At 35.0% G+C, this 54,628-nt stretch carries 39 protein-coding genes; 10 read left to right on the top strand and 29 right to left on the bottom strand.

Annotated features, from left to right (window positions below; genetic code table 11):
- Nucleotides 1-29 precede the first annotated feature (29 nt).
- The 6 genes from lgt to C245_RS0119035 form a co-directional block, all read right to left on the bottom strand.
- Entirely contained in the window at nucleotides 30-962 is a 933-nt protein-coding gene (lgt, locus tag C245_RS0119055) for a prolipoprotein diacylglyceryl transferase (protein WP_017498213.1), read from the bottom strand.
- 64 nt (nucleotides 963-1,026) lie between these two features.
- On the bottom strand, nucleotides 1,027-1,266 hold the full coding sequence (gene yidD, locus C245_RS24045) for a membrane protein insertion efficiency factor YidD (RefSeq protein WP_081603547.1): 240 nt from the start codon (nucleotides 1,264-1,266) through the stop codon (nucleotides 1,027-1,029).
- 22 nt (nucleotides 1,267-1,288) lie between these two features.
- Nucleotides 1,289-2,767: a cysteine--tRNA ligase gene (cysS, locus tag C245_RS0119050; protein ID WP_017498212.1), complete on the bottom strand. Its 1,479-nt coding sequence runs from the start codon at nucleotides 2,765-2,767 to the stop codon at nucleotides 1,289-1,291.
- Nucleotides 2,768-2,851: 84 nt separating this feature from the next.
- Nucleotides 2,852-3,217: a four helix bundle protein gene (locus C245_RS0119045; RefSeq protein ID WP_026110161.1), complete on the bottom strand. Its 366-nt coding sequence runs from the start codon at nucleotides 3,215-3,217 to the stop codon at nucleotides 2,852-2,854.
- Between the two features lie 96 nt (nucleotides 3,218-3,313).
- Nucleotides 3,314-3,985 carry a GTP cyclohydrolase I FolE gene (folE, locus tag C245_RS0119040; RefSeq protein ID WP_017498209.1) on the bottom strand — a complete coding sequence of 224 codons (672 nt, stop codon included), beginning with the start codon at nucleotides 3,983-3,985 and terminating at the stop codon, nucleotides 3,314-3,316.
- Between the two features lie 201 nt (nucleotides 3,986-4,186).
- Nucleotides 4,187-5,383 carry a pyridoxal phosphate-dependent aminotransferase gene (locus C245_RS0119035; RefSeq protein WP_017498208.1) on the bottom strand — a complete coding sequence of 399 codons (1,197 nt, stop codon included), beginning with the start codon at nucleotides 5,381-5,383 and terminating at the stop codon, nucleotides 4,187-4,189.
- A 123-nt stretch (nucleotides 5,384-5,506) separates the two neighbouring features.
- On the opposite strand from C245_RS0119035, the gene C245_RS0119030 reads away from it, so the two are divergent.
- From C245_RS0119030 to C245_RS0119010, 5 genes are all read left to right on the top strand, one after another.
- Entirely contained in the window at nucleotides 5,507-6,832 is a 1,326-nt protein-coding gene (locus C245_RS0119030; RefSeq protein ID WP_017498207.1) for a PDZ domain-containing protein, read from the top strand.
- A gap of 124 nt (nucleotides 6,833-6,956) precedes the next feature.
- On the top strand, nucleotides 6,957-9,596 hold the full coding sequence (locus tag C245_RS0119025; protein WP_017498206.1) for a gliding motility-associated C-terminal domain-containing protein: 2,640 nt from the start codon (nucleotides 6,957-6,959) through the stop codon (nucleotides 9,594-9,596).
- A gap of 32 nt (nucleotides 9,597-9,628) precedes the next feature.
- Nucleotides 9,629-10,564 carry a type IX secretion system membrane protein PorP/SprF gene (locus tag C245_RS0119020; protein WP_017498205.1) on the top strand — a complete coding sequence of 312 codons (936 nt, stop codon included), beginning with the start codon at nucleotides 9,629-9,631 and terminating at the stop codon, nucleotides 10,562-10,564.
- Nucleotide 10,565: 1 nt separating this feature from the next.
- A complete protein-coding gene (locus C245_RS0119015; protein WP_026110160.1) occupies nucleotides 10,566-12,740 on the top strand; it encodes an OmpA family protein in 2,175 nt (724 codons plus the stop codon).
- Between the two features lie 138 nt (nucleotides 12,741-12,878).
- Nucleotides 12,879-13,367, top strand: coding sequence for a hypothetical protein (locus C245_RS0119010; RefSeq protein ID WP_017498203.1), 489 nt, complete (start codon nucleotides 12,879-12,881; stop codon nucleotides 13,365-13,367).
- Nucleotides 13,368-13,488: 121 nt separating this feature from the next.
- Here C245_RS0119010 and C245_RS0119005 read toward each other — a convergent pair whose 3' ends face one another.
- A complete protein-coding gene (locus C245_RS0119005; RefSeq protein ID WP_017498202.1) occupies nucleotides 13,489-13,869 on the bottom strand; it encodes a DUF1573 domain-containing protein in 381 nt (126 codons plus the stop codon).
- 251 nt (nucleotides 13,870-14,120) lie between these two features.
- Here C245_RS0119005 and C245_RS0119000 point away from each other — a divergent pair, with 251 nt between their 5' ends.
- A complete protein-coding gene (locus C245_RS0119000) occupies nucleotides 14,121-16,754 on the top strand; it encodes a valine--tRNA ligase (RefSeq protein WP_017498201.1) in 2,634 nt (877 codons plus the stop codon).
- 147 nt (nucleotides 16,755-16,901) lie between these two features.
- Here the strand turns inward: C245_RS0119000 and C245_RS0118995 are convergent, their stop codons facing one another.
- From C245_RS0118995 to C245_RS0118965, 7 genes are all read right to left on the bottom strand, one after another.
- Nucleotides 16,902-17,525, bottom strand: a complete 624-nt coding sequence (locus C245_RS0118995) for a GyrI-like domain-containing protein (RefSeq protein WP_017498200.1) — start codon at nucleotides 17,523-17,525, stop codon at nucleotides 16,902-16,904.
- A 167-nt stretch (nucleotides 17,526-17,692) separates the two neighbouring features.
- Nucleotides 17,693-19,006: an APC family permease gene (locus tag C245_RS0118990; protein ID WP_017498199.1), complete on the bottom strand. Its 1,314-nt coding sequence runs from the start codon at nucleotides 19,004-19,006 to the stop codon at nucleotides 17,693-17,695.
- Between the two features lie 184 nt (nucleotides 19,007-19,190).
- A complete protein-coding gene (locus C245_RS0118985) occupies nucleotides 19,191-21,533 on the bottom strand; it encodes a TonB-dependent siderophore receptor (protein ID WP_017498198.1) in 2,343 nt (780 codons plus the stop codon).
- Nucleotides 21,534-21,791: 258 nt separating this feature from the next.
- Nucleotides 21,792-22,517 (bottom strand): hypothetical protein, encoded by a 726-nt coding sequence (locus tag C245_RS0118980; RefSeq protein WP_017498197.1) that lies wholly within the window; start codon nucleotides 22,515-22,517, stop codon nucleotides 21,792-21,794.
- Between the two features lie 108 nt (nucleotides 22,518-22,625).
- A complete protein-coding gene (locus C245_RS23280) occupies nucleotides 22,626-23,750 on the bottom strand; it encodes an alpha/beta hydrolase (RefSeq protein ID WP_017498196.1) in 1,125 nt (374 codons plus the stop codon).
- A gap of 2 nt (nucleotides 23,751-23,752) precedes the next feature.
- Entirely contained in the window at nucleotides 23,753-24,910 is a 1,158-nt protein-coding gene (locus C245_RS0118970) for a PepSY domain-containing protein (RefSeq protein ID WP_017498195.1), read from the bottom strand.
- A 71-nt stretch (nucleotides 24,911-24,981) separates the two neighbouring features.
- Nucleotides 24,982-27,384 carry a TonB-dependent receptor gene (locus tag C245_RS0118965; protein ID WP_017498194.1) on the bottom strand — a complete coding sequence of 801 codons (2,403 nt, stop codon included), beginning with the start codon at nucleotides 27,382-27,384 and terminating at the stop codon, nucleotides 24,982-24,984.
- Between the two features lie 188 nt (nucleotides 27,385-27,572).
- Here C245_RS0118965 and C245_RS23795 point away from each other — a divergent pair, with 188 nt between their 5' ends.
- Complete coding sequence (locus C245_RS23795) at nucleotides 27,573-28,562, top strand: AraC family transcriptional regulator (RefSeq protein ID WP_157495915.1); 990 nt, start codon at nucleotides 27,573-27,575, stop codon at nucleotides 28,560-28,562.
- 54 nt (nucleotides 28,563-28,616) lie between these two features.
- Here C245_RS23795 and C245_RS0118955 read toward each other — a convergent pair whose 3' ends face one another.
- Nucleotides 28,617-31,046 carry a TonB-dependent receptor gene (locus C245_RS0118955; protein WP_017498192.1) on the bottom strand — a complete coding sequence of 810 codons (2,430 nt, stop codon included), beginning with the start codon at nucleotides 31,044-31,046 and terminating at the stop codon, nucleotides 28,617-28,619.
- Nucleotides 31,047-31,163: 117 nt separating this feature from the next.
- Nucleotides 31,164-33,485, bottom strand: coding sequence for a TonB-dependent receptor (locus C245_RS0118950; RefSeq protein WP_026110157.1), 2,322 nt, complete (start codon nucleotides 33,483-33,485; stop codon nucleotides 31,164-31,166).
- Between the two features lie 259 nt (nucleotides 33,486-33,744).
- Here C245_RS0118950 and C245_RS0118945 point away from each other — a divergent pair, with 259 nt between their 5' ends.
- A complete protein-coding gene (locus C245_RS0118945; RefSeq protein ID WP_017498190.1) occupies nucleotides 33,745-34,905 on the top strand; it encodes an MFS transporter in 1,161 nt (386 codons plus the stop codon).
- 258 nt (nucleotides 34,906-35,163) lie between these two features.
- Here C245_RS0118945 and C245_RS0118940 read toward each other — a convergent pair whose 3' ends face one another.
- The 3 genes from C245_RS0118940 to C245_RS0118930 all read right to left on the bottom strand — a co-directional run bounded on the left by C245_RS0118940 (nucleotide 35,164) and on the right by C245_RS0118930 (nucleotide 40,302).
- Nucleotides 35,164-35,640, bottom strand: coding sequence for a DUF6265 family protein (locus C245_RS0118940; RefSeq protein ID WP_017498189.1), 477 nt, complete (start codon nucleotides 35,638-35,640; stop codon nucleotides 35,164-35,166).
- A gap of 140 nt (nucleotides 35,641-35,780) precedes the next feature.
- Complete coding sequence (locus C245_RS0118935) at nucleotides 35,781-38,084, bottom strand: type IA DNA topoisomerase (RefSeq protein ID WP_017498188.1); 2,304 nt, start codon at nucleotides 38,082-38,084, stop codon at nucleotides 35,781-35,783.
- A 310-nt stretch (nucleotides 38,085-38,394) separates the two neighbouring features.
- A complete protein-coding gene (locus tag C245_RS0118930) occupies nucleotides 38,395-40,302 on the bottom strand; it encodes a S9 family peptidase (RefSeq protein WP_017498187.1) in 1,908 nt (635 codons plus the stop codon).
- A gap of 436 nt (nucleotides 40,303-40,738) precedes the next feature.
- On the opposite strand from C245_RS0118930, the gene C245_RS0118925 reads away from it, so the two are divergent.
- Nucleotides 40,739-41,674, top strand: coding sequence for a DUF5995 family protein (locus C245_RS0118925; RefSeq protein WP_017498186.1), 936 nt, complete (start codon nucleotides 40,739-40,741; stop codon nucleotides 41,672-41,674).
- 60 nt (nucleotides 41,675-41,734) lie between these two features.
- On the opposite strand, the gene C245_RS0118920 is transcribed toward C245_RS0118925, so the two are convergent.
- From C245_RS0118920 to C245_RS0118875, 10 genes are all read right to left on the bottom strand, one after another.
- Complete coding sequence (locus tag C245_RS0118920; protein ID WP_017498185.1) at nucleotides 41,735-42,211, bottom strand: hypothetical protein; 477 nt, start codon at nucleotides 42,209-42,211, stop codon at nucleotides 41,735-41,737.
- A gap of 394 nt (nucleotides 42,212-42,605) precedes the next feature.
- Entirely contained in the window at nucleotides 42,606-43,595 is a 990-nt protein-coding gene (locus tag C245_RS23790) for a hypothetical protein (RefSeq protein WP_017498184.1), read from the bottom strand.
- 379 nt (nucleotides 43,596-43,974) lie between these two features.
- Nucleotides 43,975-45,210, bottom strand: coding sequence for a hypothetical protein (locus C245_RS0118910; protein ID WP_017498183.1), 1,236 nt, complete (start codon nucleotides 45,208-45,210; stop codon nucleotides 43,975-43,977).
- A 5-nt stretch (nucleotides 45,211-45,215) separates the two neighbouring features.
- Nucleotides 45,216-46,136 carry a hypothetical protein gene (locus C245_RS0118905; RefSeq protein WP_017498182.1) on the bottom strand — a complete coding sequence of 307 codons (921 nt, stop codon included), beginning with the start codon at nucleotides 46,134-46,136 and terminating at the stop codon, nucleotides 45,216-45,218.
- 6 nt (nucleotides 46,137-46,142) lie between these two features.
- The gene (locus C245_RS0118900) at nucleotides 46,143-47,174 is read right to left on the bottom strand and encodes a hypothetical protein (RefSeq protein ID WP_017498181.1); all 1,032 of its coding nucleotides are present in this window, start codon (nucleotides 47,172-47,174) and stop codon (nucleotides 46,143-46,145) included.
- A 461-nt stretch (nucleotides 47,175-47,635) separates the two neighbouring features.
- Nucleotides 47,636-48,355, bottom strand: coding sequence for a hypothetical protein (locus tag C245_RS0118895; protein ID WP_017498180.1), 720 nt, complete (start codon nucleotides 48,353-48,355; stop codon nucleotides 47,636-47,638).
- Nucleotides 48,356-48,558: 203 nt separating this feature from the next.
- Nucleotides 48,559-49,278 (bottom strand): imm11 family protein, encoded by a 720-nt coding sequence (locus C245_RS0118890; RefSeq protein WP_017498179.1) that lies wholly within the window; start codon nucleotides 49,276-49,278, stop codon nucleotides 48,559-48,561.
- A gap of 12 nt (nucleotides 49,279-49,290) precedes the next feature.
- A complete protein-coding gene (locus tag C245_RS0118885) occupies nucleotides 49,291-50,025 on the bottom strand; it encodes an imm11 family protein (RefSeq protein ID WP_017498178.1) in 735 nt (244 codons plus the stop codon).
- Nucleotides 50,026-50,037: 12 nt separating this feature from the next.
- Nucleotides 50,038-50,754 carry an imm11 family protein gene (locus C245_RS0118880; protein WP_017498177.1) on the bottom strand — a complete coding sequence of 239 codons (717 nt, stop codon included), beginning with the start codon at nucleotides 50,752-50,754 and terminating at the stop codon, nucleotides 50,038-50,040.
- 2 nt (nucleotides 50,755-50,756) lie between these two features.
- The gene (locus C245_RS0118875) at nucleotides 50,757-52,607 is read right to left on the bottom strand and encodes an AHH domain-containing protein (protein WP_017498176.1); all 1,851 of its coding nucleotides are present in this window, start codon (nucleotides 52,605-52,607) and stop codon (nucleotides 50,757-50,759) included.
- Between the two features lie 1,573 nt (nucleotides 52,608-54,180).
- On the opposite strand from C245_RS0118875, the gene C245_RS0118850 reads away from it, so the two are divergent.
- Complete coding sequence (locus tag C245_RS0118850) at nucleotides 54,181-54,594, top strand: helix-turn-helix domain-containing protein (RefSeq protein ID WP_017498171.1); 414 nt, start codon at nucleotides 54,181-54,183, stop codon at nucleotides 54,592-54,594.
- The last annotated feature ends 34 nt before the right edge of the window (nucleotides 54,595-54,628 follow it).

Below are 54,628 nucleotides of genomic sequence, written 5' to 3'. Positions count from 1 at the left end.
CGTTTTTATATGAGTTTTTATGAAATTGATTAAGATTCTGCTAAAGGATTTCTTTGCGCTCTAATGATAAAGAAGAGCCCAATAATGATAAACGGAATGCTTAGCCATTGTCCGGTAGAAAAAAGACCTAATTCGTTTTCAAATCCACCCTGACTTTCTTTCACAAATTCTACCACAAAACGTACTGCAAATAAAAGTACCAGGAACAGTCCGAATAGTAATCCTGATTTTAATCTTGCGTTCGTTTTCCAGTATAAGAAAAACAAAATCGCAAAAACAAATACATAGCTGATAGCTTCATATAATTGTGTTGGATGTTTTGCAGGAACCTGAGCCAGTAAATCGGCAAATTTAGGATCTGTTGCGATAGCGGTGTACGCAGCTTTAGGATCTGCGATTTGAGTAGCATTTACAGCTTCGTTTTTACTGAATTGATCGTGTAAAAAACGAATTCCGAAGGCAGATTTTGTTTCATGTCCGATGATTTCAGAATTGAAAAAATTCCCTAAACGAACAAAAATAGCACCACTGGCAACCGGAATTACAACACGGTCTAAAATCCATAATAATGGACGTTTCAATATCATTTTGCTGTAATAATACATAGCAGCAATGATGGCAATAGCCGCACCATGGCTCGCTAATCCCTGAAATCCGGTAAATTCAAATTTAGGCTCGAATCTAACAGGTAAGAATATCTCAAGTAAATGATTTCTAAAATATTCCCAATCGTAAAATAAAACATGTCCTAAACGGGCACCTATTAACGTAGCTAAAACAGTCCAGACAAATAAAGAATCTAATTTGTCGATAGATTCGTTTTCGCGGTCGAAGATCTTTTTCATTAAAAACCATCCTAGTCCGAAAGCAATTACGAACATTAAACTGTAATAACGAATCATAAAAAATCCTAGATCGATTCCTTCTGAAGGATTCCAAACGATATTTAAGGGCTGTGTCATGTGCTGTTGTTTTTTGTATTTTGTAAAAATAGATATTTAAAGTAGTGTTGCTCTTTATAAAAAGTTAATGTTTGTGTGAACATTTCTTCCTAGGAACGGGGTCGTAACCAGTTCTTCCCCAAGGGTGACAGCTTAAGATTCTTTTCATGCCCAGATAACCTCCATAAAACAAACCATGTGTCTGCAGGGCCTGGATCATGTAAGTGGAGCATGTAGGTTCAAATCTGCAACTCGCCGGAGTAAAAGGCGATATTGCAGATTGATAAAAGCGGACTAATAAAACAAATGGAGTGATTACTTTCATGATTTATTAGAAAATGAGTGATTTATATAGAGAAGCTGGTTCCTTCTTTTCCGTCTTTCAACTGAATTCCCAGGCCAATCAATTGATCGCGAATCTGGTCTGAAAGAGCGAAGTTTTTATCAGCTCTGGCCTGATTTCTCATGGCGATAAGCATGTTTACAGTTCCTTCCAGTTTGTCGGTATTTCCGTCAGCAGCTTTGTCATTGGCTAAGCCTAAAACATCAAAAACAAAAGCATTAATTGCAGTTGTGAAGGTGTTTAAATCTTCTGCTGAGATTGTTTCTTTTCCGTCTTTCAGTAAATTGATATAACGAACCGCTTCAAACAATTGCGCAATCAGAATTGGCGTATTGAAATCATCATTCATAGCATCGTAGCACAATTGTTTCCATGCTGCAATGTCTATAGAACTTGTTGTACCTGCTGAAATTGTAGGTAAAGCATCTACAGCTTCCATTAATCTTTTATATCCTTTTTCGGCAGCCACAATAGCATCATCAGAAAAATCCAGGATGCTTCTATAGTGTGCCTGCAACATGAAAAAGCGGGTTACAGACGCCGAAAAAGCTTTGCTAAGAATGTTATTGTCTCCACTTAGAATTTCTCCCGGTAAAATATTGTTTCCGGTCGATTTTGCCATTTTCTTTCCGTTTAAAGTCAGCATATTGGCATGCATCCAGTAGTTTACCGGAGACTGACCTGTACAGGCTTCGTTTTGTGCGATTTCACATTCGTGATGTGGGAACTTCAAGTCCATTCCACCTCCGTGAATATCGAAATGATTTCCAAGATATTTGGTACTCATGGCGGTACATTCTAAGTGCCAGCCCGGGAAACCATCACTCCATGGCGAAGGCCATCTCATAATATGTTCCGGTTCTGCTTTTTTCCAAAGCGCGAAATCCTGTGGGTTTCTTTTGTCAGATTGTCCGTCAAGATCACGAGTGTTTGCCAGCATATCTTCGATATTTCTACCGCTTAAAATTCCGTAATTGTTGGTTTCGTTGTATTTCACAACGTCAAAATAAACCGATCCGTTTGCTTCATAACCAATTCCGGTATCGATAATTTTTTTGATGATTTCGATTTGCTCAATAATGTGTCCGGTAGCAGTTGGTTCAATGCTTGGCGGTAAGAAATTGAAGGATTTCAAGATGTTATGAAAATCAACAGTATAGCGCTGAACAATTTCCATAGGTTCTAATTGCTCCAATCGTGCTTTTTTGGCAATCTTATCTTCACCTTCATCTACATCGTCTACAATATGCCCCACATCAGTAATGTTACGCACATATCGCACTTTGTAATCTAGGTGTAAAAAATACCTGAATATCACGTCAAAAGACATGAAAGTTCTAACATTTCCTAAGTGTACATTGCTATAAACCGTAGGTCCGCAAACATACATTCCAACGTTTCCTTCATGTATAGGGTTGAAACTTTCTTTTTCACCCGAAAGTGAATTGTATATTTTTAGAGGTTGAGCTGTGTATAAAGGCATTTTTTTGTCGTTTAATCGTTTATTTGTTTAACCGTTTATTTGTTCACTGTTGAATCGTGTAAACGTTTTGTAATTACTTAAGTTTTATTCTTTTGAAAGATAATACTTTTTTAAACTGTTTATTTGGTTGCAGATTTTTTCTATTTTTTCTCGGGTTTCGAAATATTCTGTCTCGGAAAGATAGTTTAAATCTCTGGAAATTATCAAATGATTTAAAGTTTCCATCGCTGATGAATAAGAAATAGTTAAAAAATGCGCTTTGTCTTTATTCGTATTTCGAGACGTTCCTTCTGCAATATTCGTTGCGATTGAGGACGAACTTCTTTTTATTTGAGAAGTGATTCCGAATAGTTCATTTGGTGGGAATGTACTGGTCAATTTGTAAATGTCTAATATAAACATTCTTGCATTTTGCCAAACTTCTAATTTTTCAAAAGAAAACGTGTACATTCTTTTTTATTTAATTGTTGATTTGTTTAATCAGTTAATCGAAAGTTTTACTCATTGAAAAATACGATTAAACAAATCAACAATTCACCGATTCAACTAGAATTGCGTATCCAATTTAATATAATCCAAAAGTTCTCTTTTAATTTGCGGATCTTTAAATCTACCACCAAATTCAGAGGTTACTGTACTGCTTTCGATATCTTTGATTCCTCTGGAATTTACGCAAAGGTGTTTCGCGTCAATCACGCAGGCTACATCTTCGGTTCCAAGTGCTTTTTGTAATTCCTGAACAATTTGCATGGTTAGTCGCTCCTGAACCTGAGGTCTTTTGGCATAATATTCTACAATACGGTTCATTTTGGATAAACCAATAACTCTTCCGTTAGAGATATAAGCCACGTGAGCTCTTCCGATAATTGGCAATAAATGGTGCTCACAAGTAGAATAAACTGTAATATTTTTTTCTACCAGCATTTCACCGTATTTGTAGTTGTTGTCAAAAGTAGAAGCTTTTGGCTGTTTTGAAGGATTAAGACCTCCAAAAATTTCTTTTACAAACATTTTGGCTACTCGGTTTGGAGTACCTTTGATACTGTCGTCCGTCAAATCCATTCCTAAGGTTTGAAGGATGTTTTCAACATCTTTTTTTATTTTTTCTATTTTTTCGTCATCACTTAAGTCAAAAGCATCCGGTCTTAAAGGATTTTTTGCGTTACTGCTAAAGTGATTGTCTCCTATTTCGTCTAAAAAATCTTCGTTATTTATCATTAAAAACTTACTATTAGTATGGGTATTTCTTTTTAAGGCGGTAAAGATAATTAATAAATGGTAAACCTTTTCTATGGTTTTTACTATTTAATTGCGGCTTTTGCTATAAAATTCAAATTGTAGAGAAAATGAGGTTTCTTTTAAATACAAAAGACAATAACACAGTATGTTATTGTCTTTTTGAAATTTTATATTCGAATCTTACTTCTTGTTGTAAACCAAAAGAGCCTCTTTTAAAATGTTTACAGCAGTAACTAAATCTTTTTTGTTTAAAACGTACGCAATTCGAACCTGATTCAGTCCCATTCCCGGTGTTGAGTAAAATCCGGCAGCAGGAGCTACCATAACCGTTTCTCCATTCAGCTCGTAACTTTCTAAAAGCCATTGCGCAAAATCTTCAGAATTGTCGATAGGCAATTGTGCGATGCAGTAAAATGCTCCTTTTGGTTTCGTCACAATAACGCCTTCAATTTTATTCAGTTCTGCGATTAAAGTGTCGCGACGTTCTTTATATTCGGAAATTACCTCGTCAAAATAACTTTGCGGAGTATCTATTGCCGCTTCACATGCAATTTGCTCGATCGTAGGAGGACTCAGACGTGCCTGTGCAAACTTCATTACAGTTGCTAATACCTCTTTGTTTTTGGTTACCAGACATCCAATTCTGGCGCCACACATACTATAGCGTTTAGAAACAGAATCGACCATGATCACGTTTTGCTGAACATCTTCCAGATTCATTACCGAAAAATGTTCGTCGTCTCCGTCGTATAAAAACTCACGATAGACTTCGTCAGCAATCAGGTATAGATCGTGTTTTTTGATTAAGGCTGCCAATTGTCTGATTTCTTCTTCAGAATATAAATATCCGGTTGGATTTCCGGGATTGCAAATTAATATGGCTTTTGTTTTTTTGGTAATGAGTTTTTCAACTTCTTCAATACTTGGTAAAGCAAATGCTGTTTCGATAGTCGAAACTAAAGGAACGACAGTTGCACTTGTTGAAGAGGCAAATGCATGGTAATTAGCATAAAAAGGTTCCGGAATGATAATTTCATCTCCCGGATCAGTAATTGTGGCCAGCGCAAATAGTAAGGCTTCAGAACCACCAGTTGTAACAATGATGTCTTCTGTGTTAACGTTTACATTTTGACGCTGGTAAAATTGAGCTAATTTTTTTCTATAGCTTTCGTATCCGGCTGACGGACTATATTCTATAAGGGTTAAGTCAATATTTTTTACCGCCTCGATGGCCACTTCGGGTGTCTTGATATCCGGTTGACCAATGTTTAAATGATACACTTTGTGTCCTTTTTTCTTTGCTAAATCAGCAAAAGGAGCAAGTTTACGTATCGGTGATTCGGGCATGTTTCTGCCTTTGTGTGAGATTGTTGGCATGGGTTTTATTTATTGAAGTGCAAATTTGCATTTTTTTTTCGAATTTAACGTAAACATTACAGGTACTTATTAATTTGTAGTAATTATCGATATTTTTAGTAATTTTATCTTAAAATTTTATCAATGAGAAAACATTTCATGTTGTTTTTTGGGCTTTTCATAGCTTTTACACTTCAGGCGCAAGAAGATTTTCAAATAGGAAATCGTGCCTCTAAGGTTACCATACCTTTTACATTAATTAATAATCTGGTTTTTATTCCTATAAAAGTAAATGGAGCAGAACTGAATTTCTTACTGGATTCCGGTGTTGAAGAAACCATTTTGTTCAGTATGGAAGAAAAGCAGGAAGTTAGTTTTAAAAATGTTCAGAAAATTAAGCTGAGAGGTTTAGGAAGTGAAAACGAAATTGAAGGTTTGAAATCGACTAATAATGTCTTAGAAACTCATGGTTTAAAATCAAATAACCATTTACTTTATGTTATTTTGGACCAAACTTTTAATTTATCATCGCACATTGGAATTCCGGTGAATGGCATTATCGGATATAAATTTTTCAAAAACAACCTCGTTGAGTTAAACTATCAAAAGAAGAAAATTGTTGTTTATCAGAATAATGAAGAAACTCTTAAAAGACTGAATAAAAAATTTAAAGCAGTCCCGATTACGATCGAAAGAGCTAAACCGTATCTGTACACAACCGCATTTGTGGACAATGTTGCTGTACCCGCAAAAATGTTAATCGATATTGGTAATAGTGATGCTTTTTGGATTTTTAAGAATGATATTATAAAACTGCCGAATAAAAATTTCCCTGATTTTCTGGGGAAAGGTTTCAGTGGTGATATCGAAGGACATCGTGCCAAAATTGAAAAGTTTTCTATCGGTGAGTTTGATTTTAAAAATCCTATCGTGGCTTTTCCGGATTCAACTTCGATTCGAAATGTAAAGATGGTACCGGGACGAATTGGTTCTGTTGGCGGGGAAGTTTTAAAACGATTTACAGTTGTGTTGGATTATGCGGATAAAACATTGTATCTCAAGAAAAATAGTAAATTTTTAGAACCATTTACGTATAACAAGAGCGGAATTACTGTGCAGCACAACGGGCTTCAATGGGTTCAGGAGACGGTTCATTTGGAGACTGTACAGGTTGTTAATTCAATTCAGGAAGCGGGTTATACCGCTAAAAAAGATAATAATTTCAGATATAAGTTTTCATTAAAACCAATTTATGAAATTGTAAACATCCGTAAAAATTCAGCCGCAGAACGTTGTGGGTTGAAAGCTGGAGATGTTATTGTTCGAATTAATCACGCACTTCCATACAAATATACCTTACAGCAGATCAATTCACTTTTAAAGTCGGAAGAAGACGTTTGGATAGATTTAGAAATAGAAAGAAACAGTCTTCTTTTAAAATTTAGATTTAAACTGGAAGATGAATTGTAGAAAAAATTAAATGTTGCTTTTTATTACAGGGATCTTTTGTAAAGATTTAATTATTAAAGTAAGCTTTAACTGTTTAATAAACATTATTATTTTGTTATGTTTGTAAAAAAATAATTGGAGGTTTATGGTTAAAAAAAACGCTAATTTCTTTCGATTTTTATTATCCTTTATTGTCTTACTGATTTGTACGTCAAAAATTCATGCGCAATGTGCGGGAACCGATGCGCAAATAATAATTTGTGATATTGAAGATCCGGTCAATCAATCAATTTCTTTGTTTTCATTATTGGGAGGTACACCAACTCCGGGAGGAACCTGGACGGATAATAATAATCTGAGAGGTCTGGATTCTGCTACAGGAATGTTAAATGCCCAGCTTATTTCAAGTGGGGGAACTTACCAATACACCTATACCGTAACAACGCCGGGATGTGTGGTAGATAAAGCGACTGTAACCTTAACTATTGGCGCATATTCAGGAATTGGAACTGAAGCTACAATCTGTAATGACAGAGGAGAGTACAATCTTTTTACGGCATTTAATAGTGTTATTATGGGGCCGCATTCCAACGGAACATGGAGGGATAGTAGCGGTAGGATTGTAAGATCTACGTTCACGGTACCAAAGGTACAAGTGAAGACCACTTATAATTTTACGTACACAGTGCCGCCCGTACTGGCATGCGAATCAGCACCACTTACTTCTGCAGTGAAGATAACGGTTGTAAGGAAACCGGAAGCCGGAGATCCAACAGATAAAGAATTATGCGGCACGACTGATTTAGGACCTTATGCTAATTTTGACCTGCACGACCTGCTTTCAGGGGAAGATATGGGAGGTAAGTGGAGTGGTCCCGGTATTACCGCGTCAACAGGTCATACCGTTAATCTTCAGGCATTGTTTGCTACATCCGGAGCGGGAGAGTACTCCTATACCTACACTGTTTTTGCGGTTCCGGATCAGAATATCTGTGAAAATGATAGTGAAACGGTAAAAATTACACTGGAAAAGAGATTAGATTTTACCGGCGCAAGGGTCTTGGTTGATTCAGATATTTGTGAAGATAAAATTGCAACGGCATCCTATACCGCAAGAATTATGCAAGGGCCGCAAGTAATTCCGAACGGAGAATATGAAGTTCAGTATACTATAACAGGACCTACCGTTGCATCAGCAACTGTAAAGGCTAATTTTACTAATGGGGTATTGATATTTCCGCTTAGCTCTGCTTATTTTAAGCAAATAGGCACATTTACGCTTACTGTGACTAGCATTATAGCTACATCCAGTAAAAAATTATGTACCAATATAATTAATAATTTATCAGACGATTTAATCATTAGTCCGTTGCCGCGTTTAGATGGAGCCATTTTAACTACTAGTCCAATTTGTCAAAATGAGGCAGCAATAATTCAGCTTTCAAATGCTTCGTTATTGGCTAATGGAACTTACAGAATTACTTATAATCTGACAGGAGATAATGTTGTTACTGGAAGAACAGTAAATATTACAGTTTCCGGTGGGAATGCAAACTTTGTAATTCCGGCGAGTTTAAATGTAAAAAGCGGATCGTCAGCAATTACGATAACAAGTATTACAAACATTACGAATCCATCTCCCCAATGTGCGAATATAGCCAATGTAAAAGGGAATCAGATTATTAATCCTTTGCCAGATGGGACAACTATTGTCGTACAGGTCGAAAACTTTTGTTTTGGAGAGTCAGTTCCTGTAGCTGTTTCCGGATTAGGAAATTTAACAGACATTACGCTCTCTTACACGCTTTCTGATAGTAATTCTTCTGCATTACAGACCGTTGTTTTAGCAGTTACAAACGGGAAAGCTACTTTTGTTATTCCTCAGGAATTGCTTTTAAATACAGGTTCAACAAGAATTAAAGCTCTTAATGTGAAGAACAATGTGACATCCTGTGATATTGATTTGGTTAATGTGTCGGACACTTTTATGTTAAATGCAATTCCTGACGCTCCGCTTGCAGCTAGTCCGCAGATTTTTTGTAAAGTAGAGGGAGCGGTAATCACAAATTTAACACCACGAGGAACTCAGTACAAATGGTATAGTTCTGCAACGGTAACTACGCCACTTGCAGATACCTATGTTTTAAAAACAGAACAGCTTTATGTAAGAGAGATTTCTGCTGCAAATTGTCTTTCTGCGCCAACTCCCGTTTCAGTTGTGGTAAACGATACGCCGGCTCCAACCCTGAATTCAGGTGGGGAAAATTTTTGTGGTTTAAAAAATCCAACGATTGCAGATTTATCAAAAGCGACCAATGTATCTTCGACAGTTGCGTGGTATGATGCCGAAAATAACGGTAATTTATTGACTTCAACAACTTTGCTTCGCGACAAGGCAACTTATTACGGTTTCGATCTTTCGATTGTAACCAGTTGTATTTCTGATAATTATTTAGGGGTTACAGTTTCTTTGTTCGATTGTAATCCGGATGAATATGCTTTTTTTATTCCGGACGGATTTTCACCAAACGGAGATAACGTAAATGATACTTTCAGGATTCCGGATATAGAATTTTTATACCCGGATTATACTCTTGAAATCTTCAACAGATATGGAAATGTAATGTTTAAAGGAAATAGAAATAAACCCAATTGGGACGGAAGAAATTCCGAATCGGCCGGTTTTGGTGACGGAATTGTGCCAAATGGAGTCTATTTTTATGTGGTCAATTTTAATAAAGACAACAGACGTCCGCAGCAGGGCCGACTTTACCTGAACAGATAGTTTCTTTTTATAGTATTTAAGATAAGTTTCAAATGAAAAAAGTACTACTTTTTATAAGTTTCCTCTTTTGTATCACATCAGCCTCAGCCCAACAGGATCCTGAGTACACCCATTATATGTACAACATGAGTGTAGTCAATCCTGCTTATGCGACAGGAGTTCCTGCTATGATGAATTTTGGAGGATTGTACAGAACGCAATGGGTTGGAGCCGTTGGAGCGCCTAAAACTTTTACCTTTTTCGGACATACAGCTTTAAGCGATAAAATTGAAGTGGGATTATCATTGGTTTCAGATGATATTGGTGATGGAGCAAAAAAAGAGAATAATTTTTATGCTGATTTTGCCTATGTCTTAAATCTGGGTGGAAAAAATAAACTTTCGCTTGGACTAAAAGCAGGTTATACATCGCTCCAAAGTAATTTCAACGGGTTTAAATTAGAAAGCGGGAATGCGGCCAGTGATTTGGCTTTCGCCGAAAATGTAAATGTCACCAAGCCTAATATTGGAGTGGGAGCCTATTACTTCAGAGATAATTTTTATGTTGGATTGTCTGTACCCAATTTGTTGAGCACGAAACACCTTGAAGAGAAATCCGGAATCAACGCTTACGGATCAGAAGCCATTCATACTTTTTTAACGGCAGGATATGTTTTCCAACTCAATGATAAGGTTAAATTAAAGCCCGCTTTTATGTCAAAATTTGTTCCGGGAGCGCCGATTACTTTAGACTTGACAGCCAATGTTTTGTACAATAATAAATTTGAATTGGGTGCAGCCTATAGAGTAAACGATGCTGTAAGTGCTTTAATGAATATAAATGTAACGCCAACTTTAAGAGTGGGCTATGCTTACGATCATACTTTATCGAATATGGGTAGGTTTAATTCAGGGACACACGAAATTATGCTGCTTTTTGATTTAGACTTATTAGGCAAAGGATATGATAAATCGCCAAGATTCTTTTAAAATGAAAAACAGGAAAAAATTACTCGTTATTATCTTCGTATTTTTAATACAGTTTTTACAGGCTCAGGATTTTGAATTGGCCAGAGCCAAACGTTTTTTTGATAAAACGCATTATGCTGAAGCCATTATTTTATATGAAAAATTAGCAGAAAATAAGCCATCGCAGGAAGTGATCAGGAATCTGGCAGACTCTTATTTTTACACTAACGATTTGATAAAAGCACAGCGTTATTACCGACTTTTGATCCAAAATTATGGTAATGGTTTAGATCGGAATTATTATTTCAGATATGCTCAGACTTTAAAAGCAAGCAACAGTTATGACGATGCCAATGCAGCTTTAAAGGAGTATTATTCAAAATCAAATGATAGTGATGCAGTTTCTAATTTTGAGAAAGAGTTAAAAACTCTGGAGAATGTTTCGGCAATAGGGAAACGATATGAACTTAAAAATCTGGCAATCAATACTCCTAATTCAGAGTTTGGAGCGGTAAAATATAATGAAAACCTGGTTTTTGCAGGAGTAAAATTAAAGCCCGGATTGTTGGATAAAAAATTCAAATGGGACAATGAAACGTATTTGAATCTGGTGTCGATTCCTCTTAAAAACAGTAATTCCGCGGATTCTATAGTGCATTATTTTGCCAAAGAGTTAAAAAGCGGGATGCACGAGGCAAACGCGGTTTTTACGAAAGACGGTAAAACGATTTATTTTACGCGCAACAATTCTAAGAACAAAAGCAAGAAAACAAACGAACAGAAAATTTCGAATCTTCAAATCTTTAAAGCCGAGCTGGTGGAAGGGAAATGGAAAAATGTAACGTCTCTTCCGTTTAACAGTTCAGAATATTCAGTCGAACATCCCGCTTTGAGTCCGGATGAAAAAGTATTGTACTTTGCATCAGACATGCCGGGGACTTTGGGTTCGTTTGATATCTATTCGGTAAACATTAATAAAGGAGCATTTGATACACCTCGAAATTTAGGGCCAACCATTAATACCGACAAAAGAGAGCAGTTCCCCTTTGTTTCAACAGATCAAAAACTCTATTTTTCTTCTGACGGACATTTGGGTTATGGGTCACTTGATGTTTTTGTTTCCGATATTAAAGGAAACGAATACAGTAAGCCGGTGAATGTGGGGCAGCCTTTGAATTCAAATGGGGATGATTTTTCTTTTAATATCGATGCCGATACCAAAGTAGGTTATTTTTCTTCGAATAGAGAGGGAGGAAAAGGGAGCGATGATATTTATCAGATTAAAGAAATCAAAGATCTAATTGTAGAAGATTGTAAACAATTCATCGCAGGAATTATTACAGATGTTGATACCAAGCTGCCTTTAGAAAATGCAACAGTGACTTTACAGAATTCAGATCAGAAGGTTTTGAATACAACGATCACCACCACAGATGGGAAGTTTAGTTTTACTGTTGATTGCGAAAGTTCGTTTACTGTTTTAAGTTCCAAAGAAAAGTATACAAGCGAATCGAGAATCATATCTTCCGGAAAAACCAGAAACGCAAGCCATGATGCTTCGATGGCATTAAGATCTTTGGAGGTTATTAAACAAGAGGAGTTACAAACTGCTGAAAAGAAAAGACAGGAAGAACAGCAGCTTGCAGAAAAGAAAAGACAAGAGGAAGAAATTGATACAAAACGAAGAAAAGAAAGAGAAGCATTGGCTGCTATTGCTTTAAAAGAAGCTGATAAAAAGGCGAAGGCAGACGAAATTATCGCAAAAGACATTAGAAAGAAAGAGAAAACTGCTCAGATTCTTGCACAGGAAAAAGATGTGGTAAAAGACAATAAAGGCAGATTAATCATTAAAACTGATCCGATTTATTTTGATTATAATTTGTGGTACATCCGAAAAGAATCTAAAGTTGTATTAGGGCGTGTGGTCGAATTAATGAAGAAATATCCAGACATGGTAATCGAAATTGGATCACATACCGATTCAAGAGGAAATGAAAAGTTTAATGCCAATTTATCTCAAAAAAGGGCCAGTTCGACCAGAGATTTTATATTAGAGTCAGGTATTAACGCCAGAAGGGTGACGGCTAAGGGATATGGGGAATCGGTACCTATTGTGAAATGCAACCCCGATGAGGCGTGCTCAGAAGAAGAACACGAATTGAACAGAAGAAGTGAATTTGTAATTAAGGACTTATAAGTACAATAGTAAAACCAACCCGACAGATTTTTAAAACCTTGTCGGGTTTGATGTTTAAAAAATTAGTTGAGAACCCTTTCTTTTGGCTTCTTTTTTATTTAATTTTATAAAATAACAACGATTAAAATAAAAATAATTATGAAAAACCTAGTTGTATCCTGCTTGCTTGTGGCTTGTATCGGACTTCAAAGCTGTAAAAACAATGAAAATCAGAAGGCGGCTGAAGCAGCTAAAGCAGATGCTGAGACCATCGTAAGTACAGAATGTTACAAAGCTATATATGAAAAAGATATTATCGATTTAAAAGTAAACACGCTAAAAAATGGAAAGATAAGTGGTAACATGACTATGAAAGTTTCCGCGGCAACAGAAAGAGTGGGAGAACTTACAGGAGAATTTCGCGGAGACACCTTATTTGCCGATTATACTTTTCAAGAGGTAACCAACAAGAATAAAACTTTTAAAAATCCAATGGCATTCTTAAAGAAAGACAAAAGACTTATTTTAGGTAACGGGACGATGCAGACGACTATGGGAGTTACTTACCTGGTTAAAGATAAACCAATCGATTTTGATCGTGTAAAATATAAATTTGATGCTGTCGAGTGTACTGAGAAAGCAAAATAATGACCTCTAAAAATAAATCCGACAGACTTTTAAAACCTGTCGGATTTAGTTTAAAAATGCGGATAAAAAAAACCGCTTCTTAATTGTGGAAGCGGTTTTGCTATTTTTTAGATTTAATTCTTTATAAAACTTCACCTTTGATTTTTAAGGCAACTCTACCGTCAGGGTAGTTTACGGCATTCGTTTCAACGGTTATTGTTTTACGAATCGGACCGGAAACCATGTTGTATTTTACATCAATTTTACCTTTTTTTCCTGGCATAACTGCTGCTGCGGGTTTGGTAACAACTATAGAACTTACAGTAGATTCAGCACCGGTAATCAAAAGTGGGGCATCACCTGTATTGGTAAATTCAAAAGAGCGAACTCCGTTGTCACTTTTCGAAATTTTTCCATAATCAATTGTATTGTCTTGGGCTTCAAATTCAATTTTTGGGCCGTTTTGTGCATAACTTATTGTACTAAACAATACGACTGCAATAAAAGAGGCTACATTTTTCATTTCAAATTTTTTTTAAGTTGTAAGTAAATATACATTCTTTTAATTAACACACAAATTATTAATTCGCTTTTTATAGTGTACTTAATTATTTACTTTTGCTGTCAATAATTAGTACAAAAATTGAACCAGTTTTTCTGTTTAATTGTTTAGACGTGTATCTGCTTCATCGATTGATGATTAGCAAAAGATGTAATTACAGTAACAAAACGATTAAACAAATAAGCAAATTAACGATTAAACAACCCTAGTAAATGACAATTCCAGCACAATTTGACGCTAAGACGATCGAGAACAAATGGTATGATTACTGGATGAAGAACAACTATTTTCATTCAGAACCTGATCACAGAACACCATATACAATTGTAATTCCGCCACCAAACGTCACAGGAGTCCTTCACATGGGGCATATGCTGAACAATACTATTCAGGATGTTTTAATTCGTAGAGCGCGTCTTAAAGGTTTTAACGCCTGTTGGGTTCCGGGAACGGATCATGCTTCTATCGCGACAGAAGCAAAAGTAGTACAGAAATTAAAAGCGGAAGGAATCAATAAGAATGATTTAACCCGTGAAGAATTTTTAGCACACGCCTGGGAATGGACGGATAAATACGGCGGTGTAATCTTAGATCAGCTTAAAAAATTAGGAGCTTCCTGCGATTGGGAAAGAACTAAATTTACAATGGATCCTGATATGTCAGCATCTGTAATTCGCTCGTTTGTAGATTTGTACAATAAAGGGTTAATTTACAGAGGATACCGAATGGTAAACTGGGATCCGGAAGCAAAAACAACGCTTTCTGACGAAGAAGTAATCTATGAAGAACAACAAGGAAAATTATTTTTCTTAAAATATAAAATCGAAGGTTCAGAAGATTTTCTGACGATCGCCACGACACGTCCTGAAACTATTTTTGGAGACACCGCGATCTGTATTAACCCAAATGATGAGCGTTTTGCACATCTAAAAGGGAAAAAAGCTATCGTTCCAATTTGTGGAAGAGTTATTCCGATTATTGAAGACGAATATGTAGATGTTGAATTCGGAACCGGATGTTTAAAAGTAACTCCGGCACACGATATGAATGATAAAACTTTAGGAGAGAAGCACAATCTTGAAATCGTTGATATCTTTAATGAAGATGCTACATTAAATAGTTTCGGATTGCATTATCAGGGCAAAGACCGTTTTGTGGTTCGTACTGAAATTGCAAAAGAATTAGAGGAAATTGGAGCTTTGGCTAAAACCGAAATCCATTTGAATAAAGTAGGAACCTCCGAAAGAACCAAAGCGGTAATCGAACCAAGATTATCTGACCAATGGTTTTTGAAAATGGAAGAGTTGGTAAAACCGGCAATTAAGTCCGTTTTAGAAACAGGAGACATCAAATTGCATCCAAAACGTTTCGAGAACACTTATGCGCATTGGTTAAACAACATCCGTGATTGGAATATCTCACGTCAGTTATGGTGGGGACAACAAATTCCGGCTTATTATTATGGAGATGGAAAAGAAGACTTCGTAGTAGCAGAAACTATTGAAGAAGCTTTAGTTTTAGCTAAAGAGAGAACATCTAACAACTCATTGACAGCAGCTGACTTAAAACAAGATGTTGACGCGTTAGATACCTGGTTTTCATCATGGCTCTGGCCAATGTCAGTTTTTGGTGGAATTATGGATCCGGAAAGTGCAGATTATAAATATTACTATCCAACAAATGACTTGGTAACAGGTCCGGATATTTTATTCTTCTGGGTAGCCAGAATGATCATTGCAGGTTACGAGTACGCAGGTGAAAAACCATTTACAAATGTGTATTTAACCGGTTTAGTTCGTGATAAACAACGTCGTAAAATGTCTAAATCATTAGGGAATTCACCTGATCCTTTAGATTTGATCGATAAATTTAGTGCAGATGGAGTTCGTGTAGGATTGCTTTTAAGTGCTTCTGCTGGAAACGATATTATGTTTGATGAAGAATTATGCAATCAGGGGAAAGCATTTTCAAACAAAATCTGGAACGCTTTTAAATTAATCAAAGGATGGGAAGTTTCCGAAACGATTCCACAACCTGAGTCTTCAAAAGTAGCCATCGAGTGGTACGAAGCAAAATTGCAGCAAACCTTAGTTGATATTGAAGATAATTTCGAAAAATACAGAATTTCAGATTCATTGATGGCCATTTATAAATTGGTTTGGGATGATTTCTGTTCGTGGTTCTTAGAAATGATTAAACCGGCCTATCAACAGCCAATTGATAAAGGAACGTTTGATAAAGCGATCGAAATGTTAGAAAGCAATCTGAAATTGCTGCATCCGTTTATGCCATTCTTAACCGAAGAAATTTGGCATTTACTTGCTGACAGAACTCCGGAAGAAGCTTTAATCGTTTCGACCTGGCCAGAATTAAAACCTTTCAACGCCAGTTTAATTTCAGATTTTGAAAGTACAATTGAAGTAATTTCAGGAATCCGAACAATTCGTAAGGATAAAAATATTCCGTTTAAAGATGCGATCGAATTGAAAGCAATCAACAGTGAGAATATCACAACCTATTTTGACTCTATCGTTACGAAGTTAGGCAACATTTCAGCTTTCGAATATGTTACAGCTAAAGTTGACGGAGCATTGTCTTTCCGTGTAAAATCAAATGAATATTTCATTCCGATTTCAGGAAATATCAATGTGGAAGAAGAAATTGCTAAACTGACTGCAGAGCTGGTATATACCCAAGGCTTCTTAAAATCTGTTCAGGCAAAATTATCTAACGAAAAATTTGTTGCCGGAGCACCTGAAAAAGTTTTGGCTAATGAAAAACAAAAAGAAGCGGATGCTTTAGCAAAAATTGCTACAATCGAGCAAAGTATTGCCGGATTGAAATAAGCTGCTTTGTAATTAATATTTAACCCGACAGATTTTCAAAAATCTGTCGGGTTTGTTGTTTTTAATCGTCACGAATTCCCGAATTATTCATTTACTCACAGGTAGTAAAAAATAAAATTTGAGAATTCGTGGCTGTTAAAAATAGGTTTATTTTACAGGTTCTCGAAGTATGGTTCTTAATTTTTCAGAAGCTGTTTTTCTAAAGTCAGATAAATAAATTTCATGGTGTAAGCCATTTTGTTCCAGCTGGTGTGCTGTAGAAAACTCCTGTATTTTTTTTAGTGTTTGAGGCTCATTTTCAAAAGGCCCGATATGAAGAACCTGTATGACTTTGCCTTCAGCCATCTCGTAAAATTCAATTGATTTCGCCCGTTCGATTTGTTTTTTAGTGGCAGTACTTTGAATAGCTTCTTCTGTTTGTTCTTTAGTTACGAAATTCGGCATTCTGATCATAATTCTGTAATCCCACTCACTTCGGGGTATTTTTAGCGGAGCTTCATCCATAGAAATGCCTTTGTATTTTTCAGTATCAAAACTCCACAGGGCTTCCAGTTTTGGAACAACAAAATCGTTATTTACGGCTTTCTGCATAAATTTAATAGCATAAGCAGTGGCATACAATGCCTGAATATTCTCTAAGAATTCTTGTCCCGAAGGATCGCCTTTTCCTGTAATCGATAGGTAATTTGTTTTTTCAATATAAACTATCTCGGGATTAGTTTTAGCAGTGTAGTATACTTTGTCGGTTTTTGTTAAATCTAGTTTGCTCATTTTTTTAGTTTTATTACAAATTAAATCACAGAAGGTGACAACAGTATGTCAGCAGAAATATTCTACATTTTTTTCTTTAAAAAAAATAGCCACGAATTCACGAATTGTTTGTTTTTATAGATGGTAAAAGTAAAATTCGAGAATTCGTGGCGATTAAAAATAAGCCGTTATTTTTTATTCCTCAAAACCAAAAATACAGGATAAGAAATTAAAGTGAGAACAACGATTATAGCAAAACCTTTTGGATCGCTGAAAATAAATCCTATTAACAAAGCAATCGAGGCTACAAAGGCAAATATTGTCGTCCAGGGATACCAAAAAGAATGATATGGTCGCGGTAAATTAGGTTCGGTGGCTCTTAGTTTTAAGAGAGAAAGATAAGCTAATCCCCAAACGATAATAGAGATAAAGGCCGCGAAAGAAAATAATACTTCAAAAGAACCTATACAAATTAAAAATAAACTGAAAAGTGACGAAACTAAAAGCGCTACGATTGGTGTTCCTCCTTTATTTACCGTTGTTCCTTGTTTAAAAAAGAATCCGTCACGGCTTAATCCGTAAAGGATTCTTGGCGGAATCATCATAAAAGCATTTAGTATACTGATTAATGAAAAAATGGAAATTACCGTAACAATAATAGCTCCGTTTTCTCCAAAAAGGATCTTAGCAACATCAGCTGCTGCTAAATTTGATTTTGCCAGGGTTTCAATTGGTAAAACATGAAAGAAAGCGGCGTTTACTAAAACATAAATGGCAACAACTAAAAAGACACCGCTGTACAATGATTTGGGAATATTTTTGTTGGGGTTATCATTTTCTTCGGCAAAAAAACAAACACTGTTCCAGCCGTTGTAAGTCCCGATGATCAACTGTAATGATTTGAAAAATCCGAAGATAAGTCCAATTTGAAAGAAAGAATTGTCTGTTTTGATTTTAGGAACTTCAGTACCTGTGTACATAAAACAGGCTATGACCAAGGCTACAAAACATATTACTTTTAAGAAACTGGTAATTTGCTGAATTACGCTGCCGTTTTTTACACCACTTAAATGAATAAGTACAAAAGCAAGTAATAAAGAAATTGCCATCACGGTAGAATAGTTTGAGAGTACAGGAAACAAAATAATGATATACTCACTAATTACAATACAATAAAAAGCAGGCGGTGTTACATTGACGATAAAATCAAACCAGCCGGAAAGAAAGCCTGCATATTCGCCAAATGCTCTTTTAATATAGTTATATGAACCTCCTGCTTTGGGTAACATTGTGGAAAGTTCTGCATAAGAATTGGCTCCTAACAAAACATATAAACCTCCAAAGAGCCATGAAGCAATAATGAGCCAATAATTGTCTAGTAGGGAAGCAATGCTGCCGGGTGTGCGAAGAATTCCAACGCCAATCGTTCCTCCAATTAATACAGCAATATTAAAACTTAAACCCAGGCTTTTTTGCAATTGATTTTTTTTAGTATCTGACATATATCGGAGTTTTGTTTTGGTGAGAATTTTTGTGGAACAAAAGTAATACAATCGGATTACTTTCTTTAGTGAAAACAAAAAACCTCATCTATTGTCAGATGAGGTTTTCTGTTTAAAACCAAACTTTTTGTTTTCATTACTGAAATGCAGCAAAAGTCCGGAGGGTAAAATCTAATTCAAAATTTTAGAATTTATATTTTAAGCTTGTCAAAATTTGACGAGGTGCAATTGGGTTGATACTGTAATTTTCGTGAACAGTATAATTCAATTCATTTGTAATATTAGATAATTTACATAAAACGGAGAATTTTCTCCACTCGTAACCTACAGAAGCATCAATAGTTGTGTAACCTTCGATAGGAATATCTCTGTCTCTAATGGTAACAATGTAAGCAGGGTTTGGTTTTGGATTGGTAGGTGTAGGCTTAACAGCTGTCCATAGATAATCATCGTTCCAACCACCTAAACGGTTACCAATATAGTTAGCAATTGCTCCAAATGAAACTCCTTTAAACATTCCTTCCGGTACTTTATAGAAGAAACTTAGGTTAGCTGTGTTTTTAGGTGTTCTTACAACCTGATCTCCCGCTACAAAACTTCCACTTGTTCCGGAAGTTTTAGTATAACGCATATCATTATAGCTATAACCGGCAATAATATTAAGTCCTTCAATAGGTGTTGCGGTAACATCAATTTCAACCCCTTTACTTTTAGTAGCTCCACCCAATACTTTAATGTTTGAATTCACATTCTCAGTAACACCATCAGCTAGAAATGGTGCGGTCTGAGCCAAATTGCTGTTTGAGATTTGATAAACCGTTAAGTTTGTACTTAACAAGCCCTCAAAGAATTCTTTTTTAATACCTGCTTCGTATTGGTCAATGATCGATGCTTCAATTGTTTGACCGTCAACAGTAAATCCTGTATTTGGTGTAAATGAGTTCGAGTAGCTGGCAAATAATGACATGCTTTTTGTTGGCTGGAAGATAAGACCCACTTTTGGCGAGAAAGCATTGTCTAGTTTTTTAGCTCCAACTTCAGCCTTTGCTTTTTCCGGAGCGACAGTCTGAGTTTCTTTTGCGGTGTCGTAAGTTTCTTTATAATTTGTAGCTTGACCTTCTTGCCAAGACCAACGGATACCGGCTAATACTTTGATTTTTTCTGTAACCGAGATTAAATCCTGAAAGTATGCACCAAAACGATTGGTTTCTGTTTTTGCAATTTGAGTCGCTCTGGCATTAGGAATATCATTTCTTTGCGTTGAAGGATCAAAGTTGAAAAGATTGATAGTATCGTAAATATTTGGATCGTATGTTTTTGGACTTCCGTCAGGGTTTTTGCTTGTTACAAATTTCTTTTCGTTAAAAGCAAAAGTGTATCCTGTGGCAAATGAATTTTCCCAATCAACACCTGTATATATTTGATGTTTTATTGATCCTGTATTGAAATTTCCCTGTAAGCTTAATTGGTCTCCCAATATTTGCTCCAGGTTTTTAGTTTGAGTAAGTCCTCTGTTCCAGAAGCCAGGAGTTGGGTATAATTTAGTATCATCTAAACCTGACATTTGAGCAGTCGATTTTTGACCTCTGTCATAACTTTGATAAGAGCTATTAAAGTTTAGTTTCCAGTTTTTATTGAAATCATGGTTTAATAAAACCGAAGCACTTGCTGATTTTGTAGTACCATTAGACCAAAGTGATCCGTAGAATGCATTACGAGGTAAGTCAAGAATTTGCTTTCCGATAAGTCCTGTTCCAAAATCCGGAGTCCAGTCTGCTGTTAAATAATCCCCTTGTACCGTAATTTGTGTTTTTGAATTGATGATAAAAAGTAAAGACGGGTTTACATATACACGTTCGTTTTTTACTACATCTCTAAAGCTTTCAGAGTTTTCGTAAGAACCGTTTATTCTAAAAGCAATAGACTTGCTAAGAGGACCATAAAAATCGAAAGAAGGTTTGTAGAACGCATAACTTCCAATTTGCATCGATACCTCACCACCTGATTTAAATGAAGGTGTTTTGGTTACCAGGTTTAAGATACCTCCCGGTGCAACGTTTCCGAACAATAAAGCCGAACCTCCTTTTAAGAATTCAACTTTCTCCAGACCGGAAACATCAGGAATGGAACCTGAATTGTAACGGAATCCGTTTTTAAACATATTGTTGGCAGACATGTCATATCCTCTTGAGAAAAAAGATTCCTGTGCACCACCACGAGCAGAACTTACATAAACACCATTAGCGTTTTTAATAACTTCACTTAAACGAATAGCCTGTTGTTGTTCGATTACATCAGAACTAATAACCTGTATGCTTTGTGGGTTGTCCATTGGTTTTAATCCTGAACGAACTGCAGTAACTGGTTTAGGCTCTCTATTGGTTTTAATTAATACTTCATTTAGTATTTCTCCTTTTTTGTTTTTTACCGTGTCATTGGCAGTTGAGGCTGCCTCGTCGCTTGAATAGTTTTGACTGTAAGAAGCAAAACTTATAAAGGATAATGCAAGTAGTAAATTATATTTCATGTTGCTTATTTAGATTTAATAAAAATAAATTTTTGCAAATGTAATATCGAGATACGGTCTTAACAAAATTTTCAGAGTTTTTCTAGATTAAAATTTCATTAGAATAGTCTTAAGATTAGCTTAATATTTTGTTTTATTGGATTTTATTAAGTAAGGAAGAAGATAGAGTGTAAAAGATATTTTAGGTTAAAAAAAGCCTTGCTCATTACGAACAAGGCCTAACTAACTATAAAATGATCAAATAAGGAATGGACTATATTATTTAACGGCAATTAAATAAGTAGCCATTTTCCAGATTTCGTTGTAATTTTTACCATTATGTTCTCCGGCTGCTTTTTCAGTATAAGCAAACTCTACCATATAATTTCCTGACCAAAGCGGTGTAAAAGAGATTTCTCCTTTGTCATTGCTCCATAATTCTTTTTCCCAGCCATTTGGAGCAATTACTTTTATTTTTTGTTTTTTAGCCGCTGCGCCTTCATACAAAGCATTGATGTTTAGTACTGCTTTTTGCTTAGCAGCTGTCACTTCTTTAGCAAAGACACTAATGATATTGGTATTTGCGGCAGCATCATTTCCTTTTGCGGCATTGCCAACGGTAACCGTTGCGCTTGAATTGTAATCTAATTTCATGGTTCCGTATACATCTTTTACTGTATGATGCATCACCACCGTATAAACCCCATCTTCATCTGGTGTAAAAAAGGCCTGATATTTATTTTCTAAGGCTGTAGCGGTAAGTTTTGTTTCTTTTTTTGACGGACTAATTACGACCAGTGAAAAATCTTTTAAATCCGAAAACCATTTTGCCGAAGCTGTAATATCATTATCTGAAAATTCTCCAAAGAAAACGGATATTTCCTGAGCTTTTCCTTTAGCTCCCACTGCTTTAGTTTCGATCCACAAGGCATGAGCAAATAGGGCAGGGCTGGCAACTAACATTAAAAGTAAAAATGTTATTGATTTTAAAGTTTTAGATTTCATAATATGCAATTAATGGGTTAATAATTTCGTATCACAAATGTAAAGTTTAATATTAGTCCGACAATATTTATTTAGAATAATTATGAATAATAAATTGTGAATCTAATTTTAGATTTTCTTCCGAATATCGCCAGCTCGTTTTGTGTCTCCATTTTTTATATATGCTTTTTCTAGTGCGAGAGGTACATTTTTACTTTTCGGATAATACTTTTCGGCATATTTAAAGAAAGTAAGGGCCTGTTGCGGTTTATCAATGTCTAAACAATAATTGCCAATCCAATCCAGATAACTTTCGGTTGGTAGGAAGGTAAAACCGGTTTGCTGAGATAATTTAGCATATTGTTTTTCGACCAGTGTTGGATCAATAACAGCTTGTTTTACCTGAACCAGATGTTCTTCAAAAAGGAATCGTAAACCATCATATTCGGCCGGAATGGGAATGGTTCCGTGATCTTCATTGTCATAAAATTTAAAGCCCCAGCGAAGTTTTTTAGGTTTTTTATCTTTCAGCAATTTTTCAAATTTTCTGATGCCTCTTGCCATATCTGTTGTGGTGTCCTGAGGAATACTTTTTTTATCGGCCATGGCTAAATAAATACTGCGCTGTTCAAAATTTTTTGTATTAAAAAGTGAATCCGCTTTTTTATTCATAAGTTCATTATCCCACCAAAGACTTGGGTCAATAATGATATAAGAATTAAATAATGAGGTATGATTCAACAGAATATTTACGGCTGTTAATCCTCCAAAAGAATGTCCGTTTAAAACATTATATCCCGAAGTTCTGTAATTGGAGTCGATGTAAGGACGTAGCTCTTTCTCTAAAAAAGCGATGAAGTTTTTATTGCCTCCGCTTTGTTGAAACATCTTTTTGTTTTTATCAAAAAAGGCCTGACGATTTGCTTCGGTAGGGGTAAGATCTCTGGTTCGGTTGGTATTGGTTATTCCAACAACTATCATTTGAGGAATACTAGCATAAGGCCCTCGTGCAAGCGATTGCTGAAGTCCGGTAAAGGAATGAAAATTACTCTCGGCATCTAGTAAATAAACAACAGGATATTTTGCAGGAGCATATTTAGTACTGTTGTAATCGGGGGGAAGATAAACCCAGAAGTTTCGTTCTTCATTTAATGCTTTAGAGAATAGATGATGTTTACTGCCAATAGAGATGCTGTCTTGCGAAAATGAAGGCGTAAACCCAAAAAGGCATAGCAATAAAATTGTTTTTTTCATTTTTAAACTGATTGTGTTTTTTTCTTTTTATTCTGACGTCCGTACCAAATTAAAAAACCTGTCACGGGAAGAAACATGCATACAAGTCCCACAAGTAAAGTCAGTGTTTTTCCAATCCATCCGGCCCAAAAACCAATGTGGAGATTCATCGTTGTGTCGTCAATATCTAAACCGTTCATTACTTTTACGGGTATTTCAAATTCCTGGCCTGTATAGCGATTAAGCACAAAAGTTTTCCCGTTTTGAACGCCTTTCAAACCAATATCTTCGGCGGTAACTGCAAATAAACTGGTAATGCTGTCTTTTGTGGCAATCGATAATTTGACTTGTTCGATCGTTTTGTCTTTTGCAAATAATCGTTCTATTATTGGGTTTAATGCTGCAAATGTTTTAGTACTGTCATATTCAGGTTTGATGTCGCGAAATTTGGAGTAAGCGCGCGGCATACCTCCAAATACTTTTTGCGTCGCTGAGTTTAAAGGTTTATTAACAATAATTAAACCGGTAATAGTAATCAACAAGGCGGGCAATAGGTTGTAAAATCCTGGAACATTGTGTAAATCGTAGTTGAGTCGCTTGAAACTGGCATTTTTCTTAATAGTAAAGCTTTGCAGTTTAGTAGATCGGTTCCATTTTTTTGGCCACCATAAGATAAGTCCCGTAATTAATTCGATTAGAAAAATCCAAACTGAAATTTCTATAATTAAATTTCCGATATCTCCAAAAGGAATATGACCGCTGTGAATGTGGGCAATGACATAAAAGAAATCATAAGCCTTTCCGGAAGTTAAAACTTTACCTGTGTAGGGATCGATCCATGAAAATTGCAAATCTCGGTCTTTGGTCGACGAAGCCATTTTAATGGTTCTTTCGGGATCTCTATAGGTAATAAAATAACTGGGTTTACGATCTGGCAGTTGTGTTTTGAAAGCCCTTATAATTTCTTCCGGAGTCAGTTTTTGTTCTTTTACTTCAGAAACATATAAGGAATCATAAGCCAGTCCATCAATAATATTATCGCAAAAGATAAATAATACTCCTGTAAGCGCTACAATAAATACAATAATTCCGGAAGTAAGTCCTAACCACAAATGCAGCCAATGATTCAGCTTACTCCATTTGCTTTTTTGTTTGTTTTTTTTGATTGTATTTCCAGACATACTGTAAAACGATAAAAACCAAGCTACAATTGATAAGATATGATAGCTTGGTTATAACTAATTAAAAAGAATTAAAATTTAAAAGTAAGATTAGCTACTAATTGTCTTGTTGGCATCATATTAGCCCAATAATCTGCTGACCAATATTCTTTGTTCGCAAGATTATTGACTTTTAGACCTAATCTAAATTTTTGTTTTTCATAGAAGACACTGGCATCTAATGTAGTGTATCCGTTTGCTGTAAAAGTATTGGCATCATTTAAATAGCTATCACTTTGAGTGTTTCCGCCAAAACCAAAACCAACTCCTTTGGCTTGTCCGTCTAAGATTTTATAGCTAATCCAAAAATTAGCAACATTAGCAGGAGTAGAGTAAGGTTTTTTTCCTTCAAGACTTGGGTTTGCTTTGGTGTATTCACTTTGGTTATAACCGTAACCTACAATAATATGTAAACCTCTAAACGGATTTGCAATCAAATCGGCCTCAAAACCTTTACTGCTTTGCGTTGCATCCTGAACAGAAAATAAAGGATTGTTAGGATCTGTACGCAATTTGTTTTTTACTTTAATATCATAGTAGCTCAAAGTACCGTTTAGTTTTCCTCCCAGTAATTCAATTTTTACACCACCTTCTAACTGGTTTGCTTCTTCAGGTTTAAACTCTGTCAAACCATTTGGATTGTCTGCAGTTGGTGCTGGCGACACATTGCTGAATCCGTTCATATAATTTCCAAAAACCGAAACTTTGTCTTTAATAACCTGATACACTAAACCAAATTTTGGAGAAACAGCATTCTGATTGTACTGTGCAATTTTGTTTTCGTAATGATCAAAACGCGCGCTGGCCATAGCAATAAAACGATCGGTAATATTGATCACATCCGAAGCATAAAAACTTAATGTTCTAAAATCTCTGGTGTTAACTACAGTTGGCGCCGTCATATTGGCAATAAGCTGTTTGTATTTTTCCATATTGATAAAAGCAGCATTTCCGTTGATGGTAAGAGCAGGATTTGCAACAGCGGCATCATAATTATTAATGAGCCATCTGTTATCATTTGTACTGATATAGGTGTAATCGATCCCTAAAAGTAATCGGTTTTTAAGGCTTCCAATATTGAAGTTCCCGATGAAGTTTTGTTGAATTTGCGAAGTTTTAAAAGTACTGTTGATGTTGTACAATCTTCGTTGTAAAGTAATACCAGAGTTCGCAGCCGTATTGATCAGCAAGAACAAATAATTGGCTTTATTGTCGGTAAAAGCATTAGAAAAATTAGTTTGCGAAATCCATTGATCTGATAATTGATAGGTGGCTTTTGCAAAAATATTGGTGTTTTTTGCTTCCGATTGTAAATCGTCTGTCGCATACGATTTTTTGAAATCAAAATGTAAATCATTCAGACTTTTTACTGGTGGTGTACCGCTTCCTAAACCAATAGAAGTTGAATTACGGTTTCCTTGATACAATTCTAAATCAAAGTCAAAGGTCAAACGGTCACTGGCTTTATAAGTAAAGGAAGGAGCCACTACAAAAGTGTGGCTTTTGCCATAATCCTGCCATGTTTTTTGGTTGTCTAAAGCGGCGTTAACCCTAAAAAGCATTGTTTTTTCTTCATTAAGAGGTGTATTAAAATCGATAGTTGTACGACTCAGAGCCCAGCTTCCGGTCGTATAACTTACTTCACCTTTCATAACGTCAAAAGGCTTTTTAGTCACTCTGTTGATAAGACCGCCATAAGTGGTTAAGGACGAACCAAACAAGGTTGCCGATGGCCCTTTGATTACTTCGATACTTTCCAAGTTTACAGGATCACTCATCGTTACCCAGTTTGTGTTCATTCCGTTACGGATTGATCCTGCTGCCGATGAACCGCTAAAACCACGCATTCTTAGACTTAATCCGACTCCTCCTGAGCCCACGCTTTGTGTAACGTTGTTTAGTCCCGGAGCCGAGTTTAAAGCACTTCTGAAATCAACTGCTATTTGTTCTACAAAGAGTTCTTTGGGAACGACGGTATACACTTGCGGGTTTTCAAGATTTGCAATCGGTAATCTCGCGACATATTCACTTTGTTTTTTAGCAAATTTTTTGGCGGCAGAAACAACCACAACTTCCTGTAATTCTTTTAAAGAAGATTCTAATTGAAATGAAACCGTTGAGGTTTCGTTTGTACTGACTGTAATTTGCTGTTTTGATGGAATATGTCCCATCATATTAATTTCGATTTCATATGTTCCTGTAGGCACCTGGCTTAAAATAAAAACACCATTTTCATCTGTGAGGGCTGACTTCTTTAATTTTGGTATTGTAATATTTACGGAGGAGGCAAGGTGGTCATCTGAAGTAATTACAGTTCCTTTTATAGAACCGGTACTTTGTTGAGAAAATGCATTCGTAATGAAAAAACAAACCAGAAGAAGCATGTAAATGGGGGTGGTTAAGATCTTTTTTACCCTTGGTATAATAAAAAGCATACTATATTTATTTAGATTGGTTATAAATTGATAATTTTACGCAAAAGTAATATGTTAATAAAAACATAATAAACGCAATAAGGATTAATATAAACGCAATAAGGATTTAAATGAAATCGTCTTGTAATTAGTAAGTTATAGACTGTTATTATGCGTTTAAACCCGTCGCAGCAAATAAAATGTTAGCAATGAAAACAGTGATGAGAAGTGATATTTTTAAGCGAGAACTGGTTGTTGTAAATGATCCTATTCGGTTTAATAAGGAAGATCTTGTCGAGAAGAAAATCAATTATAATTACAAAGGAATTAGAGGAGTCATTACCGATATAATGTTAGATGGGGTCCATTTGGTGGCAAGAGATCTAATAATAGAAAATGAATTTTACTCGATTGAAGTAGAGCACGATTTTTCGTTCATAAAGCTTCATATTGAAATGGAGGGTGATAATGAATACTGCCCCGAGAATGCATCAGACAGAGGGATTTATATTCCGCAGGGACACTATAATTTGTTTTATTTACCCAAAATAAAGGGCATTTTAAATTATCGGACTAAAAGAAGAAAAACGCTCGAAATCACATTTACGGCATCCTATTTAGAGCAGCTGTTTTACCCAAATTTAAAAACCACCATTCCGCTTTTGGCAGAAGCAATAGCTACTCATACCTCATACGCAATGTGGGATACAAGCAAAAGTATTTCGCCTAAACTGAATGTTTTGATAGAAGATATCTTGCAATGTTCGTACTCCGGAGCCATTAAAAAAGCTTTTCTGGAATCAAAAGTAGTAGAGATTCTTTCGTATTTATTTACCATTATAAATGAAGAAGAAAATACCAATGTAAGCGTAGAACTTAGTGCATGCGATTATGTTAAAATCCTTGAAGTCGAAAATATTTTAAAAACACAATTTAAAGAAAAACATACTTTAGCGAGTATTGCATCGCAGGTAGGACTGAATAATTTTAAAATTAAAAAATATTTTAAGATGGTTTTTAATGCTACTGTTTTTAATTATTTGACGCAGGTGAGAATGGAATATGCGAAACAAATGATATTAGAAAAGGATCTCCCGATATCTGTTGTTTCTGAAGAATTAGGTTATAAAAACCCGCACCATTTTACAGTGGCTTTCAAAAAAACGTTTGGATATCTGCCCAGTAAGCTAAAAAAATAAAAGGGACTAATCTTTTAAATTAGCCCCTTTTTTATCTTTATTGGATAGTTTATATTAGAATTTGTACGCAAAACTGGCTACAACATTTCTGGGTTTTTGTGGATTTAGAGTAGACCACCCACCATTGAAATAATCTTTATTAGCAATATTGTTAATGTTAAAAGCTACTCGGAATTTATTTGAATTATAGAAAACCGAGCCATTGATTACAGTATAATCCGGCAATACAAATTTTCCGGTTTTAGAACTGTCCAGAATGGCATTTTCACTGGCATAATTTCCTCCAAAACCAATACCGAAATTCTCTAATGTGCCTTCTTCAAATTTATAAGTAGCCCATAGGTTTACTAAGTTTTTAGGACCTGACCAAAATGGTCTTTTGCCTTGCTCCAGCCAAACATTTCCAACATCACCTTTCGTAATTTTACTGTCGTTGTAGCTGTATCCGGCAATTATGCTTAATCCTTTTATTGGTGCAGCATTCAGGTCAAATTCAAAACCTTTGCTTTGCGCTTCACCACCCTGCGAGCTGTACAATGGATTACTGGTCACTAAATTGGCTACATTAATATTATAGTAACTCACAGTAGCATTTAATTTATCTTCAAAAATAGTTGCTTTAACTCCAAATTCCAATTGATTGGCATGTTCCGCTTCGAAAGTTTTAGAACCGATTAAATTACCATCAGTATCATAACTTACAGCTGGAGCAATGTTTCTGAAGCCATTCATGTAATTAGCAAATACGGCTAACTTATCTTCGACTGGCTGGTATAATAATCCGAATTTTGGAGATAAAGCCGTTTGTGTATAATCGTCATTTTTATTTTTGATGTCACCCTTCGTATCAAAATAATCAACTCTTAAACTAGCCATGGCCAACAATTTAGAAGTGATGTTAAGCACATCAGACGCATAGACGCTATAAGTTGCATCCTTCGGATTGAAGTTTCCGGCCGGTTCATTTGCCAGAAGTTTATCAACAGACGTTTGGGTCAGATAATAAGGATTGGCAGCATTCAATTGTCTCACTTCACCCTGTGCTGTGATGTTGTAAAGTTTACCATAACCGGATCCGCCAGACATTACATTTCTTTCAAAATAATCGAAACCGGCAACAAGACGATTGCGCATTGATCCAATTTTAAAATCGCCAATGAAATTCTGTTGAATATCAGTTGTTATGGTTTGTGATTGTTCTTTGGTGATATTAAATCCAAAATCTTTATTTCCATCTTCATTGTCATAGATATAAGTGTAATAACCTCTTGATTTTGATGAACTTCTGGATAAAACCGTTTGCGAAGTCCATTGCTCAGAAATTTTATAAGTCATCTGTCCCTGGAGACTGTATCTTGGATTTTTTATCGATAGATCGTTGCTGTAAAATGATAAATCGGTATTATAGTTTAATTCAGCCAAGTTAGCATATTGCAAAGCGGAATCTCTGCCTAAAAATAGCATTGACGGCGTTGTTTTTTCTTCCAGCATTAATTCCGTATTGATCAAAAAGGAAAGCTTATCGTTTACTTTATAAGAAAGGGAAGGAGCTACAAAAAAGGAAGTACGAAATCCGGCATCCTGAAAACTGTTTTCGGTTTGATAAGCAGTATTAATTCTAAAAAGAACATTATCGGCATCGTCTAGCGGTGTATTGATATCGGCAGTGACCCTGTTTAATCCAAAACTTCCGGCCAGATAAGATACTTCACCGCCAAAGCCACTATATGGTTTTTTGGTAACGGTATTAATAAGTCCGCCATAGCTCACTAAACTACTGCCAAATAAAGTTCCGGATGGACCTTTTATGACTTCGATGCGTTCAACGTTTGCCGGATCTAAACTTCCGTTTGTTAAACCCGGTAATCCGTTTACAATATTGGCCTGGACTTCAAATCCACGAAGACTATAATACGAACCACCATCACCGCCACGACCTGTAGATTCCCATAATTTTTGAATTCCGGGAACATTTTTTAAGGCATCCTCATAATTTGTAATGGCTTGCTCCTTAATTAATTCAGATGAAACAATGTTGTAAACCTGTGGATTTTCGACATTTTTTAAAGGCATTTTCGAAACATAAGTACTTTGCTTAGGAAAAGCTTTTCCTCGATTATTGGTAATGATTACCTCTTTTAACTGTTTGTTTGAAACCTTCAATTGTAAGTTAAGTGTTGTAGTTTCATTGATCGAAACAATTACTTCCTGTTCCAGAGTTTCATAACCGGCTAAAGAAACTTGCAAAGTATAGGTGTTTGGTCTTACCCTGTTAAATTCAAAAGCGCCGTCTTCATTACTGGTGGTACCGTATTTTGAACTTTTCAGGATAATGTTAACACCAACAGCCAGTTCACCATCTGATGTTGTTATCGTTCCTTTAATCTTTCCGGTGTTTTGCTGAGCAAAAGCACTGATAGAAAAGAGTAAAAAGAGATAGATTACGAATTGCGAATTTTTAATTCGTTTTTTAAAGTAGTTCATGATTTTTTTGATTGGTTAATGTTATCAGTGAATAATTGTAGGAAAATAATAAGCGATTAATTTTCTTTTAAATGCAAACACCTCTAAAGCAGAGGTGTTTTTTTATTGTAGATGCTGTTAAAACTTAAGGGTTAAGTTTACTAATAAGTTGGCAGGAGTTTGCGCCATTCCGTAAGAATCCCAGTATTTTTTATTGTTTATGTTGTTGAATTTAATGCCGATTCTCCATGTTGGCTTATCATAAAATAGGGTCGCATTGTAAACAGAATAAGATGGGCTGTAAAAACTTTCATCTTCAAACTTGTATTGTTTGTCTACGTAGTTGCCTCCAAAACCAAGTCCTAAATCTTTTAATTTGTTTTGAAACTTATACGATATCCAAAAATTAACTACATTTTCCGGAGCTCCGCTGGCTTTATTTCCTTCAATAGCGGCATCTGATGATTTTACGATGCGATTGTCATTATAAGCATACCCAAGCATAGCATTTAAACCTGCAACCGGATTGGCAATAAATTCAAAGTCAATTCCTTTACTCACTTGTTTACCATCCTGAACATTAAAACCGTCAGAAGTTGTTCTTGTAGCATTATCAATCGTAATGTTGTAGTAACTTAATGTAGTACTTAATTTTTTATTGAACGCTTCTACTTTTACCCCACCTTCGTATTGGTTGGCATAAACTGGTTTTAATACTAACAAGCTTCCATCGGGTTGATTTACGGGACCCGAATTTTGAAAACCATTCATATAATTTCCAAATAAAGAAACCTGATTTTTAACCACTTCATAAACCAAACCTAATTTAGGAGAGAGAGCAGTTTGATTATAGCCCTTTGTGTCTTCCAGTTTTTTCTGAACGAAGTTGTCCAAACGAAGACTTAGCATAGCTGATAAACGGTCTGTAAAGCTTATCACATCTGAGGCATAAACACTAAATATTTGTTCGTCCGGAACTGCCCATGTAAGTTGAGATACCACGGCATCAACTTGTTTTTTTCGGATAGGATCAAAAGGTTTTGTGACATCGATAGTGTCCAGAACTGGCGTTGCGCCATAATTAAAAGTACCTTTTGAAAATCTGTAATTGGTACCTAATAAAAGTTTATGTTTGATACTTCCGGTAGAAAACTGACCGTTAATATTTTCTTGTATGTTGGTAAACTGATTAAATATTGGGCCAAAACGCGATACACTTCTTTTTACTTCTGTTGGTGAAATCCATTGTGTGTAATATTGATAACTGCGATCTACATTTTCGTCTATAAAAGAGAAAACAGTAGTAGATTTCCAGTTTTCTGCCAATTGATATTCTGCCTGAACAAAAACTTTTGTTGATGAAGTTTTGGCATCAAGATCATCGTGAAACAAACTTTTTCTATAGTCTACCTTTAAATCTGTTGGGTTTGTAATTCCCGGAGCATACGAACGTCCGTAAGTAGGACGTGTGTTGTTCACATTGTAAATTTCGGTATCAATACTTAAGGTTAATTTATCCGTTGCTTTGTAAGTAAGGCTTGGCGCGATCAGGAATGTTTTGCTAAAACCATAGTCTAAGAAACTCTTTTCGGTATTTACCGCAGCGTTTAATCGAAACAATACGTTTTTATCAGGTGTTAGTGGAGTATTAACATCAAGCGCTAGCCGGTTTAATCCAAAACTTCCTCCGGTATAGGATACTTCTGTTTTTTTAGTCTCAAAAGGTTTTTTGGTAACTAAATTCACAACACCACCAAAAGAAGAGACAGACGACCCGAATAAAGTTCCCGAGGGCCCTTTAAGAACTTCGATACGTTCGGCATTATCAATAGAAATAGAGCTTCGACCCGTCATATTTTCCATTCCGTTTCGGGCATTAACTCCGGTACTGAATCCTCTAAATGAAATTTCAAGCCCCCCTGATGGATAAATTTTTGTGGTGACACCAGGCGCATTTACAGCTGCACTTCTAATATCTATTGCAATTTGTTCCTGCAAAAGTTCTTTGGGAATCACATTATAGACTTGCGGGTTTTCAAGATTTTTCAGCGGCATTCTCGCAACATAATCTGTTTTTTTAGAGAGGATGCTTTTCTTACCGTTTACTACAACTTCATGCAGCTCTTTGTTGGAAACTTTTAATTGCAAATGGAGAACTGTTGTTTCACTTTCAGTTACCACTACCTCTTGTTCAGTAGTTTCATAACCGGTTAAAGATACTTGTAAGGTATAGGTATTAGTTCGTACTCTGTTGAGATCAAAAGTACCATCGTCGTTGGTAACGGTACCGTATTTTGAGTTTTTAAGAATAACATTTACTCCGGCAGCAGGATCGCCATCAGATGTAGTAATCGTTCCTTTTATTTTTCCGAAATTTTGCTGGGCAAACGAACCGAAAAAAGAAAAAAGAAAACTGATTGTAAGTAGAAAACGATAGGTTTTCATAATGGAATATTTCATTTTACATTGAGTTTGGTTAAAGTGATTATTTTTATTTAGAATTAATAAAAACAGTACAAATGTAAAAAATACTATTTCTTTAACAAATTATGTTTAGTTTGATTTCATGAACTTTGAGTTAAATCTGGGGTACTTTTTTAAAATTTCTTTGAGTAATGATCGGAATGAATTAAATTTCTGACGTTTATTAAAAAAGTTAAAAAGAGTAGAAGTTACATGTTGAAAGCCTTAATTTTGTATCCAAATTGAAACCCTCCTCATGATTTTACCTTTCTTGAAAAAACTGCAGAATTCTCCTAAGGGATTCCGTTTGGCTAATACTGTATTTTTTTTCCTTTCGGGATTTGGATATTCTTCCTGGGTGTCTCGTATTCCGCATATACAGGCACAATTGCATCTGTCCGAAGCTGAGTTTGGAGCTGTTTTATTTGCCTTTCCGATTGGCCTGATGCTGACTATGCCTTTTACAGGAATGCTGTTAAATAAATACAGCAGTCGTTATGTTATGCTTTTGGGAGCCATCATGTTCAATATTGCTCTGGCGTTACCCGGTTTAGCAGCTTTTGTATGGCAGTTAGTTGTTATACTTTTAATTTTCGGAGCTTCGCGGAACATTTTCAACTTATCGATTAATGCACAATCACTGGAGGTTCAGAAATTGTATCCAAAATCAATTATAACCCGTTTTCATGCCGTATGGAGTATCGCTGTTTTTTCGGGAGCAGGTTTGGGTTATGTAATGGTGACACAGCATATTGCACCGGTTCATCATTTACTTGGCGTTAGTGTTTTTATGATGGGACTTACCGCTTGCTTTTATCCGATGAGTATTCACAATGAGCCTGTACCGGTAAAAAAGAAGTTCTTTTCGATGCCGGAAAAAAATCTGATAAAGTTTGCCCTCATTTGTTTTGTGTCTATGGCCTGTGAAAATACCATGTACGATTGGAGTGGTATTTATTTTAAAAATATACTAAAAGCTTCTCCAAAACTAACCAGTGCCGCCTTTGTCTTTTTTGCAACAGCAGTAACCTTAGGACGTCTGTTTGGGGATTACGGTGTAATGAAATTTGGTACAAAACGAATTTTGTTTTACAGCGGAGTTTTAATCACAGCTGGTTTTACGATTTGTTTTGCCCTGCCGTATGCTTATCCAACAATTTTTGGTTATGTCTTGATTGGATTTGGAGTTTCCTGTGTCGTTCCGCTTGTATTTAGTATTGCAGGAAGATCATCCAAATTAAGCAGCGGTTCTGCCTTAACGTCTATCTCTACTATTGGTTATCTTGGATTTTTACTGGTTCCGCCTATGGTCGGTTTTATCTCTGAATATTTAAGTATGAAATGGGCATTTTTAATAATGGCACTTCTGGGGATACTGATGATCTTTATGGTGAATAAGATCGGGGAAAACGAGTAGGTTTTTTGAAGGTGCTGAGGTTCTAAGTTGCTAAGGTTCTGAGTTTTTTGTTGATAAAATGTTTAAACAGGAGGTTTGAATTTTGTTATATGATCAAGATTCGAAGTTTATAAGGCAGTAAGTTTTAGTTCGAAAAAAATAAAACACAACGTTACAAATTCCAAAGGAATGTAATATGTATAGCAACGGATTTTAATCCGTTGAGATTAATGCAACAATAAATGACAAGTTCCGTAGGAACGACCCATTTTATAAAAGCTATTTCTTCGTCATCACAAATTTCTCTGAACTCGGTTTCCCATTCAAACTCCCTGAAATCTCAGCTGTTAAAGTATTATTCGCTCCTTTTGTATACGTTATTTTTTGTGGATAATCGTGTTTAGGATTTTCAAAAACCAATTGTTTGTCTGATTCAGCAATAGATTGAAAAGCTACTGGTTTATCATCATTCTGGCCTTTCACCGTAGCAAAATAAGTTAAGGTTTCTTCCTTTTGAGATAACACGATGTTTTCGAAATGAATAGTATCTTTTTCTTTAATGAAATAAGAGGCAGCACTAAAAGTACTATCGTTTAGTTTTTGCCAGTTTTCGGTCAGAATGCCTTCCGGAGATTTGTTTTCCCAGTTTCCTATTAACCAGTCTGCGACTTTGATTTTATCTTTCTCGGCAGAATCTTTCTTCTGGCAGGAAACAGCAGCAATTAAAAGCACTGAAAGAGTAATTTTTTGAAACATATCTATAAGTTTTGGTGTTAAATGGAAAAGCTAAAGTATGAAAAAGTATAAAGTAAAATGGGAAAAGTGAAAAGTAATATGTGAAAAGTAAAATAGTAACGCATTTCACATTTAACGTCTAATATCTAACATGTAACATCTCACAATTCACAAAGTATTGAGTACACCAATTCCTTTGTTGGTTTCTGATCGTTTAATTTGGCTCGGACATCGTCAAAAGTAACTTTAAAATCACAACCTGATTTGTATTCACTGCAACCGTAGGCCGTTTTACCTTTGAGAATTGTTCCTTTTTGACATTTTGGACACGTTAAGGCGTCTGATGCTGCTGTCACTGATTTTGCTTTCGCAGTGGTTTTCTTCGTTTCTAATTTAAGTTTGTAATTTTCTTCAAAGCGAATCAAACCTTCAACAGTTCCTTCTTCGGTTTTAAACCCCTTTATATTTACGGTAGATCCTTTCTGAACCAATCTTAAATATTGATTTTCTGATATTTTTTTCTCTGCAAAAGTATAAGGCAGCAGAAAATCACAGCCCGATTTATAATTACCGCACCCAAAAGCAGATTTTCCTTTTATTAAAGTAGCTTTTTGGCATTTTGGACAGGTTTCGGCTAAAATTCCCGCGGCTTTCTTTTTCTCTGCTTTTACAACTGGTTTTTCAATCGTTGCTGCATGCGAAATATTAGCATGTCTGGTTTCGCTTCGTACTTCGGTAACCAAAGCTTCTACCATGCGTTTCATGTTTTTAATAAAAGCTCCGGCAGTAAAAGTTCCTTTTTCGATATCTTTCAGTTGCTTTTCCCAGGAACCTGTTAACTCAGCCGATTTGATAAGTTCGTTCTGAATCGTATCAATAAGCTGAATTCCCGTAGGCGTTGGCAAAACCTGTTTTTTGTTTCGAACGATATACTGACGTTTGAAAAGTGTCTCGATAATATTCGCCCTTGTTGACGGACGACCAATACCGTTTTCCTTCATCAATTCCCGTAGATCTTCATCATCGACTTGTTTTCCGGCAGTTTCCATGGCACGCAGTAAAGTCGCTTCGGTAAACTGGTTGGGTGGTTTGGTTTCTTTTTGCAGAAAAGAAGGTTCATGCGGGCCTTTTTCTCCCACCACAAAACTGGGTAGCAAATCCGCTTCTCTTTCTTTAGCGTTCGGGTCTTCGAATACGATACGAAATCCTTTTTTTAAGATCTCTTTTCCGGTGGCTCTGAAAGTTACGTCAGCAGCTTTACCAATTACTGTGGTATTGGCTACGAGACAGTCGTCATAAAATACGGCAATAAAACGTTTGGTAATAATGTCATAGACCTGCTGCTGGTTGAATTGCAAATGAGCTTCTATTCCGGTTGGGATAATCGCGTGGTGATCTGTAACTTTTTTATCGTTGAAAACCTTTGGCGATTTTTTTATTTTTTTCTCTAAAAGCGGTTGAGTTAATTCGGCATATTTAGTTAATTTTTGCAGAATCCCGGGTACTTTTGGATAAATGTCATTCGGTAAAAAGGTGGTATCTACTCTGGGATACGTGACCACTTTTTGTTCGTATAGAGTTTGTACGATTTTAAGCGTTTCATCTGCCGAAAATCCAAATTTGGTATTGCAGTATACTTGCAGACCTGTTAAGTCAAATAGTTTTGGAGCGTATTCGTTTCCGTTCTTTTTTTCAACCGAAACAATTTCGAATTCACTTTCTTTGACTTTATTGGCCAGAAGTTCCCCATCTTCTTTTTTCAGAAAACGTCCTTCTTCATAACTGAAAAGAGTTTCTCGATACAAAGTCTGCAGTTCCCAATACGGCTGAGGTTTAAAATTTTCGATTTCTTTAAATCGGTCCACTACCATGGCCAATGTAGGTGTCTGTACACGTCCGATAGACAACACTTGTTTGTAACCGCCATGTTTTACGGTATACAAACGTGTAGCATTCATTCCGAGTAACCAGTCGCCAATGGCTCTTGAGAATCCGGCATAGAATAAATTATCGTAGTTTTCAGAGGGTTTCAGGTTTTCAAAACCTTCTTTGATGGCTTCAGTGGTTAGGGATGAGATCCATAAACGCTGCACTTCACCTTTGTAATTCGCCTCGTTCATTACCCATCGCTGAATAAGTTCCCCTTCTTGCCCGGCATCCCCGCAGTTGATGACTACTTCGGCTTTGTCGAACAGACTTTTTACGATTTTAAATTGCTTTTCGATTCCTGAATTTTGAACTACTTTGGTTTCAAATTTCTCAGGAAGCATGGGTAAGTTGTTCAAATCCCAGCTTTTCCAGTGCGGTTTGTAATCGTTGGGTTCTTTTAAGGTACATAAATGCCCGAAAGTGTAGGTTACAGCATAACCATTGCCTTCAAAATAACCATCGTGTTTGGTATTGGCTCCCAAAACGGATGCGATTTCACGTGCGACACTTGGTTTTTCAGCAATACAGACCTTCATTTTTCTCTTTCTTATTCGAAAAGCGAAATTAGCGATTTTTTATAAGAAAGGGGCAAAGGTTCTTGGGAACAAAGCGACAAAGTTTTTAAGAGTTTGTTCTAAATTTAAAGGTAAATATTAGTATGAGGAGGTTTGTTTTGTTTTTCATTGTTCCGCTTATCATCTAAATCAGGACTTTTACCTTTGAATTTAAGAGTGTTGAGATCTTAATTTTTATTGACTGTCACTACTTCATTACAAAAATGAAACAGCGTTAAATTAAAAAAGCGGCAAAAAAATTCTTGCCGCTTTTTAGATTTTCAGTTATCGATTATTTCGCCTTTTTCAAATGTTTGTCAAGGAATTTTTCCATTGCACCATAAAAATCATAACGATTGTTCTGATTATGGAAACCATGTCCTTCATCATTTTTCACCATATATTCTACAGTGACACCGCGTTTTTTTAAGGCTTCAACCATCTGATCGCTTTCGGCTTTGTTTACCCTCGGATCGTTAGCTCCCTGTGCTACAAATAAAGGTGTTTTTATTTTGTCGGCGTGTAAAGCCGGTGATGTCGATGCAAGCAGTAAACTGTCTTTTTTTGGATCGCCTACCATTTCGTGAAATTGATCTAAGTAAGGCTTCCAATAAGGCGGAATCGTATTCATAAACGTAAACAGGTTACTTACACCAACATAATCTACCGCTGCGGCATACAAATCGGGTGTAAAGGCAACCCCTGCAAGAGTTGCATAACCGCCGTAACTACCACCATAAATAGCAATTCGTTTTTCATCGGCAATGCCTTCTTTTTTCAGCCATTCCACACCATCTGTAATATCGTCCTGCATTGTTTTTCCCCATTGTTTAAAACTTGCTTCCCAAAATTTCTTTCCGTAGCCTGTACTTCCTCTGAAGTTCATTTGTAAAACAGCATAACCGCGATTCGCTAAAAACTGAACCTCCGGATTGTAATACCAGCCGTCTCTTGCCCAAGGTCCGCCATGCGGATTGATAACAACAGGCAGGTTTTTAGGCTCAATTCCAAGGGGAAGTGTTAGATAACCATGAATTTCCAGACCGTCTCTCGATTTATAAGTAACAGGTTTGATGTGGCTCATTTGTTTTTCCTCAATCCAGGGATATGGATTTGCGACTTCTTTAATTTCTGCAGTTTTAAAATCATACAGATAAAATTTCCCGGGAGTTCGGTCGTTCCCCGCCCAGGCAATAGCTTTGGTTCGGGCATCATCATAACTTACAATCTCGGTTTCGTAGCCTTCCAGTTTCTTTTCAAGATTGTTTTGAATGGTTTCCCAGTCTTTATCAAAAAAGTGTTTTTCCTGTTTTTCTGCTTCCCAGCCAACAGAAGTTAAGACCTGCTTTTTTCTGTCGTAATCAAGAGTACTTAGATCGTAATTAGGGTCAGAAAATAATTCTTTTACATTTTTCTTGCTAATAGGATCGTATTCAACCAAGATTACTTTGTCTTTTCCAATATTGCTAAGCGCGTAGATATTTTTATTGTTTTTATCGAAAGAAGCAGGCGTAAAAATATCTTTGAAAGTGGTTGTAACTAAAGGAGTAAAAGGCTCTTTTTCTGAATTTCGGTAGTTCCAGGTAATGTTTACGCCATCGGTTTTTGAAGCCAGACGAATTATACCATTGTTGTCTGTAAACCAGCCATCGAAGTTTTCTTTGTTGTCGTAAAGTAGTGTTAGTGTTCCTGTTTCGACATTCAGAAGATAAGGATCAAAATATTCTTTTACTCTTTTGTTGATCTGTACGATGAGTTCTTTTTCTTTTCCTTTAATATCAATGAGCGCGTCTGTAATATCGCTTCTTACACCCGGGAAAGGGGTTAGTGCTTTTAAATCCTTTCCATCTGCTTTTACCGAAAATAGCTGGAAATTTTCGTCTCCGCCTATGTCTTGTGCATATACAATTCTGTCGCCTTTCCAGAAATAACCGGAAATACTTCGCAAAGTATCGTTGGTAACGCGAACGGCCTTTTGTTCGCCTACTTTCTGAACAAAAATGTTTGATTTTCCTTTATAATCGGCACGATAACTAAAATAATTTCCATCGGGCGAAATTCGGAAGGTGCTTTTTTCTCCATTTTTAAAGAATGTTTTTACGTCAATCAATGGAGCAGGTGTTTCTTTTGGCTCCTGTTTGCACGAACTTAAAAGAACAGCCAAAACAACTAAAACGGATAATACGTTTTTTTTAATCATAATTTACTTTTTTTGATGATGATGAAATTGTTTTTGAAATCTACATTTTTAAGTGTGGTATACTGTTGAAAATGTGATTCTTATAAAATCAAAAATAAGAAAAAGTTTGCGATTAGAGTCTGAAGGACTAATTTGTTTTAATAAGTGCTTTTTATGGTGAACAGAAGTAGAATTTTTGAAAATGAATTTGTACTAAAGATTTGTGGATTCAAGAAGGAGAATTATATTTTATGAGAAAGACTTTGCGGAGTGAGATACTTTTGTCTACGGCTGATTTGGATGAGTCATTTCGAGCGAAGAAGTATTCATTTAGTTAGTGGATTGGTTTTAAAAGTAAAACAGAATAAATAACAAGATAATACTTCAAAATATTCCTTTTTTTAACGATTAAAATAATTATATTCGCTTGTAACTAATTCAACCAAAGTCAACTACCATGAGTGTGAAACAAGCTGCAACTATAGGTGAAGTCATTCAGCTATTAGATGAAATAATCGAGTTATCAAAAATAGAACAGAGTAATATAGGTTTATTTGCAACACTATACCGTGAAGTGACGGTGAAGGTAAAAGAAGGTATTCAAAATGGAGCCTTTCAAAATGGGGAGCGAATGGAAAAATTGGATGTCATTTTTGCCAATCGGTATTTAAAAGCCTATTACGAATATAAAGCCAAAGAAAAACCATCAGAATGTTGGGGTTTTGCCTTTGAACAAGCCGAAAAGTTCTGGCCAATAGTGCTGCAGCACCTATTACTCGGAATGAATGCTCATATCAACCTGGACTTAGGTATAGCCGCCGCAGAGATCAGTACGGTTGAAGATATAGGAAGTTTAAAAGCTGATTTCGATAAAATAAATACCATTTTAAGCAGTCTCGTAGGAAGCGTAGAAAAGTGTTTGATTAAAATTTGGCCAACGCTTACCTGGATATTAAAATTAACAGGCAAAGCAGATACCTTTTTTATTGATTTTAGTATGGAAACTGCCAGAGACGGTGCTTGGAAATTTGCCAATGAATTTGTAGCCGTTCCCGAGGATAAAAGAGTGGCCTGTACGCATGAAAGAGATGTGAGAATAACAGAAATAGCCCGTTTAGTTTCAAACCCGGGATATTTTGTGAGTGCTGTTTTCAAATTCATTCGTTTGTTTGAAAGAGGTACAGTTGCTCAAAAAATAATTGACATGCAGATCGTTGAGCAAAAAAAATATGGAATGTGCCGTTGCATAATATTAATTCCGTTAGGAATGAAATATTGTGTAGCAACGGATTTCAATCCGTTGAAAAAAAGGATTTTCGTTTTGCAAAGTTCCATAGGAACGACACCTATTTATTGTCTTTATAGGTGCCGAACCGCTGGTTTTATTTTGTAAACACGTCTATTTAAATTGGATTAAAATCTAATCTACAATATTGGCCGAGCCTATGGCTCTTTACCTTGATGATGTATTTTTTTCTTTTAACCGAATGTTTTCGGTTTTTATAGAATCTTTTGGTTTTATGGTATCTTCCGGCTTAGTTACTTTGGTTTCATTTATTGTGTCATTATCGATTACGGCAGTTTCACCATTTACCATAGCTTTTCCCATACAACTGGTTAGGGAGAAAACTAAACTCAAAGAAAATAAAGCCATTTTTTTAATGGGTTTGATTCTAATTCGGTTAAATCGATTTTTTAAATGATCGTATTTCGTATTTTTTTCAGTTTCTATTTGAGTAGATTTAAAATAGCCACAGATATTTTCTTTACCCGAATTTTCAACCAAATAGTTCTGAATTTCGGTAGTATTCATTTTTGTAAAATCAACTACAGTTTTATTACACAAACCACAAAATCTACCATTTTTATTGGGTGACATTGAGTTCCAGTTTTCATTACAGGGTTTTGGTACAGTTATTTTATTTTCCATGGCTATTTTAAAATTGATCCTTCAATTGGTTAGACAAAAATTATTCCAGAATGAGAATGTTTTTCCATCTATTTAGGTTTTTTCTCTTACAATGTGTGCATCACGCTCTCGCTGTCGTATCAATTTAATTCCGCTAGTAATGATTCATTTGTAGCAACGGATTTTAATCCGTTGAAGAAAAGATTTTGGGTTTCCAAAGTTCCATAGGAACGACACCTATTTATCATCTTTATAGGTGCCGAACCGCTGATTCTTTTTATAAACGTACCTATTTAAATTGGATTAAAATTATGTTGTTCGAAGGCTACGAGTTTATATTTAATTTGCGAAGTCAAGCGGCTTTGAAAATTTAAGACTTCGCAGAGCCGGAAATAGATTTGCTGAATAAGGAGGCTTACTTTTTAGCTGATTTTATTTTCTTAATTTCGGCTTTGAGTAATTTTATTTCTTGTTCCTGCTTCTCATTCTTTTTATTTTGATCGATAATATAGAGCGTCATTTCTTCCATTTTCTGTAACAATTTCATTTGAAAATCTTTCATATTGAGCCCATTTTCAAGCATTTCCTTTTCAGGTGCAATTTCAGGAAGATGATGGTTGGTTGTTACAAATTTTTCAAGTTCGTTTAAAGTCATTAATTTGTACTCTTTTTTGAATACAAAGTCAGGGATGCAGGTTCCTTGTAAATCAACTTTTACTTCTCTTGCTCTTATTGTTCCGCAAACATCCAATTTATATAAAGGAGATGCTATTCCAATTCCTATATTCCCGTCACTGTCTATTCGAAGCCTCTCCTTTCCGGAAGCTCCAAATGTTAAAAAGCCACCATATACAGAATGTCCTCTATGAAAACTTATATAACCATTATTTCGATTGTTTGCGAATTCTTGAGTTATTGTAAAGGTTGGTACATTTATAGGTTGAGTTACACCACTACTAACTACCAATTTATTATCTTCTGAACTGGTTGCTAATACGGCAGCATCGGAATTGGCACCGTTGTTTATGTGCAGTTTTGCGGTAGGGGTAGTTGTTCCGATGCCAACGTATCCATTTTCAAATATTGCGGCATAATTATTTGCTGCATTTTTAGCAGTTACCCAAAGGCCAATATTACTTTTATTAATTCCCTGATCGTCTAAAACTGAAATTTTTTGCGCTACATTTAAACAGCCGTCGCAACCAAAATTCCCGGAAATGTGTTTTATTTCAACGGTAGGGATTAAATTCCATGTCGGTTTGCTAATCGTTAAAGGAGAGGTGACAGAACTTGTTCCAATACCCACAGAAGCATCTGTAGAAATAGGATTTGTTCCGCTCCATTGTGCATTAGCTGTTAAAATGAAACTAAATAATGCTAGGCTGGTTAAAAAATGTTTTTTCATGTTTATTTTATTGATGGTATTAACTGTTTACTATAGAATTTAAAATGCGGAAATCCTACTGAAAGCTTTGGTTTCAGCATCCCGATTGTGTATGCAAAGAATATAAATTAATGTCAATAAGCAAAACAGTTTAATCATTATCTCTATAATTTCTTATTAAAAAAATCATGAGAAGTCGCATGCTTTAATTTCGTAGGAATGAAGTATGGTGTAACGACGGATTCTAATCCTTTGAGAACAAAAAGATCGTTTTTAAAAATTCCGTAAGAACGACACCTATTTGCCGTTTTTATAGGTTCTGAATCGTTGTCTTTTTTTTGGTTCTTTATTGTTATAATGTAATTTTTGGCACAAGAAAAAAGTAAAACAAGGTTATAGATTAATTCATTCTTAGCATTTCTAAAATTTCGACAGAAAATAAAAAATAAAGCAAGGTTAAAATCCATAAAGCGAAAAACAAAATAGACAGCGGTTTGAAAATTTTATACGTTTTCCTTGTCTTTTCTGATCCTCTCGTTTGAAATGTATCATTCGGTTGCAGAAAATCATAGCCTGATTGGTATTGGGTTGTTATGTTGGTTTTTGGCTGTACATTATTCAATTGATTCAAATATTGCGGTTTAGTATTTTCATTAATAAAGTTGAGAAACTCACGTTTGTTTTCCTGATGAAATGCTTTTACTTCGTCAATTTTTCTATTCGATTTGATGAAATTTATAGCCTCTCTTATTTTTTTTGAAAACTCAGCGTATTTATTTTCAGTAGCAGTAATCTGTTTTTTTGATTCTTCAATTTTTCTGCCGTTTTCCTGGTGTAATCGCACATTTTGTTCGATACTTTCTTTAAGCTTCTTGATAGAGATTATCTTGTTTTCTTCGAGTTCAGAAATTTCTTTTTCGTAATCATTTAGAATTAACTGTAATTGTTTCTTTTTTTCTTCTTTTGCAATTTGTATTTCATTATCAAATCCTTCTTCGTTAGTCGTTCTGTAGAGACCTTTGCTGTGACTGAAGCTTGCAATTTCTTCATTATCCGTAAAAAATATGGTATCAAAACGATTTAATAGCTCTAAAGACTTTTTAAAGTTATGCTGTAGTTTATCAATATTTATTTTAGAGTACACAACCAGATTAGAATTTGACATATAAAAGCTGGATGGTTCGCTAAAACTTTTAAGATTATAACTAAGTTTATCAAAGTCTTGAGGCAGATCTACAGTAAAATTATCCGAATGATTAACCATCAGGGTTTTGTCTTCAATGTTTTTACTAACTAGTATTTTATGAAATTCATTTAATTTATTGATAGTAACATTTTCTTCTGCAATTTCATTTGTAAAAAGAATACTTGCCCCTATAAAAGTTCCTCCTCTATCGGAATTCTTCTCTTTTGCAAACGAATATTTTGAATATGAAATTGAGTTTAATCCATTTGCCGACTCTTTGCGTATAGCGTATAAGGAGCTGTTCTCAAATAGTTTTATGGCATTTGTATTTAAATCAAACGTTTTGATTGATTTTGCAACATTTTCATTTCCCATTTTAAAAAATGTCTGTCTGAAGCCGTACGGATTTCCAAATGTACCAAAGGCCAACAAGTATATGTTTTGTGTCATTTGTTTTAGAAGCTAAATTTTAAACGTTCCCAGAAAGTGCCTTCATAATCTAACGAATATCCTATAATACTTTCGTAAAGCCAATTAGATAAGACTTCAGCCTGCGCTAAATTTAATAGCGTTATCCTTTCTCCGTTTCCGTTGTTTTCTATGCTGCCAATGGTGAAATAGGTTTTATTTAATTCATATGAATTCATTCGGTTATTGGTTCTGGGAAGTCTTTCGTTAATGAATTTTTCTAATTCATTTTCATTAGATACATCTGTTCGGCCTGATTTGTCCCATTTAGAAATCACTAAAATCACATTTATTGATTTTAAATTTTTCCCTTTTCTTTCCAGTTCATCAAGAAATTCGTTTATTAAAGTATCTTCCAGATGTGCATTGTCAAAACTGGTTACAATGATAAAAGTAAGCGGTATGTTTGCATTCAAATAAGCTTCGATGCTACTGTGATATGTGCCGCCTTTGCTGATATCTTTGTGATTCTCTCCGGAAGTTTCTAAAAAAGTTAAATTGATAGATGGCACTTTTTTAGATTTATTATTAGGTTCAAATATTAAATCTAATCGGGTTACCTGATCGCGGGTTGTTCTGTTTGGTAAGATTCCTTGTCTGATGTTTTCAAAAAAATCAGACAATAAAACCTGCGCTTCTTTTGAATTGGGAGTTCCTAGTTTTGGACGCAAAACCCCGGCATGCGAACTTAAATAATAAAGCATTGAAGACAGAATAACTGATTTACCAGATTCTCCAACACCAAAAAAGAAAACAAAATTGCTGTCTTTATTTTTAATATCATTTGTATTAGCATTTGCCAATGGAACAAAGTCAGGTTTTACTTCATTTTTTGTTTCAAATGAAATAGGTTTCAATTTTTCGTCATCAAAAGACAATGGTTTCAGATTTTTGATCTCGCTGCTCATTTCAGTTTAGTTTTTTGCAATTAATACTTTACCACTTCTTTTGTTTCCACTAAAGACACTCGAACTATTGTTGCTGTTTTCATTGCTTGTAGTCGCTAATAAGACTATGATAACAATAACAAAATCTAATAAAATACAGCCCATTAATACTACAAATTGATACATTCCAAAGTTTTTAATGGCATGGTCAAAAGCAAAACCTATTTTTCCAACATCTTGTGTTTTTGAAATTTCAGGTGTAAACTTAAATTTAGTATCGCCTAGCACGGTATGAGCGCGATTTCCCAGTTTATTGTACTCGGCCAATGATTCATCAATTAAACCTTGAGAGATATCATCCTTTTCTTTTTTAGAAAGGAGTAATAAATCCTGAATCCTTTTATTCCATTTTAGGGCGGCATTGTTTACATCCGTTTTTAAAGCTTTTTCTTCCGGAGAAAGATCAGAAATCATATTGTCGATCTGGCGTCCCATTCGTTCTGCCAAATCATCATAATCATTGGCAACAGGAGTCAGAAGATCAACATTTTGTCCTGTTAATCCTTCTATATCTCTTATTAAGGTTTGTGCTCTTGTTCCAATTCCTTTATTTCCGGGATCTTTAATTTGCTCCATCATTTGTTTTTTCTTGATTTCAATGTTTTGCGAAGTCTCCCGATTGTATTTATAACTTAATTTGGACTGAATGTCGGCTTCCAGATTATTGAAACGTTCGTTGATATCTCTCAATTCGGTAGTATAAATGTCCGTTTTCATAAATCTGGTATACAAAGCATTAAAATTGGCAATGAAACAAAACGAGGCTATGAAAATGTAAATGCCTACATAGCTTGAAGTTGATTTACCATTTGCTTTTGCAGATCGGATCATCCAAACTAAAAACAATAGTAAAAGTGATAGGACCAAAGCGATTATAAAAGATGCCGGACCAAAAATTTGATCTAATCCAAGCCAGGTTTGATAAAAACTGACACTGATTAATAAAAAGGCAAGTATTGCCAGGAAAAGGTCTGTAACATTAATTGATTTTTTACTCATGGTAGTTGGTTTTAGAATTAAATATTTATCCAAAACTAACTTCTTATGACTCAGTTATTTTACGGAAATCCGTAATTGAACTTTTGGATCAATTTTCACAATCCTGATTGAGCAATATTCTTTTTAGGTTATTTTGTATGTGTTCACGAGCAAGACGCTCGCGCCAGAAGAGGGGAGATGTGCTAATAGTTCCTCCATATTCAGCCATTCCTTCTTGTAATTTTGTATAAAAAATGTTCTAAGCTGTGTTGCTGTCGAAGCTGGATCTGAATATTTGAGTCGGTGATATTTAGAGCTTTTTTTGCTCTTTGTGGTCTTCAAGGACTTAAAAAAATTATTAAAGGCTACACTGGACGAAGTCGGGAGACTTCGTCCAGTGTAATAACTATCTGAAAAAGCAGTTTTAAAACACCGAAAAGTTCTACTTAGTTTGACCCTCTTATTTGATATCATTTATGTGATTAGGCTTTACCGTATATTTTTTCTCGTTCTCCTCCATGCAGCCATTCAGTTATGGATAATTCTACTGGTTGAAATTCTATACCTGTACAACTGGCATCTTCTATCTCTTTTTTGAGGTTTTCAGAAACAATGTATCCAATACCCCCTTCTGTGTTTGATAAAAGGAAAAAATCAGGATGAAAATCTTTTTTTATTTTTAAATTAGATATATAAATATAATCATCTTCGTTTTTTAAGAGATTTTGAATTTTAAAATCGTCATCATTTTCTACTTTAATCTTTTCTAGAAATGTACCGCCATCTGACTTTCTTTTTCTAATTAAAATTTTTGAGCCTAGATAATCTATAGAATTTGATTCAAAGAAGTGAGGGTGAAAAATCCAATAGCCATCTATGCTTTTATTTTGATATATAACAGGGGATCTAAAAAATTGACCTTTTTCTTTAGAATATTTTTCAAGTATATCTTTTAATTTACTACTAATAAGTAACCTTAAGCTAAACCCCGTGGTTTGCGCATTTATTAAATCCGTTAGTTTTGCTTTTCTACTAAGAATCGCATTAGATATAATTGGCTGAAAGTCAATCTTAATGAAATCAATTTTATCAATAAAGTTTGGGTCTTCCCAGATGTCACAATGATGCTGAGCTCCTTGAACTTGATTATAATCGCCTACAATTTTATTATTTAATGAATTGTTTATAAAATAATATTTCATTTTTAAAAATTTAGTTGATTAATAGGTGTGCTAGGATTGTTTGCTATTGCTATCCTCGCTTTATCGATTATGTCATTTACGGCTTCATAGCATTGGGTGGCATGTATTTCTACATGTTGCATTATTATTTCATAAATCTGCATGACCAGATCATCAAGTTTTCTGTTTTCACAATTTGAATGATTGTTGGTTTGTATGTTTATTTATGCTTTGCCATATATTTTTTCTCGCTCTCCTCCATAAAGCCATTCAACTGTTGACAATTCTACTGGTTGAAATTCTATGCCAGTACAACCTGCATCTTCTATTTCTTTTTTAAGTTTTTCAGAAACAACATATTTTGCTCCGCCTTCAACATATCGTAATAGAAAAAAATCTTCTAAGATATTATCTTTAATAATGATGTTTTTAAAATACAACTCTCCTTCAAGTTTTTTAGAGGCAATCTCTGTCATAAAACTTTCTAATGATTCTATTTCTACATCAATTAAAGTTGTTCCTCCTTCTGGTTTCCTAATTCGTTGCACTATTGAAGATTTCGTTAGATCGATAAAATTCATATCAATTTCATACATATTTAAAATCCAATAATCATTTATTAAACAATCATTTTGAATTATTGGAGATCTAAAAAATTGTAATCCGGTTTTTCTATTGTTTTCAAATATTTCTTTCAGTTTTTTACCTACTAATGGTTTTAATGTAAATCCCATTCCATCGGCACTAATTAAATCAGTTAATTTTGATTTTGCATATAAAACGGCATTAGCCGTAATAGGTTCAAAATCAATTTTTTCAAAATGTACATGTTCGATAAATTTAGGCTCATCCCATACATGACAATTATATTTTACATTTTTAACCTGAGGATAATGACCTAATATTTTTTTGTTTAGAGATGTGTCTATTGAATAATATTTCATTGATTAAAATCTTTATGTTTTGCCATATATTTTTTCTCGTTCTCCGCCATGCAGCCATTCTGTTAAGGACAATTCAATAGGTTGAAATTCTATACCTGTACAATTTGCTTCTTCTATTTCTTTTTTAAGTTTTTCAGAAACAACATATTTTACACTCCCTTGTACATTTTGTAGCATAAAGAAATCTTCATTTATTTCATCTTTTAAAAAAAGTTTATCGATAAAAAAAAATTCATTATTTCTAATAGCTATATTTAAGAATGAGCTAAAACTTTCAAAATTTTCGAATGTTAAATATTCCGTATTTGTATTGTAAGTAGACTCATAGTCATCAGACTTTTTATGATATTGAACTCTACATTTCTTAATCTCTATTAAATTATTATTGTTTTCATACATATTTAGAATATAATAATCTTGAATGATTTTTTCTTGATGGTATACAGGCGATTTGAAAAATTGCAACCCGGTTTTCCGATTATTTTCTAGTATATTTTTTAGTTTGCTGCTTACTAAAGGTTTTAATGTAAAGCCCATACCTGTTATATCTATAAGATCAGTATGTTTTGATTTTGGATGTAAAACAGCATTGGCCATAATAGGTTCAAAATCAATTTTTTCAAAATGCACATGCTCGATAAATTTTGGCTCATCCCATACATGACAATTGTAAATAATGTTTTTAACCTGAGGATAATGACCTAATATTTTTTTACTTAGGGATGTTTCTATTGAATAATATTTCATTGATTAAAATCTTTATGTTTTGCCATATATTTTTTCTCGTTCTCCGCCATGCAACCATTCTGTTAAGGACAATTCAATAGGCTGAAATTCTATACCTGTACAATTTGCTTCTTCTATCTCTTTTTTAAGTTTTTCAGAAACAATATATTGCGTACCATTGTCCGTATTTTGTAAAAGAAAAAAATGTTCATTGTTGTCTTTCTTTATTGCAATTTTATCAATTAAAAGACCTTTAGGATATCCTTCTTCAGCTATCTCATTCTGCTTTTGAATAAAGGCATTTTGATTATTTATTTCTAATTTATTTGTTTTGTCAAACTTTGTAGTCTCAAAAAATACTGAATTTTTAAAATCTAAAAATTGATAGCTTATTTCGTAGTAATTTAATATCCAATAATTATTTATTAAATGATCATTTTGAATTATTGGGGATCTAAAAAATTGTAATCCCGTTTTGCGCTTATTTTCTAGTATGTTTTTTAACTTGCTACTTATTAAAAGTTTTAATGTAAAACCCATGCCTGTTACACTTATTAGATCCGTAAGTTTTGATTTTGCATATAAAATGGCATTAGCTATAATAGGTTCAAAATCAACTTTTTCAAAATGTACATGCTCGATAAATTTTGGTTCATCCCAAACATGACAATTATATTTAATGTTTTTTACCTGTGGGTAATTTCCTAACACTTTTGTGTTTAAAGAAGGCTCTATAGAATAATATTTCATGCTTAAAAGTTTAATTGATTTATATGCACACCAGGATTATTTGTTATTGCTGTCCTCACTTTATCTATTATGTCGTTTATGGCTTCATAGCATTGGTCTGGAGTTGCGTTATCTGGAATTTTATTTAAATATTTTTGTATTAATTTATCATATTCTCCATGACTTCCACTATGAATCGCGGTATTTAAGGGAATGCCATTTAGAGCATCATTCATATGAAATGCTTTCTTACAATTTGCAGCTTTTTGAATTGCAGGGTGAATACTCTTTGCCCAAGGTATTATATGATGTGCCTGAATACTCGAATCGGTAATATTTAAAACTTTTCTTAATTGTGAGCGTGAACCAAAGGTAAAAACTCCGTTTGTAAATTTCAATATTAATTGTGTTTTTCCAGTGGTAGTCTGGATAACTTTTAATCCTAGTTTACTTCCTGCGGTTGCCCATCCAACTATGGGTACCGCACTAGCCAGACTTAAAGTTGCATTTACTCCGTCGCCTTCCATTATATAAAGCGCTCCATTAACTAAATCAGCGGCTTCTCCAAAAACAGGTACTAAACCTAATGCATCAAGCGACAGATGGATAAATCCTTTCGAGGCTTCCCAATATATTTTTGCAGTACTCCAATCAGGATGATTGGCTCTTAAAACTGCACATTCAATAGAGAAATGCATTGCTAATATTCCTCCCGGGTCACTGGAAAGATAGTTTGCAACATCTATATCTATGTATTGATCTACAGACAACAAAAAAGAATCATCTAAATCATTATTAATCTTGTTTTGGGCTTTGGCGCTTAAAGTAAAAACGAGCGCATTATTATCTACTGTGGCATCTTGTTTAACGATGTCAATCATTTCTTTCGAAAAACTTTTAGCTTCATCGGAGAAATTATTTGAATTCAAATAACTACCTATGATATTCATAGTGTCAGGACGATTTCTTAAAAAAGCGATTTGAGCTATAGATAAGCTTAGCTGAGCACCTAAGATTTTAATCAGTGGCATTGTATTTACAGGTACATATCCGCTTGGAGGAGTTACTTCAGGACATGGCCCGGCACTTTTTGAAGTGTGGGGATGTGGTGGACGAACATCACCGGCATAATACCAATATTGTCCGTTGCTGCCATAACAGTTAGAATGATCATGACCGGAACTGCCATCACCGCCGCCTTTATAACCGCCACTGCTTGGAGGGGAGTTGTATCCCGGAACGCTTGTGTTGAATCCTCCTGATGGAAGATTTCCTCCATTACCGCTTCCACCTCCTGCGGCCGGATTGCTTTTTGGATCTGAAGGTGAAGGAACAAAGATTTTAGCACATGGATCATCTCCGGCACTGGACTTCGAGGTAAATTTTCCTGTAGTAGGATTGCTAACCTGACTTATCTCGGTGGTGCCATCGAAATATTTGAAATCAAAACGGTGTGCTTTAAAATTTTCAAAATCCTTTGGGTTACAAATGTATTTAAAAATGTATTTTTTACTTTCTCCTGTTGGAAGTACATTTATAACCAGATTGTAATACACATTTTCCGGAGTGTCGGGATAAAAGAAACTAATACTGTAATTGGTGATGTTTTTGTCATCGGTCATACTTACAATGTCATGCATCATAAATATTGGCTCGTTTAAAGTTTCAGTATTACCGGACTTGGCGCTGTTTTCTGCATCGTCTGTATTGATGTAATTTTGAATGTCAGCCGGAAGTTCATTGGCATTTATAAGTTTCTTTTCAAAAGGAACTGCTGATTCTGTTTTGGTTTCATGTTGTTCATTTGAATCTTTTTCGCAACCTGTCAAGGCAAGAAAAACAAACGCTAAGGCGTATTTAAATAGCTTTCCCATGATTATTGGCTTTTAATAGTTAGTAAATCGGGGTATATAGTGCGGAAAGTTTGTTTTTGCGAAGAACTCAAATATATAAAAATAAACTTACATTTTGTTTTAAAAGAAAGAAAATTTCTACGTTTATTTGGGTGTGTTTTTAATTCCTTTGCAGGCAGGAGTTTTAGGCCAGTCTTTTATCAATAATTTTAATTCCGCTAGGAATGAAATATTTTGTAGCAACGGATTTTAATCCGTTGAAAAAAGGATTTCCGTTTTTACAAAGTTCCATAGGAAGGGTACATATTTATCATTTTTTATATGTTCCGAACCGCTGGTTCTTTATTGTAACCCCATATATTCAAATTGGATTAAAATCCAACCCTACAATATTGGTCGAGCTTAGGACTCTTTACCTTGATAATGTGTCTTTAAATTTCTTTACAGACAGGAGTTTTAGGCCAGTCTTTTATGCATAATTTTAATTCCGCTAGGAATGAAATCCTTTTTTCAACGGATTTTAATCCGTTGAAAAAAGGATTTTCGTTTTGTAAAGTTCCATAGGAACGACACCTATTTGCCGTTTTTTATATGTTTCGAACCGCTGGTTCTTTTGTAACCGCATATATTCAAATTGGATTAAAATCCAACCCTACAATATTGGACGAGCCTATGGCTCTTTACCTTGATAATGTGTTTTTAATTCCTTTGGAGGCAGGAGTTTTTACGCCTGTCTTTTTATATAATTTTAATTCTGCTAGGAATGGTTCATTTTGTAGCAACGGATTTTAATCCGTTTAAAAAAGGATTTCCGTTTTACAAAGTTCCATAGGAAGGGTACATATTTATCATTTTTTATATGTTCCGAACCGCTGGTTCTTTATTGTAACCTCATATATTCAAATTGGATTAAAATCCAACCCTACAATATTAGTCGATCCTATGGCTCTTTACCTTGATAATGTGTCTTTAAATTTCTTTGCAGGCAGGAGTTTTAGACCTGTTTTTCTACATAATTTTAATTCCGCTAGGAATGAAATATTTTGTAGCAACGGATTTTAATCCGTTGAAAAAAGGAATTTCGTTTTATAAAGTTCCATAGGAACGACACCTATTTGCCGTTTTTTATATGTTTCGAACCGCTGGTTCTTTATTGTAATCTCATATATTCAAATTGGATTAAAATCCAACGCTACAATATTGGTCGATCCTATGGCTCTTTACCTTGATAATGTGTCTTTAAATTTCTTTACAGGCAGGAGTTTTAGGCCAGTCTTTTATGCATAATTTTAATTCCGCTAGGAATGAAATATTTTGTAGCAACGGATTTTAATCCGTTGAAAAAAGGATTTTCGTTTTGCAAAGTTCCATAGGAACGACACCTATTTGCCGTCTTTATAGGTTCCGTACCGCTGGTTCTTTATTTTGTTGATGCATTTTTAGTACAAGAAAAACAAAACACATTTGCAAAGCATGTAAGAAAAAGTGTATTTTTAAACTCTCTTTAACAAGCAGTTCAAATAGTATCTTACCGAAACAATTCTGTTTTTTACAGATCATTACTTTTTAAAAGAATTTTAAATATCTTTGAATTATGAGTACAGCAACAAAACCAAATCACATAGGGCGAAAAATCAGCCGTATTCGTGAACTGAAAGACATGAAGCAGGAAGCTTTGGCACAGGCTTTAGGAACCAACCAGCAGGCCGTTTCAATTATGGAAAACAGCGAAACTATTGACGACGAAAAACTAATCGCAGTGGCAAAGGCTCTGGGGGTAACTGTAGAGGCAATTAAAAATTTTTCGGAAGAAGCAGTTTTTAATTATTTCAATACTTTTAATGAAACAGTTTCGAATAGTAATTTTGGTCCCCAAAGTACCTGTACTTTCAATCCTTTAGATAAAGTAGTTGAACTTTACGAACGTTTGGTACTGGCTGAAAAAGAACTCGTGAAAGCCGAAAAAGAAAAAGTCGAGTATTTAGAAAAAGTACTGAAAGGAAAGTAATAGTCTCGAAAGAGAATTTTTATAGTAAAAATGC

The organism is Flavobacterium sp. WG21, from assembly GCF_000335775.1.
Lineage (GTDB): Bacteria > Bacteroidota > Bacteroidia > Flavobacteriales > Flavobacteriaceae > Flavobacterium > Flavobacterium tructae.
Note: the sequence above shows the minus strand (reverse complement) of the source record. Positions and strands in the feature narration are given on the sequence as shown.

What these genes read in the sequence shown, in the direction of transcription:
- lgt (WP_017498213.1), bottom strand. Translation starts at nt 962, where the DNA reads ATGACACAGCCCTTAAATATCGTTTGGAATCCTTCAGAAGGAATCGAT.
- yidD (WP_081603547.1), bottom strand. Translation starts at nt 1,266, where the DNA reads ATGAAAGTAATCACTCCATTTGTTTTATTAGTCCGCTTTTATCAATCT.
- cysS (WP_017498212.1), bottom strand. Translation starts at nt 2,767, where the DNA reads ATGCCTTTATACACAGCTCAACCTCTAAAAATATACAATTCACTTTCG.
- C245_RS0119045 (WP_026110161.1), bottom strand. Translation starts at nt 3,217, where the DNA reads ATGTACACGTTTTCTTTTGAAAAATTAGAAGTTTGGCAAAATGCAAGA.
- folE (WP_017498209.1), bottom strand. Translation starts at nt 3,985, where the DNA reads ATGATAAATAACGAAGATTTTTTAGACGAAATAGGAGACAATCACTTT.
- C245_RS0119035 (WP_017498208.1), bottom strand. Translation starts at nt 5,383, where the DNA reads ATGCCAACAATCTCACACAAAGGCAGAAACATGCCCGAATCACCGATA.
- C245_RS0119030 (WP_017498207.1), top strand. Translation starts at nt 5,507, where the DNA reads ATGAGAAAACATTTCATGTTGTTTTTTGGGCTTTTCATAGCTTTTACA.
- C245_RS0119025 (WP_017498206.1), top strand. Translation starts at nt 6,957, where the DNA reads ATGGTTAAAAAAAACGCTAATTTCTTTCGATTTTTATTATCCTTTATT.
- C245_RS0119020 (WP_017498205.1), top strand. Translation starts at nt 9,629, where the DNA reads ATGAAAAAAGTACTACTTTTTATAAGTTTCCTCTTTTGTATCACATCA.
- C245_RS0119015 (WP_026110160.1), top strand. Translation starts at nt 10,566, where the DNA reads ATGAAAAACAGGAAAAAATTACTCGTTATTATCTTCGTATTTTTAATA.
- C245_RS0119010 (WP_017498203.1), top strand. Translation starts at nt 12,879, where the DNA reads ATGAAAAACCTAGTTGTATCCTGCTTGCTTGTGGCTTGTATCGGACTT.
- C245_RS0119005 (WP_017498202.1), bottom strand. Translation starts at nt 13,869, where the DNA reads ATGAAAAATGTAGCCTCTTTTATTGCAGTCGTATTGTTTAGTACAATA.
- C245_RS0119000 (WP_017498201.1), top strand. Translation starts at nt 14,121, where the DNA reads ATGACAATTCCAGCACAATTTGACGCTAAGACGATCGAGAACAAATGG.
- C245_RS0118995 (WP_017498200.1), bottom strand. Translation starts at nt 17,525, where the DNA reads ATGAGCAAACTAGATTTAACAAAAACCGACAAAGTATACTACACTGCT.
- C245_RS0118990 (WP_017498199.1), bottom strand. Translation starts at nt 19,006, where the DNA reads ATGTCAGATACTAAAAAAAATCAATTGCAAAAAAGCCTGGGTTTAAGT.
- C245_RS0118985 (WP_017498198.1), bottom strand. Translation starts at nt 21,533, where the DNA reads ATGAAATATAATTTACTACTTGCATTATCCTTTATAAGTTTTGCTTCT.
- C245_RS0118980 (WP_017498197.1), bottom strand. Translation starts at nt 22,517, where the DNA reads ATGAAATCTAAAACTTTAAAATCAATAACATTTTTACTTTTAATGTTA.
- C245_RS23280 (WP_017498196.1), bottom strand. Translation starts at nt 23,750, where the DNA reads ATGAAAAAAACAATTTTATTGCTATGCCTTTTTGGGTTTACGCCTTCA.
- C245_RS0118970 (WP_017498195.1), bottom strand. Translation starts at nt 24,910, where the DNA reads ATGTCTGGAAATACAATCAAAAAAAACAAACAAAAAAGCAAATGGAGT.
- C245_RS0118965 (WP_017498194.1), bottom strand. Translation starts at nt 27,384, where the DNA reads ATGCTTTTTATTATACCAAGGGTAAAAAAGATCTTAACCACCCCCATT.
- C245_RS23795 (WP_157495915.1), top strand. Translation starts at nt 27,573, where the DNA reads ATGAAAACAGTGATGAGAAGTGATATTTTTAAGCGAGAACTGGTTGTT.
- C245_RS0118955 (WP_017498192.1), bottom strand. Translation starts at nt 31,046, where the DNA reads ATGAACTACTTTAAAAAACGAATTAAAAATTCGCAATTCGTAATCTAT.
- C245_RS0118950 (WP_026110157.1), bottom strand. Translation starts at nt 33,485, where the DNA reads ATGAAATATTCCATTATGAAAACCTATCGTTTTCTACTTACAATCAGT.
- C245_RS0118945 (WP_017498190.1), top strand. Translation starts at nt 33,745, where the DNA reads ATGATTTTACCTTTCTTGAAAAAACTGCAGAATTCTCCTAAGGGATTC.
- C245_RS0118940 (WP_017498189.1), bottom strand. Translation starts at nt 35,640, where the DNA reads ATGTTTCAAAAAATTACTCTTTCAGTGCTTTTAATTGCTGCTGTTTCC.
- C245_RS0118935 (WP_017498188.1), bottom strand. Translation starts at nt 38,084, where the DNA reads ATGAAGGTCTGTATTGCTGAAAAACCAAGTGTCGCACGTGAAATCGCA.
- C245_RS0118930 (WP_017498187.1), bottom strand. Translation starts at nt 40,302, where the DNA reads ATGATTAAAAAAAACGTATTATCCGTTTTAGTTGTTTTGGCTGTTCTT.
- C245_RS0118925 (WP_017498186.1), top strand. Translation starts at nt 40,739, where the DNA reads ATGAGTGTGAAACAAGCTGCAACTATAGGTGAAGTCATTCAGCTATTA.
- C245_RS0118920 (WP_017498185.1), bottom strand. Translation starts at nt 42,211, where the DNA reads ATGGAAAATAAAATAACTGTACCAAAACCCTGTAATGAAAACTGGAAC.
- C245_RS23790 (WP_017498184.1), bottom strand. Translation starts at nt 43,595, where the DNA reads ATGAAAAAACATTTTTTAACCAGCCTAGCATTATTTAGTTTCATTTTA.
- C245_RS0118910 (WP_017498183.1), bottom strand. Translation starts at nt 45,210, where the DNA reads ATGACACAAAACATATACTTGTTGGCCTTTGGTACATTTGGAAATCCG.
- C245_RS0118905 (WP_017498182.1), bottom strand. Translation starts at nt 46,136, where the DNA reads ATGAGCAGCGAGATCAAAAATCTGAAACCATTGTCTTTTGATGACGAA.
- C245_RS0118900 (WP_017498181.1), bottom strand. Translation starts at nt 47,174, where the DNA reads ATGAGTAAAAAATCAATTAATGTTACAGACCTTTTCCTGGCAATACTT.
- C245_RS0118895 (WP_017498180.1), bottom strand. Translation starts at nt 48,355, where the DNA reads ATGAAATATTATTTTATAAACAATTCATTAAATAATAAAATTGTAGGC.
- C245_RS0118890 (WP_017498179.1), bottom strand. Translation starts at nt 49,278, where the DNA reads ATGAAATATTATTCAATAGACACATCTCTAAACAAAAAAATATTAGGT.
- C245_RS0118885 (WP_017498178.1), bottom strand. Translation starts at nt 50,025, where the DNA reads ATGAAATATTATTCAATAGAAACATCCCTAAGTAAAAAAATATTAGGT.
- C245_RS0118880 (WP_017498177.1), bottom strand. Translation starts at nt 50,754, where the DNA reads ATGAAATATTATTCTATAGAGCCTTCTTTAAACACAAAAGTGTTAGGA.
- C245_RS0118875 (WP_017498176.1), bottom strand. Translation starts at nt 52,607, where the DNA reads ATGGGAAAGCTATTTAAATACGCCTTAGCGTTTGTTTTTCTTGCCTTG.
- C245_RS0118850 (WP_017498171.1), top strand. Translation starts at nt 54,181, where the DNA reads ATGAGTACAGCAACAAAACCAAATCACATAGGGCGAAAAATCAGCCGT.